At 71.3% G+C, this 45916-nt stretch carries 40 protein-coding genes; 13 read left to right on the top strand and 27 right to left on the bottom strand.

Going from position 1 to position 45916, the window contains the following annotated elements:
- Positions 1-55: 55 nt before the first annotated feature.
- The 4 genes from ACFXOM_RS00200 to ACFXOM_RS00185 form a co-directional block, all read right to left on the bottom strand.
- Entirely contained in the window at positions 56-2836 is a 2781-nt protein-coding gene (locus tag ACFXOM_RS00200; RefSeq protein ID WP_385036643.1) for a PQQ-binding-like beta-propeller repeat protein, read from the bottom strand.
- A gap of 39 nt (positions 2837-2875) precedes the next feature.
- Entirely contained in the window at positions 2876-3151 is a 276-nt protein-coding gene (locus ACFXOM_RS00195; RefSeq protein ID WP_384931617.1) for a hypothetical protein, read from the bottom strand.
- A 14-nt stretch (positions 3152-3165) separates the two neighbouring features.
- Positions 3166-3909, bottom strand: coding sequence for a TetR/AcrR family transcriptional regulator (locus ACFXOM_RS00190; RefSeq protein ID WP_384931614.1), 744 nt, complete (start codon positions 3907-3909; stop codon positions 3166-3168).
- 104 nt (positions 3910-4013) lie between these two features.
- Positions 4014-4949, bottom strand: coding sequence for a diiron oxygenase (locus ACFXOM_RS00185; RefSeq protein ID WP_385036641.1), 936 nt, complete (start codon positions 4947-4949; stop codon positions 4014-4016).
- Positions 4950-5101: 152 nt separating this feature from the next.
- Between ACFXOM_RS00185 and ACFXOM_RS00180 the strand changes: the two genes are divergently transcribed.
- Both ACFXOM_RS00180 and ACFXOM_RS00175 read left to right on the top strand, forming a co-directional pair.
- On the top strand, positions 5102-6205 hold the full coding sequence (locus ACFXOM_RS00180; protein WP_384945078.1) for a ferritin-like domain-containing protein: 1104 nt from the start codon (positions 5102-5104) through the stop codon (positions 6203-6205).
- 295 nt (positions 6206-6500) lie between these two features.
- A complete protein-coding gene (locus ACFXOM_RS00175) occupies positions 6501-7109 on the top strand; it encodes a Uma2 family endonuclease (protein WP_384931605.1) in 609 nt (202 codons plus the stop codon).
- 118 nt (positions 7110-7227) lie between these two features.
- On the opposite strand, the gene ACFXOM_RS00170 is transcribed toward ACFXOM_RS00175, so the two are convergent.
- The gene (locus ACFXOM_RS00170) at positions 7228-8334 is read right to left on the bottom strand and encodes a GlxA family transcriptional regulator (protein ID WP_384931602.1); all 1107 of its coding nucleotides are present in this window, start codon (positions 8332-8334) and stop codon (positions 7228-7230) included.
- 144 nt (positions 8335-8478) lie between these two features.
- Between ACFXOM_RS00170 and ACFXOM_RS00165 the strand changes: the two genes are divergently transcribed.
- Positions 8479-9168: a hypothetical protein gene (locus ACFXOM_RS00165; RefSeq protein WP_384931599.1), complete on the top strand. Its 690-nt coding sequence runs from the start codon at positions 8479-8481 to the stop codon at positions 9166-9168.
- 411 nt (positions 9169-9579) lie between these two features.
- Here ACFXOM_RS00165 and ACFXOM_RS00160 read toward each other — a convergent pair whose 3' ends face one another.
- The 11 genes from ACFXOM_RS00160 to ligD form a co-directional block, all read right to left on the bottom strand.
- A complete protein-coding gene (locus tag ACFXOM_RS00160) occupies positions 9580-11046 on the bottom strand; it encodes a penicillin-binding transpeptidase domain-containing protein (protein WP_384945081.1) in 1467 nt (488 codons plus the stop codon).
- On the bottom strand, positions 11043-12428 hold the full coding sequence (locus tag ACFXOM_RS00155) for an FtsW/RodA/SpoVE family cell cycle protein (RefSeq protein WP_384931595.1): 1386 nt from the start codon (positions 12426-12428) through the stop codon (positions 11043-11045). The genes ACFXOM_RS00160 and ACFXOM_RS00155 overlap by 4 nt, the downstream gene beginning before the upstream one ends.
- A 26-nt stretch (positions 12429-12454) precedes the next feature.
- Positions 12455-13816 (bottom strand): ATP-binding protein, encoded by a 1362-nt coding sequence (locus ACFXOM_RS00150; protein WP_384931592.1) that lies wholly within the window; start codon positions 13814-13816, stop codon positions 12455-12457.
- Positions 13813-14514: a hypothetical protein gene (locus ACFXOM_RS00145; RefSeq protein ID WP_384945083.1), complete on the bottom strand. Its 702-nt coding sequence runs from the start codon at positions 14512-14514 to the stop codon at positions 13813-13815. The genes ACFXOM_RS00150 and ACFXOM_RS00145 overlap by 4 nt, the downstream gene beginning before the upstream one ends.
- Before the next feature lie 441 nt (positions 14515-14955).
- Positions 14956-16977, bottom strand: a complete 2022-nt coding sequence (locus ACFXOM_RS00140) for a HEAT repeat domain-containing protein (protein ID WP_385036639.1) — start codon at positions 16975-16977, stop codon at positions 14956-14958.
- Positions 16978-17475: 498 nt separating this feature from the next.
- Entirely contained in the window at positions 17476-18075 is a 600-nt protein-coding gene (locus ACFXOM_RS00135) for a hypothetical protein (RefSeq protein WP_384931584.1), read from the bottom strand.
- Complete coding sequence (locus tag ACFXOM_RS00130) at positions 18072-19418, bottom strand: DUF58 domain-containing protein (protein ID WP_384931581.1); 1347 nt, start codon at positions 19416-19418, stop codon at positions 18072-18074. The genes ACFXOM_RS00135 and ACFXOM_RS00130 overlap by 4 nt, the downstream gene beginning before the upstream one ends.
- Positions 19415-20422, bottom strand: coding sequence for an AAA family ATPase (locus ACFXOM_RS00125; RefSeq protein WP_384931579.1), 1008 nt, complete (start codon positions 20420-20422; stop codon positions 19415-19417). Before ACFXOM_RS00125 ends, ACFXOM_RS00130 begins: the two co-directional genes overlap by 4 nt.
- A gap of 65 nt (positions 20423-20487) precedes the next feature.
- Entirely contained in the window at positions 20488-20985 is a 498-nt protein-coding gene (locus ACFXOM_RS00120; protein WP_384931576.1) for a hypothetical protein, read from the bottom strand.
- A gap of 35 nt (positions 20986-21020) precedes the next feature.
- Positions 21021-21998 carry a DUF4129 domain-containing protein gene (locus ACFXOM_RS00115; protein WP_384931574.1) on the bottom strand — a complete coding sequence of 326 codons (978 nt, stop codon included), beginning with the start codon at positions 21996-21998 and terminating at the stop codon, positions 21021-21023.
- A gap of 876 nt (positions 21999-22874) precedes the next feature.
- Positions 22875-23759, bottom strand: a complete 885-nt coding sequence (ligD, locus tag ACFXOM_RS00110) for a non-homologous end-joining DNA ligase (protein WP_384942960.1) — start codon at positions 23757-23759, stop codon at positions 22875-22877.
- Between the two features lie 50 nt (positions 23760-23809).
- Here ligD and ACFXOM_RS00105 point away from each other — a divergent pair, with 50 nt between their 5' ends.
- From ACFXOM_RS00105 to ACFXOM_RS00090, 4 genes are all read left to right on the top strand, one after another.
- A complete protein-coding gene (locus ACFXOM_RS00105) occupies positions 23810-24883 on the top strand; it encodes a Ku protein (protein WP_384942962.1) in 1074 nt (357 codons plus the stop codon).
- A gap of 495 nt (positions 24884-25378) precedes the next feature.
- Entirely contained in the window at positions 25379-26644 is a 1266-nt protein-coding gene (locus ACFXOM_RS00100) for an ABC transporter substrate-binding protein (RefSeq protein WP_384942964.1), read from the top strand.
- A complete protein-coding gene (locus ACFXOM_RS00095) occupies positions 26641-27624 on the top strand; it encodes a carbohydrate ABC transporter permease (protein WP_384942966.1) in 984 nt (327 codons plus the stop codon). Before ACFXOM_RS00100 ends, ACFXOM_RS00095 begins: the two co-directional genes overlap by 4 nt.
- On the top strand, positions 27624-28442 hold the full coding sequence (locus ACFXOM_RS00090; RefSeq protein WP_384942968.1) for a carbohydrate ABC transporter permease: 819 nt from the start codon (positions 27624-27626) through the stop codon (positions 28440-28442). The genes ACFXOM_RS00095 and ACFXOM_RS00090 overlap by 1 nt, the downstream gene beginning before the upstream one ends.
- A gap of 151 nt (positions 28443-28593) precedes the next feature.
- Here the strand turns inward: ACFXOM_RS00090 and ACFXOM_RS00085 are convergent, their stop codons facing one another.
- Complete coding sequence (locus ACFXOM_RS00085; RefSeq protein ID WP_384942970.1) at positions 28594-29577, bottom strand: LLM class flavin-dependent oxidoreductase; 984 nt, start codon at positions 29575-29577, stop codon at positions 28594-28596.
- Positions 29578-29657: 80 nt separating this feature from the next.
- On the opposite strand from ACFXOM_RS00085, the gene ACFXOM_RS00080 reads away from it, so the two are divergent.
- The gene (locus ACFXOM_RS00080) at positions 29658-30623 is read left to right on the top strand and encodes a dihydrodipicolinate synthase family protein (protein ID WP_384945097.1); all 966 of its coding nucleotides are present in this window, start codon (positions 29658-29660) and stop codon (positions 30621-30623) included.
- Positions 30624-30638: 15 nt separating this feature from the next.
- Positions 30639-30926 (top strand): zinc ribbon domain-containing protein, encoded by a 288-nt coding sequence (locus ACFXOM_RS00075; protein WP_384942973.1) that lies wholly within the window; start codon positions 30639-30641, stop codon positions 30924-30926.
- A 99-nt stretch (positions 30927-31025) separates the two neighbouring features.
- Here the strand turns inward: ACFXOM_RS00075 and ACFXOM_RS00070 are convergent, their stop codons facing one another.
- From ACFXOM_RS00070 to ACFXOM_RS00060, 3 genes are read right to left on the bottom strand one after another with little or no spacing between them, the layout of a single operon-like run.
- A complete protein-coding gene (locus ACFXOM_RS00070) occupies positions 31026-31775 on the bottom strand; it encodes an amidohydrolase family protein (RefSeq protein ID WP_384942975.1) in 750 nt (249 codons plus the stop codon).
- Positions 31775-32551, bottom strand: coding sequence for a hypothetical protein (locus tag ACFXOM_RS00065; protein WP_384942977.1), 777 nt, complete (start codon positions 32549-32551; stop codon positions 31775-31777). The genes ACFXOM_RS00070 and ACFXOM_RS00065 overlap by 1 nt, the downstream gene beginning before the upstream one ends.
- Positions 32548-33675 (bottom strand): DegT/DnrJ/EryC1/StrS family aminotransferase, encoded by a 1128-nt coding sequence (locus ACFXOM_RS00060; RefSeq protein WP_384942978.1) that lies wholly within the window; start codon positions 33673-33675, stop codon positions 32548-32550. Before ACFXOM_RS00060 ends, ACFXOM_RS00065 begins: the two co-directional genes overlap by 4 nt.
- 136 nt (positions 33676-33811) lie before the next feature.
- Here ACFXOM_RS00060 and ACFXOM_RS00055 point away from each other — a divergent pair, with 136 nt between their 5' ends.
- Entirely contained in the window at positions 33812-35050 is a 1239-nt protein-coding gene (locus ACFXOM_RS00055; RefSeq protein ID WP_385036637.1) for a hypothetical protein, read from the top strand.
- 108 nt (positions 35051-35158) lie between these two features.
- Positions 35159-36244, top strand: coding sequence for a mandelate racemase/muconate lactonizing enzyme family protein (locus ACFXOM_RS00050; RefSeq protein WP_384942982.1), 1086 nt, complete (start codon positions 35159-35161; stop codon positions 36242-36244).
- Positions 36245-36305: 61 nt separating this feature from the next.
- Here the strand turns inward: ACFXOM_RS00050 and ACFXOM_RS00045 are convergent, their stop codons facing one another.
- Together ACFXOM_RS00045 and thrS are read right to left on the bottom strand one after the other, a co-directional pair.
- A complete protein-coding gene (locus ACFXOM_RS00045; RefSeq protein WP_384942984.1) occupies positions 36306-37136 on the bottom strand; it encodes a hypothetical protein in 831 nt (276 codons plus the stop codon).
- Between the two features lie 111 nt (positions 37137-37247).
- Positions 37248-38510, bottom strand: a complete 1263-nt coding sequence (gene thrS, locus ACFXOM_RS00040; RefSeq protein WP_385036635.1) for a threonine--tRNA ligase — start codon at positions 38508-38510, stop codon at positions 37248-37250.
- Positions 38511-39068: 558 nt separating this feature from the next.
- On the opposite strand from thrS, the gene ACFXOM_RS00035 reads away from it, so the two are divergent.
- Complete coding sequence (locus tag ACFXOM_RS00035) at positions 39069-39608, top strand: transglycosylase SLT domain-containing protein (protein ID WP_384942997.1); 540 nt, start codon at positions 39069-39071, stop codon at positions 39606-39608.
- Between the two features lie 270 nt (positions 39609-39878).
- Here ACFXOM_RS00035 and ACFXOM_RS00030 read toward each other — a convergent pair whose 3' ends face one another.
- Positions 39879-40472 (bottom strand): TetR/AcrR family transcriptional regulator, encoded by a 594-nt coding sequence (locus ACFXOM_RS00030; RefSeq protein ID WP_384942987.1) that lies wholly within the window; start codon positions 40470-40472, stop codon positions 39879-39881.
- Positions 40473-40554: 82 nt separating this feature from the next.
- Here ACFXOM_RS00030 and ACFXOM_RS00025 point away from each other — a divergent pair, with 82 nt between their 5' ends.
- Positions 40555-40935 (top strand): nuclear transport factor 2 family protein, encoded by a 381-nt coding sequence (locus ACFXOM_RS00025; RefSeq protein WP_384942989.1) that lies wholly within the window; start codon positions 40555-40557, stop codon positions 40933-40935.
- A 611-nt stretch (positions 40936-41546) separates the two neighbouring features.
- On the opposite strand, the gene sbnA is transcribed toward ACFXOM_RS00025, so the two are convergent.
- From sbnA to ACFXOM_RS00005, 4 genes are all read right to left on the bottom strand, one after another.
- Positions 41547-42596, bottom strand: a complete 1050-nt coding sequence (gene sbnA / locus ACFXOM_RS00020; RefSeq protein WP_384942991.1) for a 2,3-diaminopropionate biosynthesis protein SbnA — start codon at positions 42594-42596, stop codon at positions 41547-41549.
- A gap of 262 nt (positions 42597-42858) precedes the next feature.
- Positions 42859-43959, bottom strand: coding sequence for a 2,3-diaminopropionate biosynthesis protein SbnB (gene sbnB, locus ACFXOM_RS00015; RefSeq protein ID WP_385036633.1), 1101 nt, complete (start codon positions 43957-43959; stop codon positions 42859-42861).
- Positions 43956-44981 (bottom strand): TauD/TfdA family dioxygenase, encoded by a 1026-nt coding sequence (locus tag ACFXOM_RS00010; RefSeq protein WP_385036631.1) that lies wholly within the window; start codon positions 44979-44981, stop codon positions 43956-43958. The genes sbnB and ACFXOM_RS00010 overlap by 4 nt, the downstream gene beginning before the upstream one ends.
- Positions 44982-45017: 36 nt before the next feature.
- The coding region (locus ACFXOM_RS00005) for a thioesterase II family protein (RefSeq protein WP_385036629.1) at positions 45018-45916 on the bottom strand (899 nt) is incomplete at its 5' end.

Raw genomic sequence — 45916 nt, 5'->3', positions numbered from 1 at the left:
CCTCCCCCCCCCCCTCCCCCCCCTCCCTCCCTCCCCCCCCCGGGGCAGCGTCGGTCTAGCGGCCCAACGGCAGTGCGTAGAAGGTGCGGTCGCGCCACACCACGGCGGTGCGCCCGGCCGAGACGCCTTGGTAGCCGGATGCCGGGGTGCGGTCCCCCGCGTCCTGGAACTTCCACAGCCTGCTGCCGTCCGCCGTGGCGAAGGCGGTGACTTGCGTGGAGTCCAGGACCACCGCCGTGCGGCCGTCGGAGGAGAGCAGCAGCCGCGGCTCCCCGGCGCCACCGGACTCCGTGGACTGCGTCCAGCGGGTGCCGCCGGTCGCCGTGTCCAACGCGTACACCTGGTGCGCCGCGGTCGGGACGTAGAGCGTGCCGCCGTGGACCAGCCCTTCGCCCGCCGCACCTGCGGCCCGCCACAGTCGCTTGCCGGTGTCCGTGTCGTACGCGTGGAGTTCGCGGTCCTGGACCGCGAACAGTCTGCCCGATGCCTCACCGCAGACGACGGCGTCCTGATGGACGGTGCCGAAGTACTTGCCCCACAGCCGCCTTCCCGAGGCCCGGTCGTACAGCGCGAACAGGGCCCGGCCCTTGTTGGCCTTCTGCTGCTGGGACGTCAGCGACCCGCTGTCCTGCCGTACGAGGATGCCGTCGGGGCGGACGGCGACCCCTTGGTAGCGCGGCACCGCGTCCCGGCCGCGGCCAGCCGGAACTTCGGTGCGCCACAACTCCTTGCGGGCGGCGGTGTCGTACCCGAAGAGATCGGTGCGGGCGCCCGCGGTGCCCGTGAACCAGACGACGCGACCGTCGGCCGCGGCGACGGTGCTGACGTGTGCGGGCACGGCGACCCGCGCGCGGACCGTGCCGTCCAGCGGCGAGAGCCACACGAAGTGGGTCGTGCCGATGACGAACAGCGCGTCACCCGTGACGACAGGACGGTGCGTGGTCGCGGCCGAGGGCTGCGCCCAGAGCCGGCGTCCGGTGCGCAGATCGATGCCGGTGGTCCCCTCCGCGTCGCCCAGGACGAGCACCCGGCCGCGCCACGCGGACGCCTGCACGGGCTCGTTCCCCGTGTGCCGGTAGGCCCACAGCGGCGTGGGCGGCACACCGGGCAGCGATCGCGCGGTGGGTACGGGAGCCGGTGTGGGCGCGGTGGACCGTGTGCCGCGGCCCGCCACGGCCATGCCCAGCCCGCCACCGACGACCAGGCCGGCGGCCCCGGCGACCGCCCCGACGACCAGTGCCCGCCGTTCCGCACCGGCCTTCGCGGCGAGCACCGAGGCGGTGAGGGGTGACTTGGGGACGTCGGCGCCGCCTCCCGCGGGCCCGGAGAGCCGATCGGGGAGCGTCACCGAGGGGCCTGCCGTTCCGGGGGCGCCGAGCACTGCCCGGCCCGTCGCCGACTCCGTGCGGCCGGGGAGGGGCTCGGGCAGGCCCGCCGGGGAGGCGTTCGTGCGGTCCGGTCCGGCGGGTAGCGCCCTCGGGGTCGTCTCCGCTGCCGCGGGAGCCGTGAGGGAGTCCGCTTCCGTCCCGGACCCGGGGAGGTCCGGGGATGTCGTATCCGTGGTGGTGACGGCGGCGAGGGAGAGGGTGGTGGTGCCGGGCGACCCGCCACTCAGGGCCCGTGCCGTTCCGCCGCCGACCGGGACCAGCGCCCGTACGCGGGGCGTCCCGCCCCCGGCGTCCGGGACAGCGTCCCTCTGCGAGCCCCTGGCGGCGGGTAGCAGGACGCCGGGGGAGGAGCCGCCGGGGCCGGTCGTGACCGGACCGGCTGGCCCGGTGGCGACCGCGGGCCGGACGGTACCGGTGGTGGCCGCGCGGTGCGGACCTTGCCGTCCGTCCTCCGGCGCGGTGCCGATCGCGCCGTCCTCGCCGGAGGGCGTACCGGCCGGGTCGTCGGTGCCTCCGGGTGCGCCCTTGGCCCGGGGATCACCCGCGAAGTTGGTCCCGCGCCGCAGGCGCCGCAGTGACTCCACTTCCGCCTCGGCCGCGTCGAGGGCGGTGACGAGAGGTACCGGCAGCCACCCGTCCTCTGCCAGGGCTGCGGCTCCTTCCAGGGCCAGCGCGGCCGCGACGCTGCCGGCGGTGGGACGGTCGGCGGGCGACTTGGCCAGGCAGGAGGCGACGAGCGGGCGCAACCCCACGGGCACGCCGTCGAGTCCTGGCTCCGCGTCCGCGATGGCCGTGCCGTCTGCGAACGGGGTCGTGCCCGTCGCCGCGTACGCCAGTAGCAGGCCGAGGACGAAGACGTCGGACGCGGTGCCGGGCTTCTCACCGGCGAGTTGCTCCGGGGTGAGGTAGTCGAGCCGTACGGACAGACCGCCGCCGGGGCCGGCTTCGGCGTGTGCGGCGGCACCGAGGGCCCCGAAGGCCGCGAGCCGCGGGCCGTCCGCGGCCAGGAGGACCGTCTCCGGGGCGAGGCCGTGCAGCACCGTGCCGGTGGCGTGGACGCGGGAGAGCGTCTCGGCGAGGCCCGCGCCGAGGACCCGTACCGCCCGCTCGGGCAGCGGGCCGCCGAGCGCGATCGCCTCGGCGAGTGTGAGGGAGGGGACGTAGGCGCTCGCCGTCCACAGCTCGGCTCCCTCCGTGGAGGACCTCCGGGGAGCGAGGACCCAGCCGCCGCTCAGCCGCTCCGCGATGCGTGCTTCCACCGCGAACCGGTGCCGGAACGCGGGGAGCGTCGCGAGCGCGGGCCTGGCGAGGGAGACGACGACCACGGTCCCGTCGTCGTCGGCCGCCAGGTACCGGACGGTGCTCGCGGTCCCGCGGAAGCGCGACAGCGTGACGTAGGGGCCGATGCGGCGCGGATCGTCGTCCTGCAGCGGCTGCACCGGCTCCATCGGTGGGTTCCCCCCTGTGTGCGTGGCGTTGCCGTGATCCTATTCGGCCGGCTTCGGCTTCGACCAGGGCCAGTTGAGCCGGCGCCGCTCCCGGCCGGCGGGGGCGTACTCGTACTTCCATCCGCGCGGCAGCGCCAGCCGCTTGGTATGGCCCGCCGGGACACGGCGGTACGCGTGCACCGTGGGGGGACCGCCGGCGTCATCGGGCACCGGCACCTCGTACCACAGCGGGGGATTGCCGGTGGGGCCCACCAGCACGGGCAGGACCCGCCCGTCCAGCGGCCCGCCGACGAAGGGGGTGTTCTCGCTTCTCACCCGCCCAGTCTCGCTCACTCCTGCGCAGAGAGCAGGTGCGCGGCCCCGCCGACGAGCGGGACCACCCGCCGGGCGAGCGTCCCGACCGGACCGGCGCCGCTCTCGCGGCCGACGAGCTCGCCGAGCACGGCCGCGGTCTCGGAGTCGGTGGCCGCGGTGGCGGTGAGCAGGGCCAGCAGGTGGTCGACGAGCCAGTCGCGCAGCTCTTCGACGGGCGGCTGCTTGCCCTCGTCGAGCCAGATGAGGGACGCGGCCTCGACCGCCGCGATCCACGTGCGCACCATCATCCGCAGCCGCGGCCCGGGGGCCGGCACCCCGAGGTGGACGAGGATCTGCTCCGCGGCGGCGCGACGCACCCGGTCGACGATCGCACCGGTGCGCGACGTCTCGGCGACGCTGCCGCCCTGGAGCAGCGCGCTGAACCCGGTGCCGTGCTCGTCGACGAAGACGAGGTAGCGGTCCAGCACCCGCCCGAGGCGCGCGGTGGGCGGGCCCTTCGGGGGCTCGGTGAAGCAGAGCACCAGAGCGTCCGCGGAGCTGCACAGTGCAGCCTCGTACAGCTGCTGCTTCCCTCCGGGGAAGTACCGGTACACGAGCGGCCGTGAGACTCCGGCGACTTCGGCGACGTCGTCGAGCGACACGTCCTCCGGTGCTCGGTGCGCGAACAGCGTGAGAGCAGCGCCGAGGAGCTGGCTGCGCCGCTCCTCGACGCTGAGCCGCCGGTACGCGCGGTGCGTGGCAGGAGCACTCGGGGTCATGCCCGCAGCGTAACCGCAGCCCCCGCATCCCAGGGCGCGGAATCCCGGGGTCCGGACCGGGTCCCGGGACCCGGCGCGGGCCGCTTCCGCAGCTTCGGGAGCCGTCAGGGCAGTAGGCCCGAGCTCTTCCACAGCCTGCGGCCCGCACCGCGCAGTACGCCGATGTCGTCGAGGAAGTCCGTGAGGCGCTTCGCTCCGCTCTGCATGACCTCGCGGCGGTGGCCGCTGGCCTTCACCTGGGCGACGGCTTCGCGGCGGTCCAGTCCGACGTCCTCGTACACCCGGGGGTTGACGAAGCACACGGAGAAGACGCGGGCCGCCTCACCGCAGCTGATGCGGGTCAGCTCCCGCTCCCATCGCGGGGCGGTCACCATCTGGCGGCGCAGTTCCTCGCGGGCGTAGCGCACGTGGCGCGCTTCCTCCACCACGTGGATGCGGGTGACGCCGCGTACCAGCGTCTGGATGCGCTCGTCGGGGAAGGTCAGGCGCTGCATCCAGTCGAGGATCTCCTCGCCGAGCAGGGTTGCGGCGAAGGAACCGGGCGTTGTGGAGACGGTCTTCAGCACGCGCCCCAGGTTGTGGTAGAGCCGGGGCACGGGGTACGTCGGAGCCCCGCTCTTCCCGATCAGTCTCGCGAACATCATGGAGTGCCGGCACTCGTCCGCTATCTCGGTGAGCGCGTACCGCACGTGATTGCTGGTCACGGGCTTGTCGTAGATGTGCCGCACCAGAAGCTGCATGAGGATGATCTCGAACCAGATGCCAAGCGAGGCGAGGGAGGCCGCCTCGCGGCGCGCCAGCTCCATCCTCCGTTCCTCGGGCATCCCCTTCCACAGCGGCGTGTCGTAGAGCGAGACCAGTTCCGGCGGCCAGAACCACTTGCCCTCTTCCGCCGGGGCGTCCCAGTCGAGTTCGGTGTCCGGGTCGAAGGAGTGCTTCGCCGACGACGCGAGCAGGCGCGCCGCGACCTGTTCGCGGTCCCGGAGCGGGCCGAGGGCGTCGCGGAAGGTGGTCAGATCGCGTTCGGGCGCATGGGTCATGGCTGGGCACCTCGTCTTCGCCGTTGTCGTTCAGGAGTTATGAGACTGCGCGTCAATAGTGCCGTCAATCCCTCGCGTGGCACTTGTTGACTCAACGTCTACCAACGTGTGAGCCTGCCAACGGACCGTCAGTTGAGCCGAAGGAGCCGTTCGTGCCGACACATGACCTCTACACCCAGCCGCCCCACGAGCCCGTCTGGTCCGTCCCCGCCTCCGGCTCCGCCCGGTTCAACTGGGAGTACGACGACGGGCGTGACCGTCTCCTCGCCCTCTACCAGAAGGGCAAGGACAAGCAGTGGGACGGGGCCAAGCGGATCGACTGGGATCTCGAGGTGGACCCGTACGACCCGCTCGGCACGCCCGACGAGGCGCTGAGCCTCTACGGCACGCGCCACTGGGCGAAGCTGACGGAGAAGGACAAGGGCGAGCTGCGCCGGCACTACGCCTCCTGGCAGTTCAGCCAGTTCCTCCACGGGGAGCAGGGCGCCATGGTGTGCGCCGCCCGGATCGTCGAGTCCGTACCCGACCTGGACGCGAAGTTCTACTCCGCCACCCAGACCATGGACGAGGCGCGCCATGCCGAGGTCTACGGCCGCTTCCTGCACGAGAAGATCGGGATGCTCTACCCGATCAACGACAACCTGCAGACGCTGCTCGGCGACACCCTGCGTGACTCGCGCTGGGACATGCCCTACCTCGGCATGCAGGTACTCATCGAGGGCCTGGCCCTGGCGGCGTTCGGCTTGATCCGCGACACCACCGACAAGCCGCTGCCCAAGCAGATCCTGGCCTACGTCATGCAGGACGAGGCCCGTCACGTCGCGTTCGGACGGATGGCGCTGCGCGACTACTACGGACAGCTGACGGACGCGGAACTGCGCGAGCGCGAGGAGTTCGTCATCGAGGGCTGCTACCTGATGCGCGACCGGATCCGGGGCGTCGAAGTGCTGGAGGACTTCGGCATCTCGAAGCAGGAGGCGCACGAGTACACGGAGAACTCCGAGTTCCTCCACATGTTCAGGAAGTTGCTGTTCAGCCGGATCGTGCCGTGCGTGAAGGACATCGGGCTGTGGGGCGAGCGGCTGCAGCAGGCCTATGTCGACATGGGGGTCTTCGAACTCGGCGACTCCAACCTCGATCTGCTGATGTCCCAGGACGAGGAGCTCGCCGAACAACTCGACCGGGACCGCTTCGCGGCGGAAGAGGCGGCACGCGTGTCGGAGGTGGCGGAGACCATCGCCGAGGGCCGGCCCTGACCCTGCCGGATCCCCGTGTACGAACACCGCGCGGCGCGGCAGCACGGCAGCCATGAGACAGGCAGACCTTCCTGACCGCGCCGACGGCTCCGCCCACCCGTCGGACCCCGCCCGCGCCGCTCGGGCCGCCGCCCGCCGGAGCATCGAGGGGCTCGCCCTCGGGAACGCCTTCGGGGAACGGTGGTTCCCGCTGTTCCGGGAACGGAAGCAGGCTTACGAGGAGATCCGCCGAGGACCCCGGGGCCTGCTGGGTAGGCTGCTCGTACCAGGCAGACTCCGCCGCATGGGAGCAATCATGAGCGCCGCACGCGACAACGGGCTGGACGGGGAGTACGCCTGGCCGCGCCCCCCCGCCGGTGGCTGGACGGCGGACGACCTGGACCGGCTCCCGGATCTTCCTCCGCACACGGAGCTGATCGACGGGAGTCTCGTCCTCGTGAGTCCGCAGACCCGATTCCACTCGCGCGTCATCCACTTCTTGGTGCGTGCGTTGACGCGGCAGGCACCGGAGCACCTGGAGGCCATCGGGGAAATGACGGTCAGGCTCGACGACCGGAACCGCCCCGAGCCAGACGTCCTCGTGGTCCCCGTCGATGCGGACACCGGCCCCCGGCAGACCTGGTTCAGGCCCGAGGACGTCGTCCTCGTCGTCGAGGTCGTGTCGGACGACTCGGTGGAGCGCGACCGCGAGGTCAAGCCCAGGAAGTACGCGCGCGCAGGCGTGGTGCACTACTGGCGGGTCGAGGAGGACGACGGACTCCCCGTCGTGTACGTCTACGAGCTCGATCCCGCGACGGCGTCGTACGGCCTGACCGGCATCCACCACAAGCAGCTCACGTTGGACCTGCCCTTCCCACTGGACATCGACCTGACCGCGTTGGGACGACGGGAGCAGCGCTCCTGACCGTGGTGGGGTATCGCCGCGGTGAGCCCAGGATCGCGGGGTGTGGTATTTCGGGGCATCTCGCCGCCGCGGGTGCCAGGTGCTTCCGGCGGGCAGCTCGCAGGTGGGCAGTTACGGTTCATTTCTGTGACGCGGTGGGGCGAGGCCGGGTTTGTGCGGGCCGTGTGTCCGGAGTGCGCGGGGCGGCCGTCGTGGTCGTCGCTGGGGCCGTGAGGGGTGAGGGGCCGGTCGTGAAGTGGGTTTCCGGGCCGAAGCGTTGCCGGTAGGCAGAGGGGGTGAGCCCCGTTTCGCGGCGTAACAGGGTGCGGAGGTTGGCCGGTGTGCCGAGTCCGCTGTGGCGGGCGACGGCGTCGATGCGGGTGTCTCCGCGTTCCAGGAGCCGACGGGCGAGAGCGACGCGCTGCGCGGTCAGCCATGCGAGGGGTGTTGTGCCCAGCTGGGTGCGGAAGCGCCTGTGCAGGGTGGTGGTGCTGACGGCCACCTCGGCGGCGAGGTCCGCGACGGTGAGGGGGGTGTCGAGCCGTTCCTGGGCCCAGGCCAGGAGGGGAGCGAGGGATTCGTCGGGCAGGTCGGGCATGGGGCGTTCGATGAACTGCTTCTGGCCGCCGTCGCGGTTGGCGGGGAAGACGAGACGGCGGCTGATGGTGTTGGCGGTCTCCGCGCCGTGGTCGCGGCGGATGATGTGCAGGCCGAGGTCGAGTGCGGCGGCGCTGCCGGCGGAGGTGAGGATACTGCCGTCGTCGACGAAGAGGACGTCGGGTTCGACGTGGACGTCGGGGTAGTGGGAACGCAGCAGTTCCGTGCACTGCCAGTGCGTGGTGGCCCGGCGCCCGTCGAGCACGCCGGCCTCGGCCAGGGCGAACGCGCCGGTGCAGAAGGAGACCAGTCGGGCGCCGCGCGCGTGGGCGCGGCGTATGGCGTCCAGTACGGCGGGGTGACGGGGGCGGGCGACGTCCGGCCTGCTCGGGACGACCAGGGTGTCGGCGGCGTCGGCAGCTTCGAGTCCGGCCGTCTCGGTGAGGGTGAAGAAGCGGCCGCGCATGACCGTGCGGTCGCCTGGCGTGCAGAGCGCGAACTCGTAGAGATCACGGCCGAGTTCGGGCCGGGGTAGGCCGAAGAGTTCAGTGGCGCAGCCTAGTTCGAACGGGTTGGTGTTCTCGTCCACCAGGACCGCCACGCGGCGCGGGCGGAGCCCTGCAGGGCCGTGGAAGGATTCTTGCGGCATGTGCATGTTCTAGCACTCACGTTCAGCAGCGGCGGAGCTCCAGAATGATCGTCGGGCTGGCGCGTCGCCACTGTCCCTGCGCGTGCGTGCGACGCCTGGCCAGCCTCTTCGACCGTTCACCACCCTGAGGGGGAACACACACCCATGCCATCCATTCGACGAGCATCGATCGCGGCGGGAATCGCAGCGGGGATTCTGGGGCTGACCGCATCACCGGCCGCAGCGGCGCAGAACCGTACCCTGACGTTGGAAGCCAGTGACCCGCTGGCGGCGAAAGCCCTGCAGATGTGCTATGACGCGCACAAAATCGGGCCCCTGGACCCCTACACGACCATCGACTGCAAGATCAGCTACGCCCCGACCGCCTACCGGACCGGGCCCGGGCCGGAACACCCGGTGGGCGACCGGGTCTTCAACTACGCTTCCACGACGGTCACCCACACGCTGGCCTGGTCGGACACGGTCACGAGCTCGGACAGCTTCGAGGTGAGCTCCTCGGTGAAGTCCGCCATCTGGGGCGCGGCGGAGGTCGCGGTGACCGCCAAGTACACCAAGACGTGGACACGGTCGAGCACCGTCTCGCAGACGGACAGCCTGCCTGTCCCGGCCTGCAACGTCGGCTGGTTCGGCAGAGCCGCGGAGATGGGGACCGCCACCGGGGACCTGAGGCTCGACTTCACGTCGGACACCAAGATCAGGAGCGGCACCAAGAAGAGATACCGCCACGTCGTCATCAAGAACAGCACCTTCAGTGCGCCCACCGGGAAGAACGACTCCCTCATCGCCCGATCCGTCGCGATGACGGCCGAGCAACGCACCGCCTGCGCCTCCTGACACCCACCCACCCACCCGCACCGGCCAAGTGCCCGATCCTGGGTGCCTCCCGGTGCGGGCGGGAGGTCCCGCGCGGCGCTCCGCCGGCCCCGGAGCGCCCAACGGCTTCGGATTCCGCCTGCGACTCCCCGGAGAGCACCTTCCTTGACCCCGACGACCGCGACCTCCGGGCCGCCACCGACACCGGCCCGCTGCGGCGCCCCGACCAGCACCACCGTCCTGATCGACGATCAGGCACTCGGAGAGTTCCTGGACGCGGCGATCGGTGAGTACTACCTCACCACCTGGCCAGCGTCCCGAGCTCCCCCCGCCCTTCTGAGGGCGTTGGGCCGGACGGTCCGGGTTTCGGATCATCCCCTGGCCCGTTGTCAGCACACTTCGGAGATACCTCGTGGTGGTTCGTGCCGCCCCTCAGGGTTTGGCTCCTTTCAGCGCCTCGACCATCACCGCCCGGGCGATCGGCGCCGCGTCACCACCCCCGCTGATGTCACCGCCCGCCGCCGCGGGATCCTCCACGACCACGGCGACCGCCACGGCCGGGCGGGACGCCCCCCGTGCTTGCGCCCAGGCGATGAACCAGGCGTACGGCGTACCGCTGTTGTCGACCCCGTGCTGGGCGGTGCCCGTCTTGCCGCCCACCGTCACCCCCTTGATCAGTGCGCGTCTGCCCGTGCCGTGCTCGGCCGCCTCGACCATCAGCCGTTGCATCAGCTGTGCCGTGACCGGGCTCATCGCCCGCCGGTAGAACCGCCGATGGGCCTCCCGCACCGTGTCGCCGTCCCTGGTCGTCGTGCGCTCCACCAGATACGGGTACGACAGTTCCCCTCCGTTGGCGACGGCCGCCGCGACCATCGCCATCTGCAGCGGCGTGGCAGCCGTGTCGAACTGGCCGATGGACGACAGCGCCAGCTGGTCCACGGACATCTTCCGGTCGAAGGTGGAGGGGGCCACCCGGGAGGGAATCATCAGCCCGCCGTCGTTGAAGCCGAATCCGCTCGCCGCCTTCCTCATCCCGGCGAGCCCGACCTTCACTCCCAGGTTCGCCATCACGGTGTTGCACGACCACCGGATCGCGTACACGAGCGACGCCTTGCGGCAACCGGGGACCGGGTTCGGGAGCGCGGTCACCGTTCCCGGGATCACGTACGGATCAGGGGTGTCGGTCGGAGCCCCGGGGTCCTTGACGACCCCGGTCTCCAATGCCGCCGTCGCCGTCACGATCTTGAACGCGGACCCCGGGGGATAGGTCTGCCGGATGGCACGGTTGAGCATCGGCCGGGTCGGTGCGCGGTTGAGCCGCTGCCACGCGTCGGTGACCTCAGTGCTGTTGCCCGACAGCACCCCCGGGTCGTAGGAAGGGCTGCTCACCAGCGCCAGGATCCGGCCGGTCGACGGTTCGAGTGCGGCGACCGCGCCGCGCCTGCCGTGCAGCCCGCGGTAGGCCGCCTGCTGCAGGGGGGCCCTGATGGTCGTGACGACCTTGCCGCCGGGCCGCTCGGAACGGGTGAAGTCGTTCCAGAAGGGGAGAGGGGCGAGCAGCGGGTCCGTGCCGGCCAGTACGCCGTCCTCGGCCCGCTCCAGCAGCGTCGTGCCGTACGTCTGCGAGGCGTAGCCGGTGACCGGGGCGTACAACGGTCCGTCCAGGTAGGTGCGTTCGTACCGGAGTTGCTGACGGGTGTCCTTGGAGCCGGTGATGCGCTGCGAGCCGACCACGATGTCGCCGCGGGGCTCGTCGTAGCGCGCGATGACGGGGCGGCGGTTGGCCGGGCTCGCGGTGAGGTCCTCGGCTTGGAGGACCTGTACCCGGAAGGCGTTCACGAGCAGGGCGGCCAGCAGCACCAGGCAGAGCGCTGCGGCGCGGTGGATGCACCGGGTCACTGCGCCCCCTCCCGGGCGGTCTGCGGTGCGATGACACCGGCTTCGACGGCGGCGGGCAGGGGCGTGCGGGCCGAATCGCTGAGCCGGATGAGCAGTGCCACGATGATCCAGTTGGTGACGACGGACGAACCGCCTTGCGCGAGGAACGGCATGGCCATGCCCGTCAGCGGGATCAATCCGGTCACCCCGCCCGCGATGACGAAGACCTGCACGGCGATGATGGCCGCGAGGCCGACGGCGAGCAGCCGTCCGAAGGGGTCGCGCAGCACGAGACCGGCGTGGTAGCCGCGCGCCACCAGCAACGCGTACAGCAGGAAGAGCGCGGTGAGTCCGGCGAGCCCGAGTTCTTCTCCCGCGGTCGCCAGGATGAAGTCGGACTTCGCGGCGAACCCGATGAGGGTGGAGTGTCCCGCTCCCAGTCCCGCACCGAGGACCCCTCCGGCGGCGAACGCGAACAGCGACTGGGCCAGCTGGCTCGGCCCCTGACCGGCCTCGATGGAGGCGTACGGATCGAGCCAGTCCTGGACGCGTCCGTGCACGTGCGGTTCGAGGGTGCCGACGGCGAACGCGCCGACCGCAGCGAGCAGCAGTCCCACGGCGATCCAGCCGGTCCGGTCGGTGGCGACGTAGAGCATGATCACGAAGAGGCCGAAGAACAGCAGTGAGGTGCCCAGATCCCGCTCCAGGACCAGGACGACCACGCTGATCAGCCAGATCGCGGCGATGGGGCCGAGCGCCCGGCCGGTCGGAAGCTGGAGCCTCCAGATCCTGCGACCGGTGTGGGCGAGTGCGCTCTGGTTGGCGGCGAGGTAGGTGGCGAAGAAGACCGCGAGCAGGATCTTGGCGAACTCGCCCGGCTGGAAGGAGAATCCGCCGATCCGGATCCAGATCCTCGCGCCGTTCACCGCGGGGAACAGGATCGGCACGACCATCAGGACGAGGGCCGCGGCGACCGACAGGTAGGCGTACCGCTGCAACGCGCGGTGGTCGCGCAGCAGCACGACCACCGCGGCGAACAGGGCGACACCGAGCGTGGACCAGATCAGCTGTGCGGGGGCGGCCCGGTCGTCCGGGGTCCCCAGGTCGAGCCGGTAGATCAGCACCAGGCCGATGCCGTTCAGGAGGACCGCGATGGGGAGCAGCAGCGGGTCGGCATGCGGGGCGCGGAGCCGTACCGCGCTGTGGGCGAGCAGCGCGAGCAGACCGAGCCCCGCACCGTATCCCGCGGCGTCGGGTGGCACGGCGCCGTTCCTGGCGACGCCCACGCCGACGTAGCCGTACGTGGCGATGAGGACCGCGCCGATCAGGAGGGAGAGCTCGACCCCCCGCCCCTTCGTCGGGCTGGGGGCCGACACGGGAGCGTCCGCTGGCGTGGCCGTCATGCCACGCAACGTAGCAAGCTGGGGTGTTATGTCCGGTTATCCATGGGTGTGACGCGCTCCATGTCGGTGTGCTCCGGGTCCGTGATGCCGGATGGGTCGCCGAGATGCACGTACTCGGGCAGCGTCAGTCGTGCGACCGCCCCACCGTCGGGCGCGTTGGTGAAGGCCAGCTCGGCGCCGATCACCGCGGCCTGGCCCACCGCGATGGTCAGCCCGAGACCGTGGCCCTTGCCGCCCGACTCGGTGCGGAACCGCTGGGGTCCGTGTTCCAGTAGGTACTCGGGATAGCCCGGGCCGTGGTCCCGGACCGTCACCAGCGGCCCGTCCACGGTGACCACCACCGGCTGTGCACCGTGCCGGTGCGCATTGGTGATCAGATTGCCGAGGACCCGCTCCAGTCGGCGCTTGTCGGTCTCCACGCTCGCCTCCCGGAGGACGCACAGCTCGGTCTCCGCCTCGGAGGCCCGGATCATGCGCACCACCCGACCGGCCAGCGGGGCGAGCTCGTGGACGTCCAGGTCGACCGTCTCGTCGCCCGCGTCGAGACGTGAGATCTCGAGCAGGTCTTCGGTCAGCGCCCGCATGGTCCGCACCCGGTCCTGCACGAGCTCCGCGGGACGGCCCGGCGGAAGCAGCTCGGCCGCGGCGGACAGTCCGGTCAGCGGGGTGCGCAGCTCGTGCGCGACGTCGGCGGTGAATCGCTGCTCGCTGAGCAACTTCGCCTGGAGGGTGCTGGCCATGGTGTCCAGTGCCCCCGATACCGAGGCGACCTCGTCCTCGGGCCGCGAGGGGTCCTTGGTGCGGGGGTCGTTGACGCGGGCGTCCAGATCGCCCGCGCTTATGCGACGTGCCACCAGGGCGGTCAGCCGGAGCCTGCGGGTGACCCTGCTCACGGCGAACGCCCCGAACAGCAGGGTCGCCCCGATCGCCAGCACCGACGAGCCGACGATCGCGCGGTCCAACCCCGTGATCATGCTGGCGCTGAGGCTGTAGTCGATGTTCACCGCGATGGCGCGACCGTCGGCGGGTCCGGCCGCCCACATCGTCGGCCGGCCCGCGAGGTCGGAGACCATCGTGCCGCGCCGGCCGCTCAGGGCGAGTGCCCGCAGCTCGGCCGGCAGGCCCGGGGGATCCACGGCGCCGGGCCGTCCCACCGGGTCGCCCGCCTCGTACGCCTCCGTCGCGTCCTCCAGCCGGACCAGGGCCTTGTCCCGTGCCTGGTCGACGGTCTGCTTGGTCACCGACACGTGCACCAGCACGCCGAGTAGTGCCGCGAGGGAGCAGCACATCACGGTGATGAAGACGGCGGCCTTCCAGGTCAGCGTCGCGGTCCAGGCAGGCGGTCGCAGTCGCGGCCGTGGCCTGCGCGTGGCGGGTCGACGGTTCATCGGGTGTCCGCCGAGGCTTCGGGGGTTGCGGACGTGGACGGCTTGATCCGGATGATCTCGTCACGGGCGGGGAGCATGGCCCGCTGCCGTTCGTCCCAGGACCACGCCGTCCGGTACTCGTAGCCCGGGATGCCCGCGGAGAGGGAGCGCATGATCAGGTCCCGGCCGGCCAGCGAGACGCTGACGATGGGCTCGGCGTCCTCCATGATGCGCGTCAGGCCGCCGTCCTCCGGCATGTAGACCCGAATCGACGTCTGCTTGTCGGGCAGGGTGATGCCGATGATCAGCTCGTCCTTCCCGTCGCCGGTCAGGTCGTGGTAGTGCGCCCTGAGGATCGGGCAGGCCTGAGGTTGCGCGGTGCAGTCGCGTATCCGCCGGACCGTGGCCTCGGAGAGCCCGTCCTCCCGGGCGCCCTTGGTGGGCTGGGCGGAAACGTCATCCTGGACCACCGCGGTCGGGCTCACCGCGTGCACGTCGCCGTTCGGCACCGCGATGCCGGGGACGCGTCGGGTGTCGCTCTCGCCGTAGTCGACCGGAGGCACCGATATGGGCGGCAGGTCGGGCCACAATTCGACCGGGCCCACTGCGGTCGGGGTGGAGCCGGCGCTCTCCAGGCCGCCCGCGTTGCCGCAACCGGACAGCAGCAGCACGACGGCCGTGGCCAGCGCTGCGCCGATACCGGTGCGTTTCGGGCTCACGGGGGCTCCCTGCTCCTTCTGCATCTGGGTCCTCCGCGGCCTGCGGAGCGACGAAGTCGGTGTCCTGGCGATGGTCGCCGTCGTCGAGCGTGCCACCCCGGGTGTTCGAACGGAGCTGCGACCGGCCGTTCTTCCCGTAGACCCTATGCGCAATCCAGCGGGAAGTCGTATTTGTCCATCTTGTGGATCGTGTGAATGCGGAGGGTGGTGGCGGGGAAACGTCCGGCGGCGGTGACTGCGCGCCGCCGTTCCACCGCCCCGTTGGTGGGGGTCTCCCGGCCGTACGACAGTAAATGTCCCTCATTGCGGGATTTCATCAGTTGGGTAACAGCTGTCCATAGCCGTTCACGCGGGGCCGGTGCCGCACCGCGTGCGCGCTCCGTCCGCACGGGGCGGTGCCGGGCTCCGCGGGGAGTCCCGCCCGTCCTCCCCGCCGGATGGTCACGGACGGGCCCCCGGGCGCGACGCCCCGCTCTGCGCGGACAACGCTCTGCGGCACAGGGCCAGCAGCCGCTCGTCCTGTTCGATGTCATGGCTGCCCGAACCGCCGTCGAGGACGTTGTGGCGTCGGGGTCTGGAGAGCTCCGCCCGCAGTAGCGGTGCCATGTCCGCAGCCGCACGGCCCATCTCGGCAAGACACTCGGCCACCTCGACGCGGCCGTACCGGTTCTCCTCCCAGGCTGCGCGCAGCACCGGCAGGGAGTCCCCGGCGGTGCCGGTGACCCGCCACAACGCCACGGCCGCGTCCATGCGCAGCCAGCGTTCGGGCGAGGTGAGCAGCAGGTGCAGCTCGGGGGCGGCGGTCACCGCCCGAGGGCCGATGGAACCGAGTGCGGTCGCGGCCGACCGGCGCGCGTCGGGGCCGTCCGCCGTCAGCAACTCCGTGAGCACCGGTAGCACGGCCGTGGAGTCACCGGCGATCGCCCACAGTGCCCGGGCGGCGGCCGACGCGACCGATGCGGAGGGACTGCGCAGCAGCGCCCACACATCCGGAACGGCGTCGAGTGCGGCCGGGCCGAACGCCGTGAGGGTCCGCAGGGCGGCCTCGGTGCCCCACTCGCAGCACTGCACCGGCGCCTCGTGCAGGACGCCCAGCACTTCGGGCAGCGCCTCCACGGCCCGCACCGCGGCCAACCCGCTCAGCAGGGGCGCCGCGCGGTCGCAGAGCTGTTCGTCGTGCGCCACCTCGCCGAGCCGCCGCCGCAACACGGGCGCCAGGTCTTCCGCCGCAGCACCCAGGTAGGGCACGGCGAGGGCCACGTCACGCGGTAGGTCCGGCCGCTCCAGCGCCGTGGCGAGTGCCGGGACCGCGCGTGGATCGCCGAGCCTCGCCAGCGCCACCAGGGCCCGGTGGTCGTCCGGCTCACCGTCGGCGACGCGCGCGGCGAGCGCATCGGCTGCGGGCCGCGCCAGGTCGAACAGGCTCTCCAGCAGGCTGACGGCGGCGCCGCGCAGCAATGGGTCGACGTCGAAGAGCTGTGCTCCCACGAGCTGCACGACCTCGTCGTACGAACCGCGCCAGGCCCGGATCAAGCCGTGGCACATCCACACCGCGTCCGTGCGCTGGGTCGGGTCCGTGCTGGTCAGCTGGCCGGTCAGCAGGGCGATCCGGTCGTCGACGCGGTCCCCGAGCGCCGAGTGCAGCGTCCGCAGCAGGTCGTCCGCCGACGGAGCCTCGGGGCCGCTGCCGTCCTCACCGGCCCTGCCGTCGCCGAGCCCGCCCGTGTCGGCGCCCGGGCCCGTGTCGGCGGCCCGCAGGAGTGCGGTCGCGGTCGAGGCGATGTCGTCCGGGAGCCTACCGGGGGCGCAGCGCGCCAGCTGGGTCAGCGCCGACAGCCGCAGATCGGACGGGCGGTGCGGCGCCAGCAGCGTGATCAGCCACCGGACCGCCTCCTCCCGGAGGGCGCCGTGGCGCAGGGCGATCCGTCCCACCCCCTCGACCAGAGCGAGCCGTACCTCCGTGTCCGGTTCGGAGTCCAACCGCTCCCGCAGCAGGGCCAGGACCCGCGCGGGCTCCGCGTGCAGCATCGCCAGCGCGCACGGGGCCGCGAGCCGAACCCCCGGGTCCGGGTCGCCGACCAGGCCGAGGAAGACGTCGGCGCCCGCAGCCACGGCGGCCGCCGCCATGGCGTAATTGGCCGCGTCCTCGAACTCCTCGTCCTCCGGGTCGATTTCGTCGTCGTCCAGGTCGATGCCCCCGATGCTGGTGAGCAACTCCACGATGGCGCCGCGGTCCTGGACCTCGGGGGCGGCGACGAGCTCCAGCAGGAAGGGGATGCACGCCAGTGTCGAGTCGTAGACGTCACCCTGGTGGTGGACGGTGGAGTACATCCCGTCGAGCGCGCTCTCCCGCTCCGCCGGATCCGCTGAGGCGAGCCCGCGCAGCAGTCCAGGGATGTCGTCCGCCGGACCGTACGCATGCCCCATCGAGGCCCAGTCGACCTCGTCGATCCCCGTGAACACGCTGTTCCCTCCCGCGAGCGCCAGTGCTTGGGGAGAGTGTGCACCAGGACGGCGTCGAGCACCCTGCGTGCGCAAGCCGAAGAAGCACGGTCCGGGCGGTGCGGATCCCCTGCCGGTGCCGCCCGGAGGCCGCTGCCGTGGTCGGGGGCGGTGGGGAGGGATGGACCGACGGTGCGTCACATCAGCACGTACGAACGGCCGTTCGCGGCTCCAGGCCAGCCTGCCGCGTCTCGCCGGCGGCCCGTCGCCGGACGAGCGGCTCGTGAGCTGCTCCTGGGGGCGCCCGACGGCCTGCCGGTCCACAGGCCCCGTGAGGCCGACCACCGCGGCGTCGTGGACCGATGCCCGTCGTTCTGCGGAATTCGATGTGTCTCATGAGACAGGTCGGGAGTCGGGTTCTGACAACGAGACCTGGCCTCCTGACAGTGAGATTCGGTCCCATTTGACGGTCTTTGGGGTGACGCCGAGATAAGCGCCAAACCCGCCAGGAGTCTCGGGTCAGCCGGGCGGGCTGCGACGGGTGCGCAGCGCCAGTACGAGGCAAACCGTGGTCGCGGCGATGGCGAGTGAGGCGGGCAGCCGTGCCCATGAGGTGCCCGCGACCGGCGCTTGGGCGGCGAGCAGTATCACTGCGGTCGCGGCGGCAGCGGCCAGTGCGGGTGTCGCCTGCGGGCAGTCGGGCGGGGCGGTGACACCGGCTGTCCACGCGTCGGTGACGAGCAGGTAGGCAAGCAGCAAGGCGGCGATGCAGACGACCAGCCAGACCGGCGGGCCGGTGGCCGCGGCGACGGCGATCGCCGCCGCCGGCAGTACGGTCGTCCTGCGGCGGGCCGCGACGGTCTGCCAGCGCATGGAGGTCAAGACGGGGCGGGCGTCGACCATCGGAGCGGCCCACCACGCGGCCGCCGCCACCCCCAGGACCAGCATCCTGAACAGCAATGGTGCGTGCAGGGCGGCCGGCGGGTCGCAGGCGGCGACGGCAAGGGCCGTTCCGAGCAAGCGGTCGGTGATGCGGGAGGTGAGACGTCCGATGAACAGGGCGGTTCGGCTGTGGGCTGGGCGCGGGCCTGGCCGGGCGACCCGGGGGGCGGTGGTCATCGGGTCCCCCCGTGGAGGCGGGTGCGCAGCAGCGGCGCAAGGGTGAGGTCGAGGGTCTCGCCGGGCCGGTGGGTGACGACCGCGATGCCGCGTTCCACCAAGGCGAAGCGCATGGCGTCGCGGCCAGCCTGCCACAGCCGCAGCGCGAGTTCACCTTCCGTGTCGCCGGGTTCCAGGACCGGCTCTCCGGTGGGGATCTCGACCACGACCATCGGGTTGGCCCGTCCGCGCACCTGGTGCAGGATGTCGAAAATCCGCTGGTCGGTCAGGGGCGTGATGACGTACACCAACGCTCCTTCGGGCAAGGCGGGCGGTGGGAGCAGGCTGAGTCCCTCCGTGCGGTACGCGCGGTCCTTGCGGACCTCCAGCACACTCTCGACGATGCGGTAGAAGTACCCCTGGCCGCTGCCCGGTTGCAGCCAGCGGGCAGCGCCACCAACCGATACGACGCCGACCCGGTCGTGGCTGCGCAGGTAAGAGCGGACCAGCCCGGCAGCGGCCCGGAAGGTCTCGTCGAGCGAGGACGCGCCGGTGACCGGGTCGACTACGTCGGCGAGCACATCCAGCAGCACCACGGTGTCGGCGGTGCGCTCCGCGGCGAACTGGTGAACCTGCAGGGTGCCGCGGCGGGTGGTGGCCGGCCAGTGGATCCGCCGCTGCCGTTCGCCGCGCACATACGGGTGCACGCCGGTGACCTCGATGCCCTCGCCGCGCTGCACGGCGGTGTGCTCGCCGAGCCGTTGCGGCAGCCGAACCGGGATGGGCGTGAGGCTGGCGTGTCCGGGCAGCGGGAAGACGGCGATCTCACCGAGTTCGGCCCGGACGGTGCGCCGGGTCAGCCCACCGCGGTCGTAGACGTCGACGTCGACCGTGCCGAGCGTCCAGCGGCCCCAGCGCTGTGCGGTCAGGACGAGATCGACGCGGTGCGGGCCGACCGCGAGGTGGTCGAGCCGGACCCCGTGACCGAGGGCGACGCCGGGGTCCAGGCGGCCGGTCTCCCCGTCGTAGGACACCGTGATCCGCACCGTCACCTGCTCGCCTTCGAAGCAACGCCGCGGCTCTACCTCGGCCTCGGCCGTCACCCCTTCCGGGCGCGGCCCACTTGGCAGGGCGAGGGCGAGCAGCACCAGGGGCGCGGCGGCGAGAGCAAGTACCCAGGGGCGCCCGGTGATCAGTGCGGCGGCCAGCGCGACGACGGCCAACGTGCCTAGCCGCAGGGCACGTTCACCGGCGCGCCAACCGGGCGGAGGCGGCGGCGGGGGTTGGGCGGTCACGTCGTTGCGGCCGTCCAGGGCCCGTTGAACGGCGGCGGCCGCTCTGCGGGCCGGCACGGGCTCCGTCATGACGCGATCGGCGTGCGCGGCAAGGTCTGCGGGGCGTGCACGGATTGCACGATCTCACGCATCACGTCGTCGCCGTCGATCTGCCGGACCCACAGCTCCGGCTTGAGGGTGACGCGGTGCGCGAGGGCCGGCACCGCCACGGACTTGACGTCCTCCGGGGTTACATAGTCCCGCAGGTCCAGGACGGCACGGGCGCGGGCGAGCTGCACCAGGGCCAGGCCGCCGCGTGGAGAGGCGCCGACCTGGATATGAGGGTGGGCCCGGGTGGCGCGGACCAGCGCGACGACGTACTCCAGCAGGTCGTCGTCCACCTCGACGCGTTCGACGGCGGCCCGCATGGCCAGCACCTCGTCCGGTCCGCTGAGCGTGCGCAGCACAGCCTCGGGCGCCGCCCGATCGATACGCGCGCGCAGCATGCCTGCCTCCTCGGGCGCCGCCAGATAGCCCATGCGAACCCGCAGCAAGAAGCGGTCGAGCTGGGCCTCGGGCAGGGTGTACGTGCCCTCGTACTCGATGGGGTTGGCGGTGGCGACGACCACGAAGGGCTTCGGCAGCGACCTGGTACTTCCATCGATGGACACCTGGGACTCGGCCATCGCCTCCAGCAGCGCGGCCTGGGTCTTGGGCGGCGTGCGGTTGATCTCGTCGGCGAGCAGCAGGTGGGTGAAGACCGGTCCGGGCCGGAAGACCATGTCGGCGGTCCGTTGGTCGTAGAACGGAGCTCCGGTGACGTCGGAGGGCAGCAGGTCGGGGGTGAACTGGATGCGGCGGAAGTCCAGGCCGAGAGCGGTGGCGAAGGAGCGTGCCAGCAGCGTCTTCCCGAGTCCCGGCAGATCCTCGATGAGGACGTGGCCGCCGGCGAGGATGCCAAGCATCACCAGCGCCAGCGGTTCCGCTTTGCCGACCACGGCCGTGCGGATCTCGTCGAGTACGGCCGCAGCCCGTTCTCCCGCCTGTCGGGAAGTCAGGGTGCCATGGCCGGAGGTGGGTTGTGGGCTGGTCACGGTCGGTTCCTCACGGGGCAGGGGTCGGGGTGCGCGGGCTGCGGGGTCGGCCGCAGCGCCACCGGTCACAGGGCTTCCAGGCGGTCGAGCAGGGAGCGCAGGACGGGCTCGGGGAGAGTGGGTTGCGGAGCGGTCGCCTCGGGATCGATCCACGGCCACAGCTCAGCTCCGACCAGGGCCCGGGCCTGCTGCGGGTTCCGGTACATCGCCACGCCGTGCCGTTCGGCCATCCGGGCGGCGAACAGCCGCTGCAACTGCGGCCGCAAGACGGTGTCGAAGTGTGCTTCGCCGTCGTCCGCGAAGGTGTTGGCCACGATGCGCCGCCATCCGCCGAGAGCCGGGGCCCGGCTGTCCAGCAGGCGCACCGGTTTGCGGTAGCCGCTGTCCTGCGCGGCGCCGCCCGCGGCATAGCGCCCCACGGTCAGCGCGACTGCGGTGATGAGGGCAAGGCCGGTGGCGGCCGCGGCGGCACCGTCGGCCAGGGCGAGCAGCACTGCGGTCGCGACCGCGACGATGCCCAGTACGGCCAGCGAGTGACGTACCGAACCGGGCGTTCCGAGCACGGAGTTGACGATGGCCCGTAACCGGACGGGCGCCTTCACGAGGTACCCGTCATGGCTTCGGGTCCAGACGTCCGCGAGCGCAGGCCGTCGGCGATCTCCGCGAGCGCGGTCGCGGCCCGGTCGCGATGGCTGCCGTCCATCGGGTGCGTAGAGTACCGGGCCTCGCGGAACAGAGCGGTGAGCACGGCGGCGGCCGCCCCCGTGGGCAGGCCGTCGGCGACGGCCCGCTCCAGCAGGTCCTGCGGGCTGTCCGAGGCACGCCGGGTTACGCCGGAGTCGGCGAGCGACTCCTCCATGGCGGCATAGCAGGCGATGACGGCTGCGCGGGCGTCGGTTCCGTCCAGTAGGGCACGGCGCCCGGAGTCCACGGCCTGGGCCAGGCGTTCCTGCTCGTCGTCGAGCGTCGCGTACGTCGCCGGGCCCTCGGGCGCCGGCGGCCGGGTCAGATACCGCCACAGATGCAGCCCGGCGATCACGACGACCACGACAAGCAGGGCGATGCCGAGACCGAGCAGGATGCGCGTCAGCCCGAAGTGCATGCTGTGGCCAGTGTGCCCGGCATGCTGTGCGGGCGGCGGGGTGGGCACGGGGTTTTGCCGCGGGCTGGGAAGCGGTAACGACTCGTGGCCGCCCCCGTGGCTGCTGCCGGACGAACCGAACTGGTGCAGGACCAGGACGAGCAACGGGACGACCAGCGTCGCGGCCATCAGGACGCGGCTCACGCCGTCAACCATCCGCTGTTCCACCGGGCTGAGTTCCCGGGCGGCGCCTACCTGCTCCCGGTACTTCTCGCGCAGCCCCAAGCCGCCGAGGAGCGACAGCAGGGCGAGGCCGACGACGAAGACGGGGTTGTCGCCGAGAGGCCCGCGACCCTTGGCCAACAGGCCCCTGTCGGGGTGCAGCAGGAGTGCTCCCAGCGCCGCTCCGCCCACCACCAGCACCGCCGACGCGGCCTGTACGGTGCCGATCGCGCGGTGCCACCGTCGCCCGCCCGCTGTGTGCGGCAGCTCCACCGCGACCCCCTCCCTGGTGATCGGCTAGGCCATGCGCGCCGTCCTGGTCCCCTGTCGCCGATCCCCGACTTGACGGAATCCTGACACGGCGAGGCGAGCCGCTTCATTGCCGACTTACGGCAATCCCTACGGACTTCTTCCTGCCGTCTCTCGGCTAGGGCCGGACGGGCACGCAGCGGCGGTGTCCGGCGTGAAGGCGACGCCATACCTGTGTGAGGATGTGGGCGACAGGGTTGGTCATCATGCCGAACGGGCCCGTGAAGAATGCGCACGTTGCCCACGGAGAAGGCCACCGAGTTCGCGTTGTCGTGTCGCTGATGGCTGACAAACAAGCGCGTACGACCTGTAGGGCCGGGGAGCCTTTCACTCAGAAATGACGTGGGTGCGGTCGAGGGGGATGATGACAGCTGGTTGTTTGGTGGCCTGCTGGCGAAGGGCTGTGTTCTCCGCGAGCAAGACGGCGATGACGGTAGCGGCTGCGTCGACCTGGTCCTGGAGTTGCTGGCGCTCTTGCCGGTTGTTCTTGAGGTGAATCCCAGGGCGCCTTCGAGCCAGCCGTGCAAGTGCCCGGCGACCACACGCTCGGCGTGCAGCGACCGCCGCCCGATCAGTGTCCTCAGCCGACCCGCGTGCCAGGCTGGACTTCGCGAGTCGGGCCTATGCCGGGAGGGCAGCAAACGGACCCATTCCGTCACCGCGTGATGCAGGTCCGGGTCGGTGCCCGCCAGACTCGCCCCGTGAGGCCGCGGGACGGTGGCATCGACGTGCGTGCAGAACGCCTCGATCGTCTGCCGGTAGTGCGTCGCCGAGGTCGGACCGTAGTGGGCGTCCTCCACCAACTCCACCCACTCATCAGCGCAACCGCCGGGTGCGCGCTCACGGCAGTGACCCCGCCGCGGCCGGGTCCGTCAGCGGGCCCAGCAGGTCCCCGTGCCGTTCCAGCCGTGCCGCGATGTCCCCGAGACGGAACGCCAGCGCCTCGGGGGAGTCGCAGCCCTCGACCTCCGCCCAGGTCACCGGAGCCGATACGGTCGGCTCCCGCCGGGCGCGCAGGGTGTACGGCGTGGCGGTGGTCTTCGCCGCGGCGTTCTGACTGTGGTCGACGAAGACCTTCCCGGGCCGCAGGGCGCGCTTCATCCGGTGGACCACGAGCTCGCCGAGCTCCGCCTCCGCCTCGACGGCCAGGTCCTTGGCGTATGCGGACACCTGCTGCGACGGCGTGCGCTCCAGGGGCACCAGCAGGTGCAGGCCCTTCGAACCCGAGGTCTTGGCGTAGGCGTCCAGACCGTCGGCGGCGAGCCGTTCGCGTAGCCACAGCGCCACGGCACAGCACTCCTCGACGGTGGCCGGTGCACCGGGGTCGAGGTCGAACACCATCCGATCGGCCCAACCCGGTCGGTCCACCCGCCACTGCGGCGTGTGGAACTCGACGACCAGGTTGGCCGCCCACACCAGCGATGCCAGGTCCTGTACGACGACCTGCTCGCCGCTCTCCCGCGAGGACCGCGGAACCTCCGCGACCTCCACCCAGGGCGGGGTGCCGGGTGGGGGGTTCTTGGTGAAGAACAGCTGGCCGTCGGGCCCGTCCGGATAGCGGAGGAAGGACAGCGGGCGGTTGCGGAGGTGGCTGAGCAGCGGATCAGCGACGGTGGCGTAGTAGTGCAGCACCTCGCCCTTCGTCGTTCCGGTGGCGGGGTAGAGGACTTTCTCCAGGTTGCTGAGCGTCAGCCGTCGCCCCTCCACCTCTGTGATGGGCGTCATACGATGAGAATCCCATGAATCCCCTACATATCGGATGAAAGGGATACGACGTGCGAGCCATCTGGAACGGCGCGATCTCCTTCGGGCTGGTCAGCATCCCGATCAAACTGGTGAACGCCACGGAGAGCCGCTCGATCTCCTTCCGGCAGATCCACAGCGCCGACGGCGGGCGCATCCGGTACCGCAAGGTCTGCGAGCTGGACGACCAAGAGGTGTCGCAGGCCGAGATCGGCAAGGCGTACGAGGACACCGACGGGACGATGATCCCGATCACGGACGACGACCTCGCCGCCTTGCCGTTGCCCACGGCGAAGACGATCGACATCGTCGCCTTCGTGCCCGCGTCGGAGATCGATCCGCTGCAGATGGACGCGGCGTACTACCTCTCGGCATACGGGGTGCCCGCGGCCAAGCCGTACACCCTGCTGCGGGAGGCTCTCAAACGGAGCAAGAAGGTCGCCGTCGCCAAGTACGCCCTGCGCGGGAGGGAGCGCTTGGGCATGCTCCGGGTGGTCGGTGACGTGATCGCCATGCACGGGCTGCTCTGGCCCGACGAGATCCGGCGTCCTGAAGGGGTCGCGCCGGAGATCGACGTCACGATCCGCGACGCGGAACTCGATCTCGCCGACGCCCTCATGGACACGCTCGGGGACGTCGACATGGAATCGCTGCACGACGACTACCGGACGGCGCTCGAGGAGCTGATCGCCGCCAAGTCGGAGGGCGTCGAGCTCCAACCGTCGGCAGCCCCGCCCGCCGGCGGCAAGGTCATCGACCTCATGGCCGCCCTGGAGAGCAGCGTCCGTGCGGCGAAGGAGGCGCGCGGGGAGGAGGCGGAGGCCGTCGGCGCGGAGTCGGGCGAAGTCAGGGAGCTCAAGCCGCGCAAGAAGGCGGCGGCCAAGAAGCCCGTGAAGACGTCGCCGAAGGAAGCGGGCGGCAAGAAGTCCACGTCCCCGGCGAAGAAGACGACGTCGGCCAGGGCGTCGAAGTCGGCCGACGGGACATCCGCCCCGGCGAAGTCGACGAGCGCGAAGTCCACCGCCAAGAAGCCCACCGCCAAGAAGTCCACCGCCAAGAAGCCCACCGCCAAGAAGGCGACCCCGCGCAAACGCGCGTCGGCCTGACCCGGCCCCGCCGACCGGTGCCGATCCGTGCTTGTGCCTGCCCTCGTGCCGCCACCGGTCGGACGGCGGGACGGCTCCCCAGTCGTCCGTGAAGCCCCGTCAGGCGCACTGCCCTGCCTGCACGTGCGGCCTTCATCCGCCCGCCGCGGCAGGGCGGAGAGGCGGGGCGCGCCGCCCCCTCGGACGGACGGCAGCGGGTGCGTGGCCAGGTACGGGTGGGTGCCGGCGGGCCGCGGCTTCCTGCCGGCCCGGCGGGAGCCGCGCCTCCCGGAGCGCGGGGCACCTCGTCACCCGAATGGCGGGGCTCCCGGGGTGCGGGACGGGGTCGCGTCGACGGGCGTCGCTACGCCCTTCGGCCGAAGTCCGCACCCCTCCGCGGGTGAGGGCTTGAGGGAGCATTGACAGCCCAAAACAGCCCGGTTACTTTCGGCCCAGGCCGAAAGTGTCGGGCTCTTCGCTCGTTTCCCCAGGTCCCCAGGGCTTCCGGAGGCCCCCATGAAGACAGGGTTCCAGCGCGCCACCGCTCCTCTCGCCCTCCTCACGCTCACCACCCTCACGGCCGTCGGCTGCGGCGGTGGCGGCAGTGACGACGCCTCGAAGACCGTCACCGTCTGGATGTACCCGGTGATCATGGATCCGAAGGCCAACGCGGCGTACTGGGACGGCATCGAGAAGGGCTTCGAGGCGAAGGAGAAGGGCGTCGACCTCACCATCGAGCAGCTCCCCTGGGAGAACAGGGACCAGAAGCTCGCAACGGCCTTCGGCAGCGGCAAAGGCCCCGACGTCGTCCTGCTGAACCCCGACCAGATCCCCCAGTACCAGGCGAGCGGGGCGCTGCTGCCCGTCGACAGGGCGATCGCCGACGCCAAGAGCGCATTCCGGCCCGCCGCCCTGGAGGCCATGACCCAGGACGGGAAGCTCTACGCGGCACCCATCTACCACACTGTCACCAGCACGCTCTACAACAAGAAGCTGCTGGCCAAGGCCGGTATCAGCGTGCCGCCGACGAGCTGGGACGCCATCACGGCGGCCGCCCCGCGGCTCAAGCAGACCGGTGCGACCACCCTCGACTACTCGGCCAGCAACGAGGCATCGCTCAACATGAGCTTCTACCCGCTGCTGTGGCAGGCGGGCGGACGGGTGTTCGACGACAGCGGTAAGAAGGCCGCGTTCAACGGGGCCGAGGGTGTCGAGGCGCTCAGCTTCCTCGTCGACCTCTACAAAAGCGGTGCCGTACCGAAGTCGGCGATGACCAACGCCAACCTCTTCACCGACCAGGCGCTCGGCAAGCAGCAGGTGGCCATGGGATTCACCAACACCCCGGCCGACGCGGCCCTCGCCGAGAAGGCCTGGGGCAAGGGCAACGTGATCGTCGGTCCCGCGCTCACCGGTCCGAAGAAGCAGGTCTGCTTCGGGATTCCGGGTGGGCTGGGCATCAACGCCCGCTCCCGCAACGTGGCGGGCGCCGAGAAGTTCCTCGCCTACATGATCGAGCCGGCACAGATCGAGTCCATGGGCAAGGCGGGCGGGTTCTTCTCGCCCCGCGCGGACGTCACCGTTCCGGGCGGCGGCACCTTCGCCGAGGAGTACCGGGAAGCCCTCACGCACACCTTCCCCGGCGAGCCCCATCCCGCGGCCCGCCAGCTGATGGCGCTGATCAGCCCGCAGATCCAGGCCGCGCTCACCGGGAAGAAGAGTCCCAAGGAAGCGTTGGACGCCGCCGCCGAGGAGGCCAACGACCTGCTGGCGCGTCAGCGTTGAGCAAGGTCGCCGCCGACGAGCTCGCACCGGACGAGGGCCTGCCCGACGAGGGCGGGACCGCTCGCGACGCGCCACGCACCGGCGCGCCCGGCGGAAGCGGCAGGCGCCGCAGGGCGCGGCGACGGCACGAGGCCCTCACCGGCCTCGCCTTCGTCGCACCCATGCTCGTGCTGTTCGCCGTCTTCCGCTTCGGGCCGACCCTCGGTGCCGCGTTCCTCTCGCTGACCGACTACCGGCTCAGCGGCGCATGGACCTTCATCGGCGCCGAGAACTACGTCCGCCTGCTGCACGACGACGTCTTCTGGGAGAGCCTCGGCGTCACCACCGTCTACACCGCGCTGTACGTGCCCATGACCGTCGCGCTGGCCCTCGGCACCGCCGTGCTGCTGCACCGCACCGTCTGGGCGCGCGGATTCTTCCGCGGCCTGTTCTTCCTGCCCTACGTCACCAGCGTCGTGCTGGCCGCCGTCGTCTGGAAGTGGATCTACAACGTCGAGGACGGTCTGCTCAACGCCTCCCTCGGCGTCATCGGCATCGGCCCCGTCGACTTCCTCGGCTCGGATTCCCTGGTCCTGCCGTCCATCGCCGCCGCATCGGCCTGGAAGGGTTTCGGCTACTCCATGCTCATCCTCCTCGCCGGGCTGCAGTCCATTCCGCGCGAGGTCAACGAAGCCGCCACGATCGACGGCGCGAACGGCTGGCAGCGTTTCCGCTGGGTGACCCTGCCCCTACTGCGACCGGTCCTCTTCTTCGTCCTCGTCATCGAGGCGATCCAGGCCTTCCAGGTCTTCGACGCGATGTACGTCATGACCGCTGGCGGGCCCGTGCGGGCCAGCTACTCGCTCGTGTACTTCCTCTACGACTCCGGCTTCAAGTTCTTCGACTTCGGTTACGCGAGCGCCATCGGCCTGGTCCTCTTCCTCGTCGTCCTCGTCTTCTCGCTCATCCAGCGCAGGCTCATCGGAAGGGACACCGACTGATGGCGGCGCGTTCCGCGGCCCGGCTCGGGCTTCCCGTCCTGCTGGTGCTGGTCGCGCTGGTGACCGTCACCCCCTTCGCCGTCATGGTGCTCGTGGCGTTCGCGCCCCCCGGGGGGCAGACCCTGCCGGGTGCGTTCGACATCGCCCGGGCCACGTCCGCCAACTTCTCCGACGTCCTCGCGGGCGCCGACATCACCCGCTGGGCGGTCAACTCCCTGATCTACTCGCTGGTGTCGGTGCTGCTCATCCTGCTGTTCGCCTCCATGGCCGGTTACGCGTTCGCCAAGAAGCGCTTCCCCGGTCGCGAGGTGCTCTTCTGGTCGTTCCTGGCGACGCTGATGGTGCCTTTCCAGGCGACCCTGATCCCCTACTTCATCCTGGTCTCGGAGCTCGGGGGCGTCGACACGTACTGGGGGCTGATCGTGCCCACGCTCGCGAACTCCCAGGCGGTCTTCCTGATGCGGCAGTTCATCAGGCAACTGCCCGACGAGTTGTTCGAGGCGGCGAAGATCGACGGGGCCTCCGAGTGGCGCGTCTACACGACGATCGTGGTGCCGCTGATCAGGCCCGTCCTCGCCACGCTCGGCGTCTTCGTCTTCCTCTGGCACTGGAACGACTTCCTGTGGCCGCTGGTCATCGGGCAGTCAGCGCAGATGCGCACCCTCACCGTGGGCCTCGCCACCCTGGAGGGAGACATCGTGACGATCCACCAGGTCATGGCCGGCGCCACCATCACCGTCATCCCCTGCCTGCTGGTCTTCGGACTGCTCCAGCGCTACCTCACCGACTCGATCGTCACCTCCGGCCTCGCGTCGTGACCGGTGCTGGCGCCCGTCGCCCCTGCGGGCACTCACCCGTGACCCGCGATGCAGCTCATCGTCGAGTGGCCGTCGAGGCGGTCGGCGACCGCGCCGCCCCCGAACCGCAGCCGACCGCCGTGACCGGCGCGCTCCGCCCAGGGGCGGTGCGTCAGCCGGCGAGCTCGCCGAACGCCTCGATGGCGCGCAGTGCGTCCGCCTGCGGCATGCCCGGCGGCTGCACCCGGAGGACCAGCCCGTCCGCACCCATCCGGGCGTACGCCTCGATCCGTTCCGCGCACTCCGCGCGGGAACCGATCACGGACCGCGCCACGATGTCGTCCCACTGCTGGGCGTAGCGCGCAGCGTCCGCGGAGGTGCGCTTCCAGTCGCCGTACGCGTCGTACAGGCCCCTCAGCGGTTCCTCCAGCGCGGCGCGCGCCGCCTGCGTCGTCGCGGCAGCGTAGCCCTCACGGCAGACGATGACCTCCGCGCCCAGCGAGCGCGGGCCGCGCGGGTAGGACCGGTACGCACGGATCTTGTCCGGCAGCTCCGCGTCCGTCTCGTTGAACGAGGTGGTCCAGCCGTCGCACGTCCTGGCCGTGCGCTCCAACGCGGCCGGGACGCGGCCACCGTTCCAGATCCGCGGCCGGGGCGACTGCACCGGCCGCGGCGAGAGGTAGGCGCCCTCCACGCGGGTCCAGCGCCCCTTGTACGACACGTCGTCCTCGGTCCACAGCCGGGTGAGCAGCTCCAGGCACTCCTCGAACCGCGGCACCCGCTCCTCGGGCTGCGTGCCGAACAGCGTGAACTCCTCGGGCCGGTACCCGAGCACGAAGCCGGCGGTGAGGCGCCCACCGGACAGCACGTCGACGTGGGCGAGGGTCTCGGCGAGCCACACGGGCTGGTACACGGGAGCGATGAGCCCGGCGGTCGCCAGGCCGATCCGCTCGGTGTGCGCGGCGAGGTACGTCAGGGACGTGAGCGCCTCGTGGTACCCGGGGCGGTGCAGATGGCGTTCACCGAGGACCACCCAGGAGAAACCTGCCTGCTCCGCCAGTCGGGCCTGCTCCACCGCATCGGCGAGCCGAGGCCGGTCCGCCCCGGACGCATAGAGGTTGACGTACAGGCCGAGGCGCACGGAGCGCTGTGCCATCGCAGCGATCCCTTCCTTTACGGTCCGGGCCGTAAAGGCTAGCGTAGCGGTCACGACCGCAACAGACGGGAGGGACGCCCATGCCCGCGACGGACCACCTGGTGCGCCGGCTGCGCGGAACGGTCCTTCCCGCGGTGCTGACCCCCATGGATGCGGGCGGAGTCGTCGACGTGGACGCGCTGCGCGGCTACGCCGAGCGCGTCGCCGCCGGCCCCATCGGCGGTGTCGCCGTCTGGGCGCACACCGGCCGCGGGCTGTACCTCCGCGAAGCGGACCGCCTGCGGGTCCTCGAGACGTGGCGGGCGGCCGTCGACGGACCCTTGGTGGCGGGGGCGGGCGTGCCGAGGTCGGTCCGTGCGACGGGCCTCCGCGCAGCCGTGGACGCGACCGTCGCCATGGCGGTCCAGGCGGCCGAGGGCGGCGCCGACGCCGTCATGGTCTATCCGCTCGCGCAGCTCGACGGCGACGACGAAGCGGCGGTCGCCCTGCACGAGGAGGTCGCCGCGGCGAGCGGCCTGCCCGTGCTCGGCTTCCTCCTGCACGGGGAGGCGGGCGGTTATCCGTACTCCCCGCAGCTGGTGACCCGGTTGCTCGCCCTCCCCGCGTCCGCCGGGATCAAACTCGCCACCCTCGACCGTGCCGTGGCCTGCCAGGACGCCATCCGCGCGGCGCACCCCGGCCGGAAGCTCGTCATCACCGGTGAGGACCGGATGTTCGGCCCGTCGTTGATGTGGGGCGCGGACACGGCGCTGGTGGGCATCGCCGCGGCCCGGGTGCCCCTGACGAGCGCCGTGCTCGACGCCTGGCGCGCGGAGGACCACGGCGGGTTCGTCCGCGCCTCCGCCCGGCTCGACGCCTTCGCCGCAGCCACCTTCCGCGCCCCGATCGAGGGCTATGTGCAGCGGATGCTGTGGGCCGCGGCGTGGGAGGGCCTCATCCCGGAGGAGGCGGCGCACGATCCGTACGGTCCACGGCTTCCCTCGTCCGAACGGGAAGCCGTGGTCACCTGTCTGGAAGCCCTGGCGCAGCACGCGGACGGCCCGTAGCGCGAAGCGCCTCCCATGCGCCGGGTGCCGCCCGCATTCTTTGTCCGGCGCGGAGCGCCGCCTGCCAGGACGGGGCTCGGTAAGGCCGGGGTGCCGTTCCTTGAAGTGGGCGCGGCCTACACCTCCCAGCGCTGTCCGCGCTGCGGTCACACCGAGCGGGTCGACCGGCCCGCTCGGGACCATTTCCGCTGTCGTCGGTGCGGCCTCGCTGGGCCCGCCGACGTCGTCGCCGCGGTCAACGTGCGCGACCGTGCACGCTCGGCGTGGGCATTCGTCACCATGCCCGTCCCACACCCGGTCTGACCGGAGAGGGAGATGCGACCCGTGACCGTCCTGTCGTAGAGGGCAGTCGGGAGCGCGACGAGGTGTGAACGACCGAGCCAGCAGGCTCGGCCAGGAAGTTCACGGCCGAGAAGGTGACACCGTCAGCCCGAACAGCTCCGCAGCGTTACGCCACAACACCCGGTCCAGCTCCGCCTCGGTGAACCGCGCGTCCCGGAGCACTCCGAGCGACCAACACGGGTCGATGAGCGTCGCATCCGTTCCGAACAGCATCCGTTCCACCGGAACGCCCGCCGCCCGGGCGTACGCGATCCGGCCGGCGTCCGGCGCCGTGCGGCAGTGCTCCAGATACAGCCGGTCGCAGGACGCCGCGGCATGGGCCGCTTCGCGCCACGCGTCACCGCCCGCGTGTCCCATGACGACCCGTAGCCCCGGCCGGGCCTCCACCATGGCGGGCAGCTGGGTGACCTCGCGACCCCAGGTGTGCAGCAGCAGCGGGACGCCCGCCTCGGCGACCACGTCGAACGCCTCCGCCATCTCCCGTGAACCGGGCAGCCGCCCCGGATAGTGCGTGTGGATCTTCGCTCCGACGAACCGTCCGCTGTCCAGACAGCGCCGGAGATCGGCGGCGCTCTCCTCGATCCGGTTCGGGTTCACCACCGCGTAGCCGTACAGGCGGGGTCGGCACGCCAGCTCCTTCAGCAGCGCCGCGTTGCCCGCGACCGCGTCGTACACGACCGCCTCCGACGCGGACACCAACTGCAGGTCGATGCCGTACCGGTCCATCAGCCGCAGGTTGTCGTCAGCGTCCCCGCACGTCAGGTGGAACTGCCAGCGCCCCACGTGTGCGTGTACATCGATGATCGGCATCAGGCCAGCAACTCCTCGACGTTCCCGGTGGCGATTGCGGCGCGGTCGACGTCGGAGATGTCCGCGTACCGCAGCCGCAGTGCCGGTGGCGACACGTCCATGAACGGCGCCCGCGAACCGAAGACGAGGTGGCGGGCGCCCACCGATCCGACGACCCGCTCGATCGAATCGGGCCCGGACAGCATCCGCGTGGTGATGCGGAAACCGGGCTCGTCCCTCGCCATCAGGAGGAAGTCAGCCAGCAGGTACGCGTGCAGGTCAAGGAAGACCACGTCCGCGCCGCGGTCCATGAGCGGCGGCCCGTAGCGGCGCGGATCGCCGTCGTGCAGCAGCACCATGCCCCTGGCCAGGGCGAGCGCCACGACGTGCCGGTAGCCGGGGAATCCGGGATCCGCCGCCTGCTCGACCGTGAACAACCGCACGAAGCGCACGCCGGCGCGGTCGAGTTCGTCCAGCTTCCGCTCGGCGGTCAACGCGTCCCGAACGTCCACCGTGCCCACCGGCAGCAACTCGGGGCAGTCCGCGAGGTCGCGCAGGGTCTCCGCGTTGCCTGCGCCGTCGTCGAACAGCGCCCCGCGAGTGGACAGGGCCAGCGCACCGGCGACGGGGGAGCGGGCGAGCTGCGTGCGCACCTCGGCGAGCCCGGTGTCCCGGTGGTGCCGCGGCCACGGGCCGTACAGCACGTCCACGTCCCAGCCGATGTGTTCCCGGGGGGCCGGGGTCAGCCAGTCGTACGCGCGCAGCCACTCGTGCGGGGCCGCCGTGTCCGTGCTCATCGTGCTCCCACCTCGCCCAGCGCGCGGGCGATCCGGTCCACGTCGCCTTCGGTGTACGCCTCGTTCCACTGCAGCACCAGCAGCGTACGCGCGATCAGTTCCTCGGCCCGGGGACACAGCCCCGGTGGATAGCCGGACAGTGCCGGATTGGCGTACAAGGGCCGCTCCAGATATCCGGCGAGCGCCGGGACGCCCGCGTCCTGGAGCTCCTTCGCCCAGTGCGCGTTGTCGTCGACGAGCAGCGGCACCACCCACCAGGCGTGCCCGGCGCTCAGACCGGGCATCCGGGGGCCGCCCGGCCGTCCGTCCAGCGCTGCGGCCAGTCGGGCGGCCCGTTCCCGCCGCAGCCGTACGACGTCGGCCACCCTGGTCAGCTGGACGCGCGCGACCGCCGCGACGAGCTCCGTCATCCGGTAGTTGAGGCCCATGGTGCGGTGGATGCGGCCTTCCGCACGGTCCCAGCCCTTGTCCATGAACAGCCTCATGCGGCGCGCCAGTTCGGGGTCGTCCGTGATGCTGAGACCCCCGTCGCCCGCCGTGATGTGCTTGTACTGCTGAAGGCTGAAGCAGGCGATGTCCCCCCGGGTGCCGAGCAACCGTCCCGACGGGTCCTCACCGAGCCAGGCCTGCGCGCAGTCCTCGATGAGCAGCAGCCCGTGCCGGTCGCAGATCTCCCGCAGCCGTACGACGTCCGCGGCCCCGCCGAAGAGGTGGACCGCGACGACCGCCTTCGTGCGCGGGGTGATCGCCGCCTCCACGGCGTCCGGGTCCAGGTTCCCGTCGTCGGGGCGCACGTCCGCGAACACCACCCGGGCGCCCTGCGCGAGGACCGGTGCGACGGTGCCGAAGTCGGAAACGGGGGTGGTGACGACCTCGTCCCCGGGGCCGGCGCCGGCCGCCGCGACGGCGAGGTGGAGCGCTGCCGTTCCGGAGCTGGACGAGACGGCCGCGGCACGGCCGTACAGCGCGGCCATCTCCGCCTCCAGGGCGCGGGTCTCCCGACCGAAGGCCCCGCACAGCACCGCCGAGTCGAGTACGCGCAACAGGGCCGCGCGCTCCTCCTCTCCGAAGGTCCTGCCGTGCGGATCGAGAACGGTGGGCAGTGGCATTTCCCGTTGCGGCATCGGGGGATTATCCTCTCGGCAGCACACGATTACGGCCTGGGCCGAAACTAGGACTCCGGTCATCGGCCGTCAATCGGGCGACCGGGCGTCAGTTCCGGCGGACGGTCGTCCCCCTCAGGAGAACGGAGGCCGGGCCATGCCGCTCACGGTCGGCGTGATAGGCCCCGAGGACCTGGTCCACAAGGCGGTGGCGGTGGGCGTCGCCAGCCGGTCCGGACAGGCCCGGCTGCTGGCGCTGCCCTACCGCCACGAGGATGAGACGGTGGCCGTCGTCTCCCGCGCGCGCTCCGTCGCGGACGCACTGCTCTTCACCGGAGTCGTCCCGCACAGCCTCGCCGCAGCGGCCGGCCTGCTCGACCGCCCCGCGATGTACGTCCCCTACAACGGTGCCACCCTGTTGCGCGCCCTCGTGGAGTTGCTCCGCCTGGGCCACGACGTCTCCCGCGTCTCCATCGACACCTTGCGCCGCGACGAGGTGCTGGAGACGCTCACCGAGGCCAAGTTGCCGACCGAGCACGTGCAGGTGCTGCCGTACCGGCCCGGTCTCACCTCCGAGGGCCTGGTCGACTTCCACCTCGACGCCCGCGACACCAAGGAGTCGAGGGTTGCGATCACCTGCCTCGGCTCCGCCTTCCAGGTACTGGAGCACCGGACCCACGCCGTACGGCTGGCGCCGTCACGGCACTCGGTCCTCGCCACCCTGCAGGCACTCGTGCTGGCCACCGCCGGGCAGCACAGTGGGGACGCCCAAGTCGCCCTCGGCATCATCGACCTGCCCGGCACCGACCAGCGCCTGGCGGCGGACCTCGCGGTCCTCGGCGGCAGCCTCGCCGACCTGCCGGACGGCAAGCGGCTCGTCGTCACCACCCGCGGTGTCCTCGAGCAGGTGACTGAGCGGTTCACCCGCATCCCGTTCCTCGACGACCTCGCCGCGCGGCACGGCACCGCGCACATCGGGTTCGGGCTCGGACGCACCGCCGCGGAGGCGGAGGCGCTCGCCCGCCGCGCCCTGGGCAAGGCACGGTCGGTGGGTGCCGCGGCGGGAGTCGTCTCGATGACCGACGAAGTCGACATCGTCATCGACCCCGCGACCGGCGACGCGCCGAAGGAGCCTGCCGGGCCCGAGGGCGTGGCCCTGCTCGCCCGCCGTGCGGGCATCAATCCGCAGACTCTCGACCGGCTGCGCGAACTGGCTGTGGCGGGCCCGGGGGAGGGCCTCACCGCACACGTCGTCGCCGAGCACCTGTCCGTGCAGCAGCGCACGGCCCGGCGGATACTCAAGCGGCTCGAACGGGCGGGCGTGGCCGTCCCGACCGGAAGCCGCCAGGAAGGACGGACCGGCCGGCCACCGATCGTCTACCGGGTCCGGCTGTGAACCGTTCCGCGCCGCAGGGACTCCGGTGCCGCCAAGTCCGGCGCCGCCATGGCGGGGGGAGGTTGCGGCCCGGGCCGGAACGCAGCAACCGAAGGAGCTGAACCCGGCGTGAAGATCGCCTCGTTCCACACCCGCGTCGTCCGCGCCCCCTATCTCCGCCCGTTCACGATCAGCAGCGGTACCAGTCCCGAACTCGTCAGTCTCCTCGTCGAGGTGCGCACCACGGACGGGGACTCCGGTTTCGGCGAGGCGTCCCCGATGACCGCGTACACCGGCGAGACCCTCTCCGGGTTGCAGGCCGCCGTCACCGAACACGCGGCGCCCGCCCTCGTCGGCCGCGACCCGCGGGACGTGGCCGGTGCGCATGCGGCCATGGACGCCGCCATCCGGGGGCAGCATCTCGCCAAGGCCGCCCTGGACATCGCCCTCCACGACCTCGCCGCGCGTGTCGCAGGCTGGCCCGCCCACCTGCTCCTCGGTGGCGGTGTCACCAGCCGGGTCCCCACCGCCTGGGTCGTCGGCCTCGGAACTCCTGACGAGATGGCCGCGGAAGCCGCCCGGTACGCGGGGCTCGGCTTCGGCCACATCAAGCTCAAGGGCGGTGCGGACCCTCGCCGCGACGTGGACCTCGTCGCCGCCGTGCGCCGGGCGGTACCCGATTCCGTGGAGCTCTCCCTGGACGCCAACGAGGGCTACGAGCCAGGCGGCGCAGGCCGCGTGGTCGGGCGTCTCGCCGACGCCGGACTCGACCTGATCGAGCAGCCCCTGCCCCGCTGGGACCTCGCCGGGCTCGCCGCCCTGCGGATCCACGGCGGCGTGCGCGTGATGGCCGACGAGTCGCTCCAGTCACTCCACGACGCCCTGGAGCTGGTCCGCCGGGGTGCCGCCGACGTCCTCAACATCAAGATCCTCAAGGTCGGTGGCCTGTACCGGGCTCGCCAGATCGCTGCCCTCGCGGAGGCGGCGGGCCTCGCCGTGAAGATCGGCACGATGCCGGAGCTCGGGGTGGCCACCCTCGCGGCGGCCCATCTGTCCGCGGCCCTGCCGCACGCGTCCGTTCCGCCCGACCTCGTCGGTCCGTTGCTCGTCGACGAGGAGCCGTTCGCGCCCGAAGCCTTCGCCTCCGTGGTGGGCACCGGCCACGTCCAGTTGCCGGACCGACCGGGCTTGGGACACCGGCTGACCCCATTGTGACGACGGGCCGCGCCGGACCGGCCGGGTGGCGGCCCGCGGGGGGGCGGGCCGCGCCGGGGGCTCATCCCAGCGCGCGGCGCAGGGACTCCTCGAAGGCCCCCTCGAACGACTCACGGGTCTCCGTGTCGAGCAGATCCAGCGAGAGGTACGGATTCAGGTCCTCCAATTCGACCAGCAGCAGACGCCCGTCCTCGTCCCGACAGGCGTCCACCCGCTGGATCCCGTAGTCCAGCCCGTTCCACTCGACGAACGCCCGGGCGAAGTCCAGGTCCGCCCCGTTCGTCCGGTAGCGTTCCAGCTCCCAGCGCCGGTCCGGGCGGGGGGCGTGGAGCGCGTACTGGAAGGCGCGGTCGACGAAGTAGAACGACACCTCGTAGCGGAAGCGGATCCGCGGCTGAACGAGGACGCCGTCGAGGTCGACCGCGGCCAGGCCGTCCCCCGTGATGAACTCCAGCCCGGCCGAGTCGGCGCCGAGTACGGGCTTCACCACGTACTCGGCCGCGTCCGGCAGCAGCTGGAGGTCGGCGGCGCGGTCAGCGGTGGGGATCACCGGGTATCCGGCGGCGTACAGCTCCCTCAGATAGCCCTTGCCGGCCATGTCGCCCTTGCCCGTCAGCGGGTTGTAGACCCGTGTGCCCCGGGCGGCCGCCCGGGTCCGGAACGCGTCGTGGGCTTCGCGGTAGTGCATGACGGGTCCGCTGTTGCGGACGACGACCAGGTCGAACGCGTCCATGAGGGTCGCCGCGTCCCGCGGGTGGCACAAGGCGAGCGGGAGACGCTGCCCGAGCCGGGCGGTGAGCCGGATGTCCTCGTCGCAGTAACGGCGCCCGCGTGCCGGGTAGGAGAGGTCGGTCACGTACAGCACCCGACCTTCGCCGCTGATGACATCCATTCCTGTTCCCCTTCCTCGAACGGGCGATTTTCTCGAACGTGTGTCCGCAGATCATCCCCCAGTGTGCGGATCCGGGCGACGCCGGGCCCGTCCGCCCGGCGTCGTCGTTGCCTACGCGGCGACTTCGTCCCACAAGGTGGTGCGGTACGCCCGAACGAGCGCGTCAATGCGGGCGAGGGCGTCGCCGACGGGCAGGGGATCGAGCCGGCGTCCGTCCCGCAGGCGCAGGGCTACCAAGCCGTCGGCGGCCTCCCTGGTCCCGATGACGGCCTGGTAAGGGATCCGCCGGGCGCCCCGGATCCTGGCTGCGAGGGTTCCGCGTTCGGGTCCGGCCACCTCGGCGCGCAGCCCCAGTGCGGTGCACCGGTGGGCGAGCGCCGCGGCGTCGGGCAAGTGCTCGTCCGCGACCGGGAGGACGGCCACCTGGACGGGGGCCAGCCAGGCCGGAAAGGAGCCGCCGTGCCGCTCGATGAGGTGGGCGACGGCCCGCTCCACGCTGCCGATGATGCTCCGGTGAACCATCACCGGCCGGTGTTTCGCCCCGTCCGCCCCGATGTAGCGCAGGTCGAACCGCTCGGGCTGATGGAAGTCGACCTGGACGGTGGACAGGGTGGACTCCCGGCCCGCGACGTCGGCGACCTGCACGTCGATCTTGGGGCCGTAGAAGGCGGCCTCGCCCTCCGCGGCCTCGTACACGATGCCGGAGCGCTCCAGAGCCTCGGTCAGCAGTGCGGTCGACCGCTTCCACAGGCCGGGGCCACTGACGTACTTCCCGCCGGGGCCCGGGAGCGAGAGCCGGTAGCGGGCCGGAGTGATGCCGAGTACCTCGTACGCCCGGACGATCATCTCCAACGCGGCCAGCACCTCCTCGGCGACCTGGTCCGGGGTGCAGAAGACGTGGGCGTCGTTCAGTTGGATGGCCCGCACTCGGGTCAGTCCGCCGAGGGTGCCGGAGAGCTCGGAGCGGTACATGCCGCCGAGCTCCGCCATGCGCAGGGGCAGGTCGCGGTGGCTATGGGGCCGGGAGCGGTAGATCACCGCATGGTGCGGGCAGAGGCTGGGGCGCAGGACGACCTGTTCGGAGCCGAGGTCCATCGGCGGGTACATGTCGTTGCCGTAGTGGGTCCAGTGGCCGGAGGTCTCGTACAACTCGCGCTTGCCGAGCACGGGTGAGTGGACGTGGCGGTAGCCCGCCCGCCGCTCCGCCTCGCGGACGTACTCCTCCAGGGCGTGCCGTACGGCCGCGCCGTCGGGAAGCCAGTAGGGCAGACCCGCGCCGATCAGCGGGTCGGTGTCGAACAGGTCCAGCTCACGGCCGAGCCTGCGGTGGTCGTGGGCTTCGGCGTGGTCGTGGCGCTCGGGCCGGTCGTGCACGGGGACTCCTCGCGGGGTGGGCGGGGCGAGTGGCGGCCTCCCGGCCTCCGGCCGGTGGCACCCCGTGACGAAGCCCCGGGGCACTCGCCCCAGGGCTTCGGATCAGGTCGTCGATCAGCGCGCCGGGACACTCTCCGGCGTCGTCGTCATGGCGGCGCGCTTCATGGCGGTCACGCTACAACGGGTCCGGTGGGCTTGCCGACGCATTTGTTTCGGGGGTGCCCGGGAAGGCGTCGCGGTAGCGGGCGGTGTGCCGGTCCCCGAGCCCGGTGGTCCACGTCGCTCCCGGCTCGTCGGGGAGCGCCCCTCAGATGTGATCCGACCCATAGGAGCCAGGTCACGTCCTAAGGAGGGTCGTAGTGGTCGCAACCTTGAGCAACCGAGAGGAAGCGCAAAGGAAGGTATTTTTCGGACATTGCTCCGTAGTTGGGTAGTACGTCACATCTTTGCGCTGGATTCCGGTCCCCGCTAACCATGGCTGACGTCCTCGGGCGACCGGGCCGCCACGCCTGCCGCCCGGCTTCCCTCCATGACGTCCCCACGGGAGCTCTCATCCGTATGACCGCGTACGCCAAGACCAGCACCAGCCGCATCGCCCGCCTCCGCCGACTGTCGGTGGCCGGCGTCGCCACCGCGGGTGCCGCGGCAGCGGCCCTGACGCTGGCCTCCTCGTCCGCCCACGCCGCCCAGCCGGCGGCCGTGAGTGCCACGGCGGCGAAGGCGGCTGTGGACAAGGCCGACCCCGCGAAGAAGGCCGAGAAGGCCAAGAAGTCCTACCCGGACAACCTCGACGGCTGGATCCGCGAGTCGCTGGACATTATGAAGTCCAAGGGCATCCCGGGCAGTTACGAAGGCCTGCACCGCAACATCATGCGCGAGTCCGGCGGCAATCCGAAGGCCCAGAACAACTGGGACGTCAACGCCCAGAACGGCACGCCGTCCAAGGGTCTGCTCCAGGTCATCAAGCCGACCTTCGAGGCCTACCACGTCAAGGGCACCGCGCACGAGCTGACCGACCCGGTCGCCAACATCACCGCGGCCGCCAACTACGCCGCCGACCGCTACGGTTCCATCGACAACGTCGACTCGGCCTACTGAGCCGTCGCGCAGGGAGCTCGCCGGCGCGGCACGCCACGGCGACGCAAACGCACCGTGGCGGCGCAACAGTTCAAGGGGCCCGCGACGCCCTGCCGGCCGGGTGCTCACGGTGAGTCTCCCGGCGTGCGATCTCGGGTCCCTGGGGCCACGGAAGTGTCCTCCCGCGCCTGAGGTTGCGCCCTTGTGCGGCGGTGGCTTCGCTGGTCAGGGCAGTCTTGCTGGATGGGGTTGAGATGGCCTCGGCTATCCGGGCGCGCCGGAACGCGATGATCACGTTTTCGACGGAGGTGTGAGACCCGACAGCAGGGCGCGGAGCGTGGCTTCGACATCCGCGCGGACCTTCGCCCGGTCGTTCGCGCCGACCACGACGAGCGCCGCCTCACCCACCACCGCATTCATCAGGCGCGCGGTGAGTTCGACCGAGGCGACACGGATCTCCCCGGTGTCGACGGCTCGCTGCAACTCGGCCCTGACCCGTCCGAGGCTGTACTGCTCCTCGATGCGCCGACAGCGCCGCCACCCCAGCGCGGCAGGGCCGTCCTCGATGAGGATGCGGGCCGTCTCGGGCTGGCTCACCTGGTCCAACCACGCGAGACAACCGGTAATCAGCCGCTCGCGGGACGCGCCCTCCGGCATCCCGTCAGCGGCGCGGGCGATCGCGGCTGCGGCCTCTTCCTCGTACACGGCTGCGACCAGGTCCTCGCGGGAGTCGAAGTGGTGATACATGGCGCCCCTGCTGACACCGGCCGCTCCCAGGAGTGCTTCCGTCGTCGTCGCTTCGATGCCCCGGCGGACGAACAGGTCCCGCGCCGCGTCCATGATCTTGCGTCGCGTGATCCGCCTTCGCTCTTCCTGGGTCGCCATGCCTTCACTTTACAGACCGGCTGTCGGTAATTACCATCCGGGTCGGCATTACCGACAAGCAGTCTGTAAATGGAGGAGTGCAATGAGCACTGCTGTGCCTGAGGTCTTCACCCACTACCTGGCGGCCTGGAACGAGCAGGACCCCGACCGCATTCGCGGCCACCTCGACCTCGCCGCGAGCAGGGACGTCCTCTTTGTCGATCCGGCGAACACGACCACGGGTCTCGACCAGCTCGAGGACATGATCCGCGACGCACGCGTGAAGACGCCCGGCGCCACGTACGGCAGGGTCAGCGGGATCGACGGGCACAACCGGCGGTACCGCTACCGCTGGGAGGTGCGCATCGACGGCCGGGTCGCGGTGAGCGGCATGGACGTCACGACCGTCGACGCCTCCGGGCGGATCGAACGCATCGACGGCTTCTTCGGGGACTTTCCGACTGCCGATCCGACGGAGCACTAGTGCCACCCTGTGCGGTGCCGGCTCCACCGGTCGGAACGCTGCAGGGCGATGCGCCATGAGGCTCCAGCCCTGGCAGCGCTGGACTTCGAGCCGTGTCCAGCACTGCGAGAAGGGCCGCAGTCGGCGTCGCGACAGCAGCCGTGCGCCCATCGACTGCGCCAGCTCGCGCTCGGAGACGATCTGTGCGAACCGCGGATACGTCGTCCGCTCCAGCGGCGCCACAACCACACCGCCCATCACATGACCGGCAGCACACTCCTTCGGTCACAGGGCGACTGGCACTGTCCGCAGCCGTGAACTGCGGAGAGCGACCACGTGGCGGTCTCATGCGCATCTCCTTCCAGGCCCCCGCTCGGCCACGCAGCGCGATGTGACGGCCGGCGACCCGCACGAAGCGAACCCGGGCCCGGGGCAGGTGACCCTCGGCGAGCGCCCGCAGACTCCTCGCGGCACACCGCTGCCCCGGCTGTTCCTGCTGCGCAGCCGAGGACCCCGCCCGCGGCGATCGCCGCCTTGGGTTCAAGGGGTCCTCCCGCGTCTCGTGTCCGGGCGGGGCCGGCGGTGCGTCGGCGCAGTTCGGGTTCGGGTTCCGGCTGCGCGGGTGGGGACACCTACCACCACCGCTGGGGCCGCTCCACGGGGCTATCGGGGGGTTGCCCGGGGGGAGGCGCGGGGCACGCAGCCTGCGAGTCGACGGTCGGGCCGTAGGGCCGGAGCACGTCGTCACCGTAGATGTCCTGCAGCCAGTTGACCTGGTAGATGGTGTCGAGGTACCGCTCGCCGAAGTCGGGGGCGATGGCGACCGCGGTGATGTCCCGTGTGTCGTGCTGGGCGAGCCAGCTCATCGCACCGCTGACCACGGTGCCGGTGGACCCGCCGAAGAGGAAGCCCCGTCTGGCCAGCTGGTGGCAGGCGCGGATGGTGTCCACCTCCTCTACGCGCACGACCTCGTCCACGTAGGACTCGTCGAGCAGCGGCGGGCGGATGCTCATGCCCAGGCCAGGGATCATCCGACGCCCCGGGGGACCGCCGAAGCTCACCGAACCCACGCTGTCCAGCGCGACGATGCGTACCGGCCGGTGCCACTCGCGGAACCAGCGGGCGCAGCCCATCAGGGTCCCGGTGGTGCCGGCGCCGACGAACAGCACGTCCAGCTGCGGGAACTGGCGGGCTATCTCGGGTGCCGTCCTGCGGTAGTGCGCCTTCCAGTTGCTCGGGTTGGTGTACTGGCTCAGCCATACGTATCTCCGGTCGGAGGCGCACAGCGCGCGCACGTACTCGATCCGGGCGCCCAGGAAGCTCCCGTTGGCCTCGTGTCCGGCGATGACGTGCACCTGGCTGCCCAGCGCTTCCATCATCAGCCTGGTCGACAGGTTGCAGCGCGAGTCCGTCACACAGAGGAACCGGTAGCCCTTGCTCGCGGCAATCATGGCCAGCGCCACGCCGAGGTTTCCGGACGAGGACTCGACCATGATCGATTCCGGCGTCAGGACTCCGTCCCGTTCTGCCGTCTCCACCATTTCGACCGCGGCTTTCAGCTTGATCGAGCCGGCGAAGTTGAAGCCCTCGCATTTCAGGAACAGCGGGTGCTCGAACACCGTCCGGAGGTCGATGTAGAGCTGCTCCTCGTTGAAGGCGTAGGGAACGGATATGACTGGCACGATGGCCTCCTCATCTGCAGCAGGGCGCTTGCGGAACGTCCGTCCGACCGTGGGGGCGGGCTTCACGCTCTTCGGTGCGAGTCCCTGTGTCCAACCAGGCCAGGCGGGGGAGCCCTGCGTCAGCGACCGCGTCGTCAGGTGTTCTGAACTGCGGCGTCTTGATCGGTCTTCTCTCATCGGTGGGTTGTCCTGTCCGAACCTCCGTTCGTCCGTGTCGGTCGGTGCCGCGGCGCCGGGACAGGCGGGCGGATTCCGCATCCGCTCAGCCGTGCCGGCGCAACTCGTGGAAGAAGTCCTCGACGATCTGCAGACGTTCCGAGCGGGCCGTCTCGTCGTAGACGTACTTGCCGACGGCCAGGTCGAGGACGCCGAGGCCGAAGGGGGAGAAGATCAGGGGACGGTCGGCGGGCGGCGTGGTTCTGCCCGTGATCACGTCGTTGAGGGTGCCGTGGAGGAAGTCGCGGTTGCCCGCCAGCTGTTCGGCCAGGTGGGGGGAGGTGTTGGCCTTGAGACAGTGCTCGACGTCATCGACGATGTTGGTGGCGTCGAGGAGGATTTCCGGCGCGAGGTCACGCAGGGAGATGTGGAGGACGAGCGGATTGTGGGCGAACCACGTCCGCTCGGAGACGTGGGGTTCCGGGGCGACGGTGGCGAAGACGACGAGGTCGCTCACGCGGATGAGTTCTTCGGCGCTGTCGTGGACGGTGACCCGTCCGGCGGTGCCGGATTGTTCGAGGTAGCAGCGGAATCCGGCGGCGCTGTCGGGCGAGAGGTCGTGGACTCCGATGTCGTCGAAGGACCAGCCGGTGGCGGTGAGATAGGTGTGGATGTAGCGGGCGATGAGACCGGTGCCGAAGAATCCGACACGGGTGGGGCGTCGGCGGTTGCGGCTGAGACGGTCGGCGGCGAGGGCGGCTGAAGCGGCGGTCCTGGTCGCGCTGATGATGGAGCTTTCCAGACAGGCGAAGGGGTAGCCGGTGTCGTGGTCGTTGAGGATCAGCACGGCGGAGGCGCGGGGGATTCCGGCGCCGACGTTGCGTGGGAAGCTGGAGATCCACTTGATGCCGTCGACGTGGTTGTCTCCGCCGAGCGAGGCGGGGAGGGCGATGATGCGGTCGGTCGGTCGGTCGGGGAAGCGCAGGAAGTAGGACGGTGGGTTGACGGAGCTGCCGGCGCCGTGGAGGCGGTAGGTCGCTTCGACGAGTTCCAGGACCTGCTTCTCCCGGCCGGCGAGTGCCCGTTGGACCTGGGCACCCGAGATGACGGCGAAGGACGGCACGTGCTGCGGTCGGGCCAGGGGGTGCTGCCAGGTGCTGGGCGTGGTCGTCGCGGTGCGGGTGGCTGTGGTGGGGTGGGCGGTCATCGGGGGCTCACCTCGTTGTGGTCGGTGGTGACTTCGACGGTGGGTGAGCAGTCGGTGAGGTGGACGGGGTCGGCGAGGGCGACGAGGACGGTGCGGTCGCCTTCGTAGGGTTCGCGGCTGTGGGCGGTGCGGATGTTGTCGACGAGCATGAGGTCGCCGTTCTGCCAGGGTTCGCGTCGGGTGTGGTCCTGGTAGATGCGGTTGAGCAGGTCGACGGTGTCTCGGGTGAGGGGGTCGCCGTTGCCGTACCGGGTGTTGAAGGGCAGGCCGTCGGAGCCGTAGACGTCGGTGAGGTATTCGTGGACTTCCTCGGCCATGGTCCATTCGTTGAGGAAGGCGATCTGGTTGAACCAGCAGCGTTGTCTGGTGGTGGGGTGGTGGATGACGGCGCTGCGGCGTTGTCGGGTGCGCAGGGTGGCGTCGTCCTGCCAGTGGTGGGCGATGGCGTTGGTGCGGCAGTATTCCTCGACGTGGGCGTGGTCGTCGGTGCCGAAGGCGTCGGCGATGGAGGCGCCGATCTCGTCGTTGTAGGAGCGGGTCAGTAGCCAGCCCTCGCGTTCGAAGCGCTGGACGATGTCGCTGGGCAGGGCCTCCAGGACGGCGGCTGCGTCGGCGATGGCGGTGGCTCCGCCGCTGGTGGGGGCCTGGAGGCAGGCGAACATCATCAGCCCGGGGAACTGAAGGGTGTAGCTGAGCTCGTGGTGCATGCACATCGGCTGGTTCGCCGGCCACGCGGAGGAGGAGTAGACGCCGTCGGCGTACTTCTCCCGGGCCGCGAACGCCTCCCGCTCGGTCATCAGCTCGTCGGCCAGCCGGGTGAAGACCGCCCCCGCCTGCGCCGGGTCGGACAGCCCCAGACCGCGCACGAGCACCGATCCGTGCTCCCTGACCAGAGCGCGCAACGCCTCCCGGCACTCCGCCGCCCAACTCGACGCGTCACCGGGAGTCTGCACCCGCAGCATCGGTGGCTTACCGGGCTGCAGATCCAGATCGAGCAAGGACGCCGGGGATGAGGACGACATCTCGTGTTCCTTTCGGTTGTGCTGACCGGCAAGCGGTCACGCCTCGCGAGCCGGCCGTTCGGCGGCGTGCAGCACGGCCTTGGCCGCCTCGGCCGGACGGGTACGCAGGAAGTAGTGGCCCCCGTCGGGGAGTTCGTGGAGGTGGACACGTTCGGCCAGGAGTTCCCAGTCGCCGTGCCGGTTGCGGAATTCCGCGGTGATCGGGTCGTCCGCGGCGACGACCACGGTGATGGGCACCGGCAGTCTCACCGCAGGTGGTTCTTCGAGCACGCCGACGAAGTAGCGGTGTGCGGACACGCAGTCGTGCCGGTACGCGGCGCCGACGCGCTCGGCGTGTTGTGGCTCCAGCTCCGCGAGGCCGGTGTACCCACTGTCCCCACTCAGCGCCGCGGTGATGTCGGCGTCCCCGCGCGAGGTCAATTCGCCGACCGCGGCGCGTCGTTCAGCGGCATCACCGAGGAGCTGCGCGGCGAGGAAGACGTGTTCGACGACGATCCCCTGCTCCAGCAGCTTCCTCGCCGTCGCCACCGCGGGAGCCGTGCCCGAGGAGTGGCCCCACAGCAGGACCCGGGTCAGGCCGAGCCGGGAGATTTCCGCGACGACCTCCTCCACGATCTGCTCGGTCGAGGCGAACGGTTCGCTCTCCGCGGTCACGTCGTGACCGGGCAGCTCGACGGCGTAGACCGCGGGACCGCCGGCCTGGAGCGCTTTGGCCAGGGGCTGGAAGTTGACCGCGTTGCCACCGGCGTAGGGGAAGCACACCAGCGCCGTGGTCCGGGCTTCCTCGCCCGGCTCGGACAGTGGTTGCAACAGTCCTCCGGTCTGCTGACGGGACCTGTTGTCGATGAGTTGGGCGAGGTCGGTGAGGTGGGGGTGGCGGGTGACGTCTTTGAGGGAGATGGCGCGGTCGAGGGTGATGGCGAGTTTGACGGCGG

Origin of the sequence: Streptomyces sp. NPDC059169 (assembly GCF_042755225.1) — a bacterium.
In the GTDB taxonomy this organism is placed as follows: Bacteria; Actinomycetota; Actinomycetes; order Streptomycetales; family Streptomycetaceae; genus Streptomyces.
This window is presented reverse-complemented; position numbering and strand designations above follow the sequence as displayed.

Bases quoted from the DNA above. Each gene is read 5' to 3' on its own strand.
- ACFXOM_RS00060 (WP_384942978.1), bottom strand. From the start codon at position 33,675: ATGCCGCAACGGGAAATGCCACTGCCCACCGTTCTCGATCCGCACGGC.
- ACFXOM_RS00085 (WP_384942970.1), bottom strand. From the start codon at position 29,577: ATGGCACAGCGCTCCGTGCGCCTCGGCCTGTACGTCAACCTCTATGCG.
- ACFXOM_RS00190 (WP_384931614.1), bottom strand. From the start codon at position 3,909: ATGACCCCGAGTGCTCCTGCCACGCACCGCGCGTACCGGCGGCTCAGC.
- ligD (WP_384942960.1), bottom strand. From the start codon at position 23,759: ATGACGCCCATCACAGAGGTGGAGGGGCGACGGCTGACGCTCAGCAAC.
- ACFXOM_RS00030 (WP_384942987.1), bottom strand. From the start codon at position 40,472: ATGGCGACCCAGGAAGAGCGAAGGCGGATCACGCGACGCAAGATCATG.
- ACFXOM_RS00150 (WP_384931592.1), bottom strand. From the start codon at position 13,816: ATGAACCGTCGACCCGCCACGCGCAGGCCACGGCCGCGACTGCGACCG.
- ACFXOM_RS00035 (WP_384942997.1), top strand. From the start codon at position 39,069: ATGACCGCGTACGCCAAGACCAGCACCAGCCGCATCGCCCGCCTCCGC.
- ACFXOM_RS00155 (WP_384931595.1), bottom strand. From the start codon at position 12,428: ATGACGGCCACGCCAGCGGACGCTCCCGTGTCGGCCCCCAGCCCGACG.
- ACFXOM_RS00025 (WP_384942989.1), top strand. From the start codon at position 40,555: ATGAGCACTGCTGTGCCTGAGGTCTTCACCCACTACCTGGCGGCCTGG.
- ACFXOM_RS00045 (WP_384942984.1), bottom strand. From the start codon at position 37,136: ATGGATGTCATCAGCGGCGAAGGTCGGGTGCTGTACGTGACCGACCTC.
- ACFXOM_RS00175 (WP_384931605.1), top strand. From the start codon at position 6,501: ATGAGCGCCGCACGCGACAACGGGCTGGACGGGGAGTACGCCTGGCCG.
- ACFXOM_RS00165 (WP_384931599.1), top strand. From the start codon at position 8,479: ATGCCATCCATTCGACGAGCATCGATCGCGGCGGGAATCGCAGCGGGG.
- ACFXOM_RS00170 (WP_384931602.1), bottom strand. From the start codon at position 8,334: ATGCCGCAAGAATCCTTCCACGGCCCTGCAGGGCTCCGCCCGCGCCGC.
- sbnB (WP_385036633.1), bottom strand. From the start codon at position 43,959: ATGACCGCCCACCCCACCACAGCCACCCGCACCGCGACGACCACGCCC.
- ACFXOM_RS00065 (WP_384942977.1), bottom strand. From the start codon at position 32,551: ATGAGCACGGACACGGCGGCCCCGCACGAGTGGCTGCGCGCGTACGAC.
- ACFXOM_RS00130 (WP_384931581.1), bottom strand. From the start codon at position 19,418: ATGACGGAGCCCGTGCCGGCCCGCAGAGCGGCCGCCGCCGTTCAACGG.
- ACFXOM_RS00075 (WP_384942973.1), top strand. From the start codon at position 30,639: ATGCGCCGGGTGCCGCCCGCATTCTTTGTCCGGCGCGGAGCGCCGCCT.
- ACFXOM_RS00185 (WP_385036641.1), bottom strand. From the start codon at position 4,949: ATGACCCATGCGCCCGAACGCGATCTGACCACCTTCCGCGACGCCCTC.
- ACFXOM_RS00090 (WP_384942968.1), top strand. From the start codon at position 27,624: ATGGCGGCGCGTTCCGCGGCCCGGCTCGGGCTTCCCGTCCTGCTGGTG.
- ACFXOM_RS00200 (WP_385036643.1), bottom strand. From the start codon at position 2,836: ATGGAGCCGGTGCAGCCGCTGCAGGACGACGATCCGCGCCGCATCGGC.
- ACFXOM_RS00055 (WP_385036637.1), top strand. From the start codon at position 33,812: ATGCCGCTCACGGTCGGCGTGATAGGCCCCGAGGACCTGGTCCACAAG.
- ACFXOM_RS00070 (WP_384942975.1), bottom strand. From the start codon at position 31,775: ATGCCGATCATCGATGTACACGCACACGTGGGGCGCTGGCAGTTCCAC.
- ACFXOM_RS00080 (WP_384945097.1), top strand. From the start codon at position 29,658: ATGCCCGCGACGGACCACCTGGTGCGCCGGCTGCGCGGAACGGTCCTT.
- ACFXOM_RS00010 (WP_385036631.1), bottom strand. From the start codon at position 44,981: ATGTCGTCCTCATCCCCGGCGTCCTTGCTCGATCTGGATCTGCAGCCC.
- ACFXOM_RS00100 (WP_384942964.1), top strand. From the start codon at position 25,379: ATGAAGACAGGGTTCCAGCGCGCCACCGCTCCTCTCGCCCTCCTCACG.
- ACFXOM_RS00135 (WP_384931584.1), bottom strand. From the start codon at position 18,075: ATGACCACCGCCCCCCGGGTCGCCCGGCCAGGCCCGCGCCCAGCCCAC.